The organism is Leclercia sp. Marseille-Q4284 (genome assembly GCF_916618945.1).
Classification (GTDB): Bacteria; Pseudomonadota; Gammaproteobacteria; order Enterobacterales; family Enterobacteriaceae; genus Enterobacter; species Enterobacter tamurae.
The window spans coordinates 2,813,205-2,870,442 of the sequence record NZ_CAKAKG010000001.1; the positions used below are offsets into that span (position 1 = coordinate 2,813,205).

The window sequence follows — 57,238 nt, forward strand, 5'->3', positions numbered from 1 at the left end:
GCGCAGCCTGGCTACCGTGCAGGCGAATGACGCCTCCCAGCTTTTGGGCATGTTCCGGGAAACTGATGCCAATATCTCCCTTTCCATATGCCCCTAACGCCCGATGCAGTTTGGCAAACAGTGCAGCCATCAGCGTCTCCTCGGTAAACTCAGGATCGGGTAGCACCCGGATTTCCTGATAGCTTTCCATCCGCGCCTCCTTATTCTGATTTTTCGCCAAATACGCCACCGCGAATAAGCACGGCCATCACATAGTGCTGTTGATCTGCTGCAGGCTTATCACCCTTTGTTATACGCATCAGCGCCTGCGCAGTGGCGATTAGCGGGTTAATATTCGCCATTCGCACCAGCCCTAAAGAGACTGTTTTGCCCTTTTCAGCGGGCTGTTGGTGTGCCACATGCAGCTTCAGAATTTCTTCATGGAGTGTGTCCGCAAGTCCGGATATCACCTCTGCGGGTCGCGATGAAGAGGTCGTCACATTGACAATATCGGTGATACGCAACACGGCTTTTTTCGGCAGGCGTTTTGCACGGTTTTCCGCAAAGGCGCAATGGGCATGCCAGAAATCCTCCGCTGTCGTGCAGACTTTTTCCTGAGCATTGTCTTCATCAAACCAGGCACAACACACCTCAAGCGGCATCCCCGGCTCGCCGCAGGCCTGCTGCCAGGCTTTGCGTCCGGAACAATACGCCGTATGGAGCGCCAGAACGAAAGCAGGTGGTAACGTTGCAGATGAAAGCAGAACCCGACTCCCCAGCATGCCAGCCCAGTTAACCAAGCGGCATAGCGCATGCTGGTCAGCAATATCGAAATCGTCCGGCTCATCCAGCACCAAATCGCTGGTCAGTAACCGCAGCATCGGTGCAATCTGCTTGCCGCCGCGCACGCCTTCAGTTGCAGGCATCAGGTGATCGATGGTGGTTATCAGCACCGGCGCATCAACCAGCTGCCGTAATTGGGTCTCTTTTTCAAGCCACTGACGCAGCGGTCCGTTATTCGGAATCCCATCGTAATGAACATATTGATGGGACTCGAAGAATGCCTCTTCAGATAGGCTACTTTCGTCCGGTTCGTGCTCTTTTTGATGAAGCTCCTTTACCGCCCGAGAACCCACCAGCACTGCCAGATCGTCTTCTCCTAACCCAAGGCGGCTGCGCAATGCTTCTCCGGTTTGCAGCGTCAGAGTGCGTAACCCCAGCGCAACAGTAAAACGACAACCTTCGTCTTCCTCTGCGAGGGCATACATAATCCGCGCATTGGCAAACGTCTTTCCGCAGCCCGTGGAGGCCATATTTATCCCAAAAAAGCCCTGTTTCCGGGAGTGTTCGCCCAGGCTCTCTGCTACGTCCCAGGCTTTATTTTGCCAGCGGTAGCGTTCATCTTTTGCCCGCTCGCGAAATCCTTTATGCCGGGTAATTGCTGGTAGCTGGCGGCGTAGCGAAGGCAATGAACGGCCAAGCAGTAACGCATGATGACTGACGCCTGCCGTATGTTCATCCAGCTTTTGCTTTAACTGACCGGTTTGACGATCGGTATTGGCCCAGACACTGTAGTCAGCATCCTGCCAGGCGGTTACCGGCTCATGTGAAGAGTAATGGTGATCCGCAAGCATCAGCGCCAGCCGCGCCAGGTGCAGCGTAAACGGCTGATTCATTCTGCCAAAACCGTCTAAAGACACCGCATGAGACGCCCGCTTTGCCAGTTGTCGGGCTTTCTCTTGCCACGTATGGCTGCGTAGCGGCAATCCTGCCGGGAAGGTCCAACAGCGCTGAAAGTCTGCCTCACTCCAGTCGCTGTTTTCATGATTAAGGGCATTCCAGGCAACATTCAGTTGATTCGTCAACCAGGTTTCGCTACCAGAAAGGTCGGGAGGATTTTTGCCCAGATACTGTGGTAAACGATGATGGGAAAGGATAAGCCAGGCGACAACCTGGGCCAAAGGGGGTAGCGCGGTAAACGGGCTGCAACTCCTGAGCTGAGTATCTTTTTTTACACGTTCAAGCCACAGCGATTCGTCTTTTGCAGACAATATGCCAAGCGATGCAAGAAGAGGCTACCATCCAAATTGTCTAGGTTTGGTGATGGTAGCCCCGGTTGATGGAAACATCTCCGGGGCTTTTGCTTTCTGCCTCACCACACCTGCCTGAGCTCAGAAAGCATCAGGCACCCGCCGCAATATTACGCTTGAATCGCCTAAAACATCGCCTTTAAACTGGATATTTAACCAGTGAAATAGCGTTTTCAGAATACGTTTAGATCTTCGGTTGAAGAAGAAAAATGCCCCGCCTGACTCATCACCAGACGGGGCAAAAAAACGGGTGCCTGTACCAGACCGACAACCGGATAAGCGGGGATTGCTCCCCGCGTACCGCTACTTCTTCGTTTCGTAAGCGAGAACAGCTTTCACTTCCATATCGCGCTCCTTAAAGCTCAGTTCGCATAACTGCTCGTGAACCAGAAACGTGACTCCCAGCACCGTTAAACTCAGGACCAGGATCGCCGCAAAGGCGTACTTGTTAAGCATGTCATTGCCTCCTTGCTAAGAAGAGGCTACCATCCAAATTGCTTAGGTTTGGGTAGGTAGCCCCGGTTGATGGAAACATCTCCGGGGCTTTTGCTTTCTGACTCACCACACCTGCCTGAGCTCAGAAAGCATCAGGCACCCGCCGCAATATTACTCCCGTACCGTCGAAAAAATCGCCTTCAAACTGGATATTTAACCAGTGAATTGACGTTTTCAGAATATGTTCAGGTCGCTGAAAAATCAGACCGATTCCTGGCGAACATGAAATGTTTCAAGTCGCCTGATTTGCCGTCCTTCAGCATCAAAATTATCCGCGGCCAGCCAGCCGCGAATAGCTGCATCCCGTTCCGGCCATTCGCTGTCGATAATCGACAGCATATCGCTGTCGCGGTTACGGCCTTTGCGCACCAGTTTCTGACGCAGCCGCCCTTCCCAGGTAAAGCCCAGGCGATCGGCGGCCCGGCGGGAGGCAATATTCATCGAATCGCACTTCCACTCCAGACGGCGATAGCCGCGTTCGAAGCCGTACTTCAGTAGCAGCCAGACAGCCTCAGTGCCGAGCGGGCTGTTTTTCATTTTACGCGACCAGGTGACATGACCGATCTCCACCGAGCCCAACTGCTGTTCAATTGCCATATAACAGACCAGCCCGACGGCGCGCTCGCTGTGGCGATCGATCACTGCAAAGGGCACCAGCCCTTCGTCCTGCACTTTGATCTGCAACCAGTCGACGGTGGCCTCGACGCTGGCAGGCTGATTGCTGGCAAGCCAGGTCCAGTCGCTGTCATCACCTAAGGCATAAGCCTCGAACAGATCTACCGCATGTTCTACCGCATCCAGCGGTTCAAGGCGGCAAAAACGCCCTTCCAGCACTCCACGCTCTAATACGCTGGCCCCTTGCCAGTCGGGAACAGGATCGTTAACAGTCTGCCCCCAGATATTGATTTCCGGCACGCTCTACCCCTTTTGTTTGTTAATAGATTGTTATTTCACAATACAGGATTGACGACATAACAGTACTGCTGAATCGACTGAAACTACAGCAGGTGTTTGATCGGAGGGTCATGCTTAGAGGGGAACATCGGATGAAACAGTGGTATTGCCCGGCGGCGCTGCGCTTGCACGGGCCTACAAGGTGGGGTGAGATTTGTAGGCCGGGTAAGGCGTAGCCGCCACCCGGCACTGCAGATTACATCAGGTTCTTAAGCTGTTTCACCGTGGCATCGATATCGATTTCATCTTCGGAGAAGATGAACGTTTTGCCCTGGAAAGTGGTGATCGCCAGTTTTTTCACCGTGCGCATCTCACTTGCTTTCGCAGTTGATTTTGGGGCGATATTACCCATCAGGCTCTTCACCGACAGCACCTCTTTATCAAGTTTGGTGTCGCCAGACTCTTCTTCGCTGTATACCAGATAAGACTTGATGGAGGTGATCTTATGACGCTCGCCATCAATGAAGATGTATTTGCTTTCCGGGACCACTTTTACCGCAAAGGCAGACAACCCTTTGTTATTGGTGGTGGGTTCGAACGTCACCGCGGCATCTTTCTTAATCAGCTCAGGGTTGGCGACCTTAATCACATGAAAATAACGGTTATCGCCGTTTTCATCTTTGATAAATCCAAAACCCTTGTCTTCAAACCAGGTTGTGATTGTTCCGTTCATCGCCATTACCGCCTAATTAATCGTTTATCAACTCAACTTTTGCCGCGCGCAGTGTAAAGCACAATGTCTGCACAGACCACGCCTTTAATACAAGGAACTACTCATTGCCCCACTGATTGAGGAAATTGGCAATATCATCGATACGCTGGGCATTAATACCGGCTTCCACCGCCATCTCGGTCTGCGCCGCTTCGCTGATCTCTTCGTTATTCATCAGACGGGTGATCAGCAGTTGAAAATAGAGCGCCAGGGGATCACGCTCTGCTTCGCTCACCGGCGTTGCGGCTTCCGTCGTGTACTCATCCACGATGTCATAATATTTAATTGGTACGTCGTTGCTCATAAGAGATCCTCAGGGTGTCAGTTTCTGCCTGGATAATAGCATTCTCACGGCGTTTTTTCCGCGAGCCCCACAATAGACTTGCTCATGTTGATCCCGGTAATTCCAAAACCGCTGCTCTCGTAGAGATGCCGGGCGCAGGCATTATCCCCTGCTACACGCAGTCTGATCTCTTTAAAACCCTTCTCGCACAGATGCGCTTCAAGAGCGCGGAGAGTCTGTTTACCCAGCCCCTGTCCCTGGCAGGAGGTGAAAATATGAAAATCGTAGATAAACACTGAGCGCATCATCGTATCGGGTTTGTACCAGAGATAACCGACATGCCTGTCGGCCTGATCTATCGGCGCAACAAGAGCGAGTAAAACGTGTCCATGCGTATTCACGCCTTCAGGAAGCATTTCGGCAATTTCCTGCTTTGCTCTGGCAAGCGAATCATGTTGAGAGAGCCCGTAGTTTGTGGCGATCTCTTTGGCATAATCATCAATAAAATAATCCAGATAAGCAGGATACTCATCTTCTGTCAGGGGTCGAAACGAGACCATGGCTTACTCCTTAGCGTTAATAATCAGGCCAATATTAATAGCGATAACGACTCTGGAGCGTCAAGGTAGACTGAGCCTTGTTATTAGTCAGGCTCCCAATGATTTCCGGAATGGACTACGCAAATAATAAAAATCAAGCGAGCAAAGCCATACCAGCCTCTTTAATTCATTTTTATTGCCCCATAAAGTACGCAGGCATTAAGAAAGAGTACCCGTATGGAGAGGGTGCCGTGACAACAACCCCGCTTTGGTTTCCATATTGTCAACTCAATATCAACTTCCTATAATGTTTCCAGGTTGGAAATAAGGAGCAAGGATGCACGTAGTATCGAGAGCACCTTTCGATACGGCTACCAGACAATTTCCCAATCAGGCGGTAGCCCTGGACGATCTTTACCGGGTGCTTAAGAAGGAAAATTACCCGTCACCAGACCAGATGAGAAAGCGATTCCCCAGTCTCGACAGAATGAAATACCGGGAAAAATGGTGGGTCATTGATGTGGGTGGCGGGCATTTGAGAGTGATGTTTTTTGCGGATTTTGAACGCGGACGGATCTTTATCAAGCATATCAGCACCCATGCAGAGTATGACAAGCTGACGGATATCTACCGGAGAACCAAAGAATGAATTATGCAGATGCCATCAAAGCGGCAAACGATCTGACCACCGTATTGCCCTTTCTGGGAGCAAGCCCGTCGCGTAAAGACTACGAAGAGGCATTAGCCCTGGTGGAGTACCTGATAGAACATCAACCCGATAGCCCGCTGGTTGATATGCTGACCGCTAAGATCGATAAGTATGAGGATGATTCACCTGAATTTGCAGCGTTTAACGCCCGTGTTGCGACAATCCCCTCCGGCGTTGCGCTGCTGAGAACGCTGATGGATCAGTATCACCTGACCCAGAGCGACCTGGAAAATGAGATTGGTAAAAAGTCGCTGGTGAGCCGGATCCTGAACGGCCAGCGCACATTAACGCTGGATCATATGCGAGCGCTGGCGAAGCGTTTTGGCTTACCGGTGAGTGCGTTTGTGGGGAACTGACTAGCTGAGGGAGAACGTCACCCGTTGTCTATACTCAACTCATCACAGACAACGGAGTGCGCTATGCCTTTACCCGACTTTCATTCCTCTGAGCCCTACACCCTCGGCATCGAACTCGAATTACAGGTGGTGAACCCGCCGGGCTATGATCTGAGCCAGGACTCGTCCGCCCTGATCGACGCCGTGAAAAACGATATCAAAGCCGGAGAGGTGAAGCACGATATCACCGAAAGCATGCTGGAGATCGCCACTGGCGTGTGTCACAACATCGACCAGGCGGCGGCGCAATTTTCCGCCATGCAGCAGAGCATTCTGCGTGCGGCGGCGGAGCACCATATCCAGATCTGCGGCGGCGGCACGCATCCGTTTCAGAAATGGCAGCGTCAGCAGGTGTGCAAGGACGAGCGTTATAACGCTACCCTGGAGCGCTTTGGCTATCTGATCTTGCAGGCCACGGTATTTGGCCAGCACGTCCACGTCGGGTGCCGCACCGGCGATGAGGCCATCTACCTGCTGCACGGCCTGTCGCGCTTCGTGCCGCACTTTATCGCCCTGGCGGCAACCTCCCCCTATATGCAGGGCACCGACACGAAATTTGCCTCCTCGCGACTCAACATCTTCTCCGGGTTCCCGGATAACGGCCTGATGCCGTGGGTCAACAGCTGGCAGGAGTTCGAGGGGCTGTTTCGTCGCCTGAGCCACACCAGCATGATCGACAGCATTAAAGATCTGCACTGGGACATTCGCCCGAGCCCGCATTTCGGCACCGTCGAGGTGCGGGTGATGGATACGCCGCTCACGCTGGCCCATGCCATCAACATCGCCGGGCTGATTCAGGCCACCTCGCACTGGCTGCTGACCACGCGGCCTTATAAACATCAGGAGCAGGATTTCTTACTCTACCGCTTCAACCGTTTTCAGGCCTGTCGCTACGGGCTAGCGGGGATCCTGACGGATGTGCATACTGGCGAGCAGAAAACCATCGCCGAGGATCTCGCCTGGCTGCTGGAGCGCGTCGCGCCGTCCGCCGAGAAGCTGGGTGCCACGAGCGCGATTCAGGAAATTGCCCTGATGCTTAAACAGGGCAAGAGCGAGGCGCAGCGTATGCGGGACTTTATCGCAGACGGTGGCTCGCTCATCTCCTTAGTGCAAAAACATGCCGAACTGTGGGCTACGAGTCCGTAATCCGGTGTCCCCACTCGCGCAGGCGCTGGAACAGCACGAACAGCGCCGGGATAAAGACTATCCCTACCACGGTGGCCACCAGCATGCCGCTGAACACCGTGGTGCCGATGATGCGGCGGCTCTGGGCCCCCGCCCCGGTCGCCAGCATCATCGGTAATACCCCGATAATGAACGACACCGCGGTCATCATTACCGCCCGGAAGCGGCGGGAGGCCCCCTCTCTCGCGGCATCGACAATCGCCATCCCTTCCATCCGCCGCGCGCGGGCGAACTCAACGATCAGAATCGCGTTCTTGGCGGCAAGGGCTATCAGTAGCACCAGGCCAATCTGCACATACACGTCGTTAGCGTAGCCGGCGGCCCACAGCCAGACCAGCGCCCCGCCGATGGCGAACAGTACCGAGAGCATCACGCTCGCCGGTAAAGTCCAGCTCTCGTACTGGGCAACAAGGAACAGCCACGCCATCACCACCGCCGCCAGCACGATCCAGATCGCCTGATTCCCGGTCTGCTGCTCCTGATACGACATCCCGCTCCAGGCGTAGTCATACCCGGCAGGCAGGTTATCCGCCAGAAGCTCAGCCATCGCCGCCATCGCCGTGCTGCTGCTCACCCCTTCTGCCGCCGAGCCGCTTACCGACACCGACGGGAACTGGTTGTACTGCTGCAGGAACGGCGCACCGACGGTTGGAGTGATGGTGACGAGGTTGCTCAGGCGCACCCGCTCGCCATTGTTGCTACGCACGAACAGCTCGCTGATTTGCTCTGCGCGCTCGCGCCACTGCATCTCGTTTTGCATCACCACGTGGTAGACGCGATTGTTGACGCTGAAATCCCCGGCTCGCGTGCCGCCAAAGGCGGTTTGCAGGCTGCTGAAGATGCGCGAGACCGGCACGTCAAGGCGCGCTGCGCGCTCGCGGTCAACGGTGAGCGTCAGTTGCGGCACGTTGCTGCTCCAGGTAGTGAACACCCGGCTCAGCTGCGGATGCTGGTTGGCCTTCACCAGCACCTCTCGGGTGACGCGCTCCAGCTCCGCCGGGCTCTGCCCCGCCTGGGCCTGAATGCGCAGGTCGAAACCGGAGGCGTTGCCCAGCCCCGGTAGCGTCGGCGGGGCGAAGGTCATGATGGTCGCTTCCGGCAGGGCCAGCAGCTGGCGCTGCAGGGTGCCCATCACCTCATCCAGGGCTGGACGCTCGCTCCAGTCCTTCAGCATCACGGAGATAAACCCACCGTTGGAGGCGCTGGTGCCGTTGAGAATGTTAAACCCGGAGACCTGAATCACGTCCTCGACCGCCGGATTTTTAGCAATCAGTTCGCGTGCCGTGGCCATCACCGCTTCGGTACGCTCCAGCGAGGCCGACTCCGGCAACTGAACGCTGGCGAAGAAGTAGCCCTGATCCTCCTGGGGCAGGAAGCCTTTTGGCATCGACATAAAGCTGAACACCACTACGGCCGCCGCACCTGCGGTCGCCAGCAGCGCCAGCCACGGGCGCAGGTTGAACGCGCTGACAATCCGGGTGTAAAGGTTGCGCGTCGCATCCAGCCCGCGGTTAAAGCCACGGTAAATCGCCGCCGGACGCTCAGGGCGCGGACGCAGCAGCAGCGCGCAAAGCGCGGGCGTCAGGGTCAACGCCACCAGGCTTGAGAGGGTCACCGCCGTGGAAAGCGTCACCGCAAACTGACGGTATAGCTCGCCGACAATCCCCGGCAGCAGCGCCACCGGAACAAATACCGCCAGCAGCACCAGAGTGGTGGCAATCACTGGCCCGGCAATCTGACGCAGGGCCTGCGCGGTAGCCGCCGTGCGGCTCTGCCCTTCTGCCATCAGGGTTTCCACACTCTCCACCACCACGATGGCATCATCCACCACCATGGTCAGGGCCAGAATAATGGCGAACAGGCTGAGCGTGTTAGCGGAGTAGCCCAACGTATAGAGCACCGCAAAAGTGCCCACCAGCGACACCGGAATGGCGAGGGCCACAATCAGCGTCGCGCGCCAGCTTTGCAAAAACAGAGAGACCACCACCACCACGGCAAGCATCGTCAGCGCCAGCGAGACGCCAATCTCCTTGATGGTCGCGGCGACAAACTGCGTGGTGTCGAACTTCACTTCCCAGGTCAGATCGTCCGGAAAACGTGTCGACAAGCGTTCCAGCTCGGCGCGCACCGCGTCGGCCACGCGCAGAGCGTTGGCGGACGGCGTGGGATAGATGCCGAGATAGGCGGAGTCATGCCCGTTCAGTTGCGCGCCGGAGCTGTAGCTGCGCGAGCCAAGTTCGATACTGGCGACATCCTTCAGGCGCACCAGCTGGCCCATCTCTCCCGCGCGGATAATGATCCCGGCGAAATCTTCAGCCTGATTTAAGCGCCCCAGCCCGTTAATAGTCAGGGTCTGCTGCTGGCCGTTAAACACTGGTGGCGTTCCCACCTGGCCTGCGGCGCCCTGCACGTTCTGCTCGCGCAGGGCCTGGGCCACGTCGTCGGTGGTGACGTTGAGGGCGTTCATGCGGTCCGGACGTAGCCAGATGCGCATGCTGTAATCGCGCGCGCCAAACATCTGCACCTGTCCGACGCCCGACAGGCGGGACAGCGCCTCGCGCACCTGGGTGCTGGCGTAGTTGCTGACCAACAGCGGTGAGTGGGAATTATTCGGTGAGTAAAGGCTTACCCCCATCATCAGGTTGGTGGCGCGCTTGCGCACCTGGACGCCGTTTTGCTGCGCCTCGGCGGGCAGTTGCGCCACCGCCTGCGCCACGCGGTTTTGTACGTCGATGGCGGCCAGATCCGGATCGGTGCCCGCTGCGAAGGTGATGTTGAGGCTGTATGCGCCCTCGTCCGAACTGGTGGACTCCATATACAGCATGTGATCCACGCCGTTAAGCTGGGTCTCCAGCGGCGTGGCGATGGCCTCCGCCACGTCGGCCGAGCTGGCGCCGGGCCAACTGGCCGAGACATTTACTACCGGCGGCGTGATCTGCGGATACTGCTCCACCGGAATCATCTTCAACGCGATGGCCCCCAGCAGGGTGATAACCAGCGCAATCACCATCGCAAAGCGCGGGCGTTTGATGAAAAACGTCAGCATGATGGCTCCTTAATTCAATATCTGGACGGCTGCGCCAGGCTGTACGCGCTGCGCGCCGTCAGTAATCGCTCGCTCACCGGACGCGATGCCAGAGGCGATCTGAAACTGCTGGCCGATCTGCCCGGCAACGTTCAGCGGACGCATTTCTGCTTTGTCGTCAGCGTTAACCACCCAGGCAAAGAATCCGTCGCCGTTTTGCTGCACCGCCGCGGCGGGCAGGGTCAGCACCGGCTCCTCGCTTGCCGGGCGCAGAAACAGATTCACATTCCCGCCGGGCAGCAGCTGATGCCGTGGGTTGGCGAACTCGGCGCGCAGCATCACACTGGCAGTGCGCGGGTCGATGCGATTATCCACCGAGGTCAGTTCCCCGCTGATGCGCTGGCCGTTGCTCTCTATCAGGGCCCGCCAGGCTTTTTTCATGGTGCTGATATCCGCATGCTGTCCGGCTTTGGTGGCAAACGTCCCCTCCTCCAGCGCAAAGGCGATGCGGATCGGGTCGAGCTGCACCACCTCCACCAGCACGCCGCTTGCAGGATTCACCAGGCTGCCCACGTGGAAGCGGCTGTGCCCCACGCGACCATCAATCGGCGCAGTAATGCGCGTGTACGCCAGGGTGACGTTGCGGGTTTCAAGCCGGGCTCTGGCCTGCTCCAGCGCCGCGCTGGCGACGTCGCGCTGCATCCGGGCGTTATCCACATCGTGACGGCTGATGGCGTTGTTGTTACCCAGGCTTTCAAAGCGGGAGAGCTGCTGCTGCGCCTGACGCAGGGTGGCTTCGGCGCTCTTCACCTCGGCCTGGGCCAGACGCACGGCGGCACGCGGCTCGGCATCGTCCAGTTCAAACAGCAGGTCGCCTTTTTTTACATACTCCCCATCGCGGAAGTGAATGTTAGTGATCGCTCCCTCGGTGCGGGCCCGCAACTCAACGGTGTGAATGGCTTCAACGCGGCCCGGGATCTGGCGCTCGGCGGCGTGGGCGGTCTGCTCCACGGTGGCGACACGCACGGGGATGGCGGCGAAGGCGGGTTGCAGGCTGCAGGCGAGAAGTGCGAACAGGAGTGGGAATTTCATGGGAGTACCTCAGATGTGTTCCCCTCACCCTAACCCTCTCCACAAAGGGGAGAGGGAACTTGAACACCCTCTCCCCTTTGGGGAGAGGGCAGGGTGAGGGGTAAGGTTTTTGTTATGCAGCCTTACGGAACCTGCGAGTCAGTCGCTTCTCGATTTCGACGATGAAGAACATCGCGCTCGCTATGGCCAGGGTGACACCCCAGTAGCGCAGCGGCAGGGCTTCGGTGCCGAACAGCATCTGCATAAACGGCAGGTAGATAATCGCCAGCTGCAGCAGGAGCAGCACGCCCGTTACCAGCCAGATCCCTTTGTTCGCCAGCAGACCGCGGTTGAGGGAGAAGCCTTCGGTGTTGCGGCAGTTAATCATGTAGACCCACTGGGCGCAGACCAGCATCTGCAGCAGCACGGTACGGATGAACTCCGCGCTGTGGCCGCGCGGGGCCAGCCAGGCTTCCAGCGCAAAGGCGGCGACGGTAATCAGGGTCCCGACGAAGGCCACGCGCCAGACGGCATAGGCATCCATGACGTGCTGACCGGTCTGACGCGGCGGACGACGCATGATGTTGCGCTCGGCGGCTTCAAAGGCGAGGCCGAAGGAGAGCGTGGCGGAGGTGGCCATGTTCATCCACAAAATCAGCACCGGCGTCAGCGGAATGATGTTCCCCGCCAGCAGGGCAATCACAATCAGCAGCCCCTGCGCGAGGTTGGTCGGCATGATGAACAGAATGGTCTTCTTCAGGTTGTCGTAGACGCGACGCCCCTCTTTCACCGCGCTGGCGATGGTGGCGAAGTTATCGTCCGTCAGCACCATGTCGGCGGCCTCTTTGGTCACTTCGGTGCCCTTGATGCCCATGGCAATCCCGACGTCCGCCTGGCGCAGGGCCGGGGCGTCGTTCACACCGTCGCCGGTCATGCCGACGATCTCACCCTGCTCCTGCAAGGCCTGCACCAGACGCAGCTTATGCTCCGGGCTGGTGCGGGCGAAGATGTCATACTCTACCGCCGCTTTTGCCAGCTCAGTATCATCCATATGCTCCAGCTGATAGCCGGTCACCGCCTGGGCGCTGTTGGTGATCCCCAGCATCTGGCCGATGCTCATCGCGGTCTGGGGGTGATCCCCGGTGATCATCTTCACGCGGATCCCCGCCTGCTGGCAGGCGTGAATAGCGTCGATCGCCTCCGGGCGTGGCGGGTCCATCATCCCGGCGATGCCGAGGAAGATCAGGCCGTGGCTGAGATCGTCATGAGTCAGCGACTGCTCGCCATTGGCCGGTTTGAACGCCGCAGCCACCATCCGCAGCCCCTGACGGGCGTAACGCTCCATCTCCGCTTCCCAGTACGCGCGGTTAAAGGCTTCGGCCCCGTGACGGGTCTGCTGCTGCGAGCAGAGGGCGAAAAGCACGTCCGGCGCGCCGGTGATCAGGATCTGCTCTTCACTGCCGATCTGGTAGTGGGTGCTCATGTATTTGTACTGCGAGTCGAACGGGATCTTGTTGATAAGCGTGGTCATGACCGGTGCGAGATGGGCTTTTGCCGCCAGCACCTTCAGCGCGCCTTCGGTCGGCCCACCGGTGATGCCCCACAGGCCGCGCTCGTCCTGAATCATCTGGCTGTCGTTACACAGGTCGACGGTGCGCAGATACTGCTCCAGCACGGTGCCCGGCTGGATCTGCACCGGCTCGTCGCTGCCTTCAAGGCAGATATTGCCTTCCGGAGCATAGCTGTCACCCCCGACGCGATAGCAGCTGTCGGCGGTGATAATCGCTTTGACAGTCATCTCGTTCATGGTCAGGGTGCCGGTTTTGTCCGAGCAGACCACGGTCATCGCTCCGAGCGTTTCTACGGTAGGCAGTTTGCGGATAATCGCCCGCTTACGCGCCATCGCCTGCACGCCCAGCGACAGGATAATCGAGATAATGGCTGGCAGACCTTCCGGTACCGCGGCCACTGCCAGGCTGATTAACGACAGCAGCAGCTCGCCAATCGGCATGTCGCGCAGCAGCAGGCTGAAGACAAACAGCGCGACCATCATCGCCATGATCAGGCCGAAGATGGCTTTGCCGAGCTTGTCCATCTGCACCAGCAGCGGGGTGCGGTGCTTTTCAATGCCGGCCATCATCTGATTGATGTGGCCCAGTTCGGTCTCCTGGCCAGTGGCAATCACCACGCCCATGCCGCCGCCTGCGCTAACGGTGGTGCCGGAAAACAGCAGATTGGTGCGGTCGCCGAGGGTTAATTCTCCGGTTAAGGGCTTAATATGTTTATCGACCACCGTGGATTCACCGGTCAGGATCGCCTCTTCCACGCGTAAATTATGCGCTTCAATGACCCGCATATCTGCCGGAATACGATCCCCGGCGCGCAATACAATAATATCCCCGGGAACTATTTCAGTTGTCGGTATTGTTTCGTGAACGCCCTCACGAATAACGCGCGCGTCACTGGCAAGCATATTTCGGATACTGCTCAGGGATTTCTCGGCGTTACTCTCCTGAATATGACCAATTAAGGCATTAATCACCGCCACACCCAGAATCACCAGCGTATCGACCCAGTGGCCCATAATGGCAGTTAATACCGCGGCGGCCAGCAGGACGTAAATTAAGACGTCGTTAAAATGGGCCAGAAAACGCAGCCATGCTGGTCTGGCTTTTTTTTCCGGCAGGGCATTCGGGCCATGCTGCTGCAGGCGTGCCTGCGCCTCGGCGCGGCTCAGGCCGGCAGCGGTGCTGCGCTGTGCCTCAAGGGTCTGTTCGACGGTCTGCTGATAAGCCTGCGTCGGTGCGTGGCCCGGGTTGGACCGGGGCGTGTGGGTATGATGCATTTTGGTCATATTTCAGTTCCTTCAATTTGCGGTGAGCAAAAGCCTGAATTCCATGTCTGCTTTTATAAATCGTCGGGCGTTAATTTAATGGGTTGTCAGGACAATTAATTTAACGCACTATTATTTCTGTCGATGGCATTAAACAGATAACGTTTCATTTCAATAGAGTGATTTTTACAAATTATTTCTAAACCGAAACTAAACGAGAGGTAAGCATGTTTGGGATTTATCGCGGGCGTCGCCTGGCGTTATATATTATCGTTGCCATTGTTATTGCGACGTTAATTGGATATAGCACATATACCTTCGTAAAATTATTTGCCGGAGGGTGACAATAATTTACGTTAATCCAGATTAATTGAATTAGCGAACGCCTGTCGGGAAAATATCCGCGAATTAATGGGCGATTATTTATCGCCCGCGCGCGTTGCGGTTGATATTGCTTTACGAAGCCCTATCCGTGACAATGTTATTTTTAACTGACGATTAACATAATTATGAAACACCCACTGGAATCGCTGTTAACGGCAGGCGGCATCTTGTTGATGGCCTTTCTCTCCGTTCTGCTGCTGCCTGCCCCTTCCCTGGGGCTGGTGGTGGCGCAGAAGCTGATGAGCACCTTCCATCTGATGGATCTCAACCAGCTCTACACCATTATCTTCTGCCTGTGGTTTTTACTGCTCGGCGCCGTGGAGTTCTTTATCCTGCGCTTCGTCTGGCGCCGCTGGTTTTCCCGGGCGTCGTAAGCCGGTGAAATCACGCATCCCGTGGATCAGCGCTTCACACCAGGCCGCGTAGTCGTGGCCGCTTGACGACGGGTGGAAGCTGACGCGATAGCCTTTCTCCTGCAAAACCTTTTCGAAATCCTTCGTGGTGCGGTAGATCCCGCCCCCTGGCCCCGTGGTTTCAAACTTCCCGGCCTGCAGCCAGAAGCGGACCGGATACGGTGGGGACTGCTGATACTGACGCGTCAGCCAGCCGGACGCTTCACCTTTCGGCGCCCACCAGTACGAGCCAGAAAGACTTAGCACGTTGCCAAACAGTCGCGGGTAGCGCAACGCCACCCATGAGGAGGCTATGCCTCCGTAGCTTGAACCCGCCAGCACCGTTTTCTGCCGCTGCATCGCCATCCCCTGCCCGCGCAACCACGGGAGCAGTTCATGGGCCATAAAGTCGGCAAAATCCGGGTTCGGCGGTAGCTCTTTACTGCGTCGGGCGTGATCGAGGCTATCGATAAATACCAGGTTGACGGGCGGCAGATGATGGCGGGCAATCAGGCCATCCAGCACGTTAGCGAAATGGTAGTCGTCCTGATAGATCTGCCCATCGAACAGGATTAAGGTCCAGCGCGCGGGCTGGGCAGTGCGCGGTTTGTAGATCATCACTTCACGCGCATTGCCAAGGATTGTGCTGTTAACCATATGGCGGGTCAGCATGCCGCTCATCAGCGGCTGGGCTGCGGCCTGCGCCGAGCAGTAACGCGCCGGGCTGAGATCGAGCAGAGAAAAGCGGTTCCAGCGATCCGCCTTCTGTTCACCAAAGGTGTTTGGATTGAGCGGATCGGCCTGGGCGCTTACGAGGATCGCCCGTCGCTGATCGCGAGGAGAGCCGTCAATCAGCGGCACATCCGGCGCAAGTTTGTACTGCATCACCGTGTCGGCGGGGACCACGTAGCTGCGAAACCAGACGTCGCTCTTACCGAGGCGGAACAGCGGATCGTGATCGCCCGCCGGAGAGCCCAGAATAAAGACGTTGTCCCGCGCGCCACGCCACAGGAAGGTGACACGCTTATGGCTGGCATCCACTGGCTCCACCATCGGCGTGCCCTGCTGACGCTGCGCCTGCCAGAACGCATCGGTACTTCCACCGGCAGCAACCGTTTTTGCCAGCGCCTGCAGCGTCGGGCTTTCCGGCTCGAGCATTTGCACCCGCGGTAAGGCAGTGGTCTCTTTCATCCGCCACTGAAAACGCCAGGCTTTGCCCTCCTCCCCCTGCAGCACCAGCGAGGTGTTTTGCTTCACGGGCAGAGCAAAGAGCAGCGTGTGTTCCCCATCGGCAGGACCCTTTTCAACCAGGGTGCGAATCTTTCGGTTTTGTTCGTCCAGCAGGCGGGCATCCGTTACGCCATTCAGCGTGGCGGAAACGTAATTCTCGTCCAGCGGCGGCAGTGAAAAACAGACTTCGCCGCTGGCATCAAACTTCCCCTGTACGTCTCCCTGAAGGGAAGAATGTTCACAGGTCGCCGCCATCGCAGGCAGCGCGCCGATCCCTAATAACAACCCACTCCATACCCTCTTCATTACCGCATGTCCCCGACGAAATTTGTTACCAACGCTAATGCAAATGGTAATAATTTTCAATATCATTAGAGGAATTGGCGGTTTTGCAGGCCCGGTAAGCGCAGCGCCACTGGGCTATTAGCAGGTTTGATGCGTTTAATGCGCCCGGCTGTGGTTATCCTTGCGATAAGCGCCAGGCGGCTGGTTAAAGGTGCGGGTGAAGACGCGGGTAAAGGTTTGCTGGGAGTCAAAACCGTAGCGCAGACAAATGTCGTAAACCTTTTCGTCCGATTCAAGCAGATCCCGCGCCGCCAGCCGCAGCTTACGTTCCCGAATGTACCGTCCCAGGCTCTCGCCTTTATACTGCATAAACAGCCGTTGTAGGTGCCATTTGGAATAGCCCGCGTGACGGGCGATATCCTCGATCCGCAACGGCTGATGAAGGTTGTCGTCGATCCACTCGACAATGGTGTCGATAACCTGAGCGGAAATAGTCATGTTGCTCTCCCCCTCTGCTCTTCGATTAAACATTATTCCCACCACGCGCGAAATTGTTGCGTGGCATCATCCACTCTGAGCGGCTCACCGAGTTCCGGCGTCAGCAGGCGATACGCTTTATCCTTGCTGGCCTGCGACAGCTTGATCAGCGGGTCGTTCCAGGTATGTTTTGCCAGTACAAAGCGCCCGGAGTGACCCGGCACCACTGCCCTGGCGTTCAGATCCGCGGCGGCCTGCGCCGTTTCAGAAGGCTGCATGTGAATGTACTTCCAGTCCTGGTCGTACTGTCCGTTCTCCATGATCGCCAGATCCACTGCACCAAACTGTTCGCCGATGGCGCTAAAGTGCGGGCCGTAGCCAGAATCGCCGCTGTAAAACACCTTCTGCTGCGGGGTGACAAACATAAAGCTGCCCCACAGCGTCTGGTTGCGCTTCAGTCCGCGGCCGGAGAAATGGCGCGCCGGGAGAACGTGCACGGTCAGATCATCGCTGATGCGTACCGACTGATCCCAGTCCCGCTCCTCAATGATGGACGGCGCCATGCCCCAGTAGCGCAGATGCGATCCCACCCCGAGCGGCGTGACCACGCGCTTCACTTTCGGCAGCAGCGCCTTGATGGTGGCGTAATCGAGATGATCGTAGTGATCGTGGGAGATAATCAGCAGATCGATATCGGGCATCTCTTTAGCATGCCACGGATACTCTCCGGCAAAGGCTTTGTTGAGGAAGGAGAAAGGTGCGGCATAGTTACTGAATACCGGATCGATCAGAATACGTTTACCCGCCAGCTGCAGATACCATGAGGAGTGGCCGAGCCAGACCAGCGTGTCCTGATCCAGCGGCAACTGGGCGAGATCGGTTTTTACCAGCGGCAGCGGCTGGGCCGGACGCGCGTTTTCACGTTTGGTCACCAGAAAATCCCACCAGGCCGCCAGCATGTTCTTGTTGCCGGTAAAGCCCGGCGTGGGCAGGGTGTTATGGAACTGTCCGTCGCGATACTGCGGCGAGGCGGCAAACTCACTCACCTGCGCACCCTGTGGCGGCTGGCCGAATCCGGCATTCAGTACGAACGGCAAACTCGCCGCTGCTGCAATAATCATCACTACCACCAGGCTAATAATAAAACGCTTTTTCATATCCCGACCCGAATTCGCGCCCCATCCGATGGCCTGCGCGGGCAAAACTTGATTATGAGTGAGTAAGCACTCATTATAGAAGTGATGCGAAAGTCGTCAAGACGTTTTAAGATCTTTGACATTCCGCGTTGCAGCCCCGCAAAGAGCATGATTCAATCAGGGTTTTTGCACATTAACTGGAGGAAATGCAGTGGCTCGTCCGAAAAGTGAAGATAAAAAACTGGCGTTGCTGGACGCGGCAACCACCGCGTTTGCCCAGTCGGGCATTGCGGCCTCTACCGCGTTAATCGCCCGCAGCGCAGGGGTGGCTGAAGGCACCCTGTTTCGCTATTTCGCCACCAAAGACGATCTGCTCAACGCCCTCTACCTGCACCTGAAACAGGATCTGTGCCAGACCATGCTGGCGAATATGGACAGGGCCCTTACCCAGCCAAAAGAGCATACCCGCAATATCTGGAACAGCTACATTGACTGGGGGATCCGCAACCCGGTGGCCCACGGCGCCATCCGCCAGCTCGGGGTGAGCGAGAAGATTAACGCCGAAACCGAACAGGCGGTGCACGAGATGTTCCCGGAACTGCATGAACTCTGCCGTCGTTCGATTCGTCCGGTATTTATGTCTGAAGAATTTCGTCTGTTTGGCGATGCCCTGTTTTTGTCGCTGGCGGAGACGACGATGTCCTTCGCCACCCGCGAACCGGCGCGTGCCACCGAAATCAAGGCGCTGGGTTTTGAAGCCATGTGGCGAGCGCTGGCTGAAGAGGATGTCCATGGACAGTAAAACCCTTACCGCCTGCGCGCAGAAAGTGGCGCTGGAACTGCCGTTTACCGAACAGTGCTGGCCGTTTGGCCCGGAATACGAGGTGTTTAAGGTGAGCGGCAAGATTTTTATGCTAATGGGCAAGGCGCACGGACGTCTGCACGTCAGCCTGAAATCCGATCCGCAAAAATCGCTGCTCAATCAGCAGATCTACCAGGGAATTGAGCCTGGCTACCATCTGAATAAAAAGCACTGGATCTCGGTTTACGCCGCAGAGGATATTACCCCGGCGCTGATAGCCGATCTGGTCAACGATTCGTGGCATCTGGTGGTGGATAAGCTGCCGAAAAAAGAGCAAAAACGTCTACGCCCCGGCGGTTAAACGCCCGTAATGCCCTTACCTTTTTTCCTTTCCGTTTGTATTATTTTCCCTTTTGTACTGAACCCCAGGAGTCGTAATGGATATCATCTCTGTTGCCTTGAAGCGTCACTCAACCAAGGCCTTTGACCCGAGTAAAAAACTGACTGCCGACCAGGCAGAACAGATTAAAACCCTGCTGCAGTACAGCCCGTCCAGCACCAACTCGCAGCCGTGGCACTTTATCGTCGCCAGCACCGAAGAAGGCAAAGCGCGCGTAGCGAAATCCGCAGCCGGTGGCTTTGTCTTTAACGAACGCAAAATGCTGGATGCCTCGCACGTGGTGGTCTTCTGCGCCAAAACCGCGATGGACGATGCGTGGCTGACCCGCGTGGTGGATCAGGAAGAGGCCGATGGCCGTTTCAACACCCCGGAAGCGAAAGCCGCCAACCACAAAGGCCGCACTTTCTTCGCCGATCTGCACCGCGTCGAGCTGAAAGATGACGACCAGTGGATGGCGAAACAGGTTTATCTCAACGTCGGCAACTTCCTGCTGGGCGTGGGCGCCATGGGCCTGGACGCGGTGCCGATTGAAGGCTTCGACGCGGCGGTCCTCGACCAAGAGTTTGGTCTGAAAGAGAAAGGCTTCACCAGCCTGGTGGTGGTGCCGGTTGGGCATCACAGCGTGGAAGATTTCAACGCCACGCTGCCGAAATCACGCCTGCCGCTGAGCACGGTTGTGACTGAGTGCTAATGCAAACGGGCCGCGAATAGCGGCCCGTTACTTTTTACTGATAACCAGTCTGCGATGCGAATGCACATCACGATCGTATCCCCAGGCGAACGCAATCCAGCGCTCTTCCAGTTCAGCGTATGAATTAACTGGCGTTAAGTGCCACTCTTCTCCTACCGTGCCGTCCGCCACGCTGATCTGATAATTCATGGTAAACGCCCAGTCGATCATCCGTAGCCAAAAGCGCTGACCATCCCCGGTTTGCTCGCTGTCTGACACCACGACATTGTATTCGCTCAGGAGCCACTGGAAAAAGAATTGCGGAAAACCGCTCACCACAGATTGATGAAGAGTACGCGGGGTACGCCAGACCATCACCTGCGTGGCAGCACCGTGGGGGAAGGTAATCTCGTTGTGAAATTCCAGCTTAACGGCATATGCCGTGTAAGGCTTTCCCTCGTCAGTGGTTACGATCCGATACTCGTCGCTGTAAAGCGATTTTAAAAGACGGTAGCCCACAGGCAATACAAAGCCCGGCAGATGAAAATCCGCAGTACCGCGCGCAAGGAAAGCTTCGGTATGTTCAACGTTTCGGGAGACGAGTCCCAACTTGTGGCTGAAGTCAGCAGAATCAATCATCAATGGCGACATCGGGTTGTTTCTCATCGCGTAATTATAGTCCACTTCGTTACTCATCGAAATGATGAAAATTCAGTGGGTTGTATAACGTTGACTTGTACTCAATAAAGCGTAATCTGCGGATGCTTAACGCCGCACACCAGCGCATAACGCGTTAAGGTATCCAGGCTCGCCCGGGTAATATTGGCTTCCATTCGGGATACCGTTGGCGCGCTGACCCCCATTCGCTCTGCCACCTGAGCACGCGTAAGCCCGGCCTGTTTGCGCCACTGCGCCAGCATCTCACGCAGACGCTCCTTGCGTTCTTCGGCATCAAAAGCAGCCTGTACGTCTGAATCGCCTAACAGCTCTGCTCTTAATACATCCCAGTCAATAATCTTCTTGCTCATCCAACATCTCCTGTTGTCGTTTCAGTGCCAGACGGATTAGCGAGAGGATCTCCTCTCTGACTGCCTGATGAACGATGAGTCTGAACACGTTTTTTCATCCCTGAAGATATTAGCATGTAAGGCAATTTGCATTAAAGGCTAATTTTTCCTTTCGTGATTTACCTTACACGCTTTATCCGGATCAGGCCGAAATCGCATCCATTCCCTGAAAGCTCCTCGCAAAAATCTTACTTCGACCCACTTCCCCCATGCCAGATCCGCTCCGCATAGCGCCCGATTACCGCCAGCGACCCCGCCAGGATCAGGAAAAACAGCACCTTATTCATCCCGTCCCAGAAGTATTCGAAGTAGCGGGTATAGAGGTTGATCCCGAGAAACGTCAGGCCAAAACCGCGCAGCATGCCGTCGTCGGTTTTCAGGCTGATGTAAACAGAGACCACCGCCGCCACGGCAAACAGCAGCACCCACGGCAACAGCACCGCGCGCGTTCCTGTTTGCGGGTGACGTTCATTTGGCCTGCTCCGTTAACCACGCCAGCGCGCGCTCGCCCTCGTCATCCACCGGGAGATAAACCAGCAGGCGCGAGCCATTACGCGGAGCGGAGTACCAGTACATCTGCTGGAGATGAAAATCCCCCAGCTCGGGATGGGTAAACAGTTTCAGCTGGTTTTCTACGCCGCGCACGTCGTTGCGCTGGTGCCACAGGGCTTCAAACTCCCCGGACACCGCAAAGAAGCGCGCCAGTTTGGCTTCCCACTGCGGGTCACCCCGGTGCTCGGCCATTGCCGCGCGGAAGTAGGAGACAAAAATCGGCAGCACGTCGCCGCGCTTGCCCAGCCGGGCGCGCCACGCCGGGTGAGTGAGGAACAGGTAGATGCAGTTGCGGTCTTCCGGTGGGATGGCGTTAAAGTCGACGCCCATCAGATGGCCAAAGCTCTCGTTCCACGCCACGATATCGAAGTTCGGTTTCTGAATACTGGCGGGTTTCGGCATCAGGGTATCGAGCAGACGTCGGGTACCTTCGCTGATCCCCTCGCAGCACACCGCCTGGGGCGCTTCCCCCGGTGGCAGACCAGCCAGCACAAACAGGTGTCGGGCTTCGGTTGGGGTACACTGCAATGCTTTCGCCACTGCCGCCATCACCGTGCTCGACGGGTTGACGTCCCTGCCCTGCTCCAGCCAGGTGTACCAGGTCACGCCCACGTCGGCCAGCATGGCGACCTCTTCACGACGCAGACCTGGCGTGCGACGGCGGCCGCTTCGCGGCAGGCCGAGGCGCTGCGGATCGAGACTTTCTCGCCGGGCACGTAGAAATGCGCCGAGCTGTTTACGGGTGTCATCCTGGAGTGAGGTGACGGGTTCAGACATCAGCGCCATAGTGCCCCCTGCATGGTAGTGCCAGTACCAGTATAAGCAAGAACTGGTACCCGTTTATCAGATGGTTGATGCTACGACGCTACGCTGTTCGACGCAATGGAGTCACCATGAATACGTCAGTTGTTTCACCGGGCCGGGCAGGCCTGATATTGCTGTTAACCGGCCAGATGCTGCCGCTGATTGATACCTCAATCACCAACGTGGCGCTGGACTCCATCACCCACTCGCTGCACGCCACCGCCACCGAGCTGGAGCTGATTGTCGCCCTTTACGGCGTGGCCTTTGCGGTCTGCCTGGCGCTCGGCAGTAAGCTGGGGGATAACCTCGGCCGCCGCCGTCTGTTTATGTGGGGCGTAGCGAGCTTTGGCCTGGCCTCATTGCTGTGCGGCATGGCGGGGAATATCGAGCAACTGCTGGCCGCGCGCATCGTTCAGGGCGCAGGCGCAGCGCTGATCATGCCGCAAATTCTCGCCACCCTGCACGTGACGCTGAAAGGCACCGCCCATGCCAAAGCCATCAGCCTGTTTGGCGGCATCGGCGGAATTGCCTTTATTGTCGGGCAGATGGGTGGCGGCTGGCTGGTGTCGGCGGATATCGCCGGGCTGGGCTGGCGTAACGCCTTCTTTATCAACGTGCCGATCTGCCTGCTGGTGCTGGCCCTGAGCCGTCGCTACGTGCCGGAAACCCGCCGCGACACGCCGTCGCGCATCGACTGGCCGGGCACCGCGCTACTGGCGGCGATCCTCTGCTGCCTGCTGTTCCCGATGGCGCTGGGGCCGCAGTGGCACTGGTCCTGGCCGCTGAAGGCGGCGCTGATTGCCATTGTCCCGCTGGCGTATTTGATGGCGCTGAATGCGCGTAAAAAAGAGCGCGAAGGCGCCCATCCGCTGATCCCGCCGCGCTTAATGCAGCTCGGCAGCATCCGCTTTGGCGTGCTGATTGCGCTGCTCTTTTTCAGCGTCTGGTCCGGATTTATGTTCTGTATGGCGCTGACCATGCAGACCGGTCTGGGGATGGCACCCTGGCAGTCCGGTAACAGCTTTATCGCCCTCGGGGTGACGTACTTTGTTTCAGCATGGTTTGCCCCGCGCCTGATTGCCCGCTACAGCACCGGCACCATTTTGCTCACCGGGCTGGCGATCCAGATAAGCGGTCTGCTGGCGCTGATCGCTACCTTCCGCATCTGGGGCCTGGAGAATACCGCCCTGACCCTCGCCCCAGCCACCGGGCTGGTGGGTTACGGCCAGGCGCTGATTGTGAACAGCTTCTACCGCATCGGGATGCGCGATATCCAGCCTGACGACGCCGGGGCCGCCAGCGCTATTCTCAGCACCCTGCAACAGGCGGCCCTCGGCCTCGGCCCGGCGATCTTCGGTGCGATTTTACTCCACGCCCTGCACAGCCATCGCGGGGATTACGCTGAGGCGATTAACCTCTTCCTGGTGGTGGAAACCGTCATGATGATCGTCCTGGCGCTGGCCACCCTGCGGCTGCGCCATCGCCTGTGCCTGCCGGTGGTGAAGGCCTGTCAGGCGGTAAAATAGGCCAGGCGAATTTGCATAATAGATCCGCAGCCGCCATTATGGCGGCTGCTTTAATACAGGAGACGTTATGCAGGAGTTCATTTCTCTGGTCGAAGAGACAGGTATTGAAATTAATCACACCACCTCCCTCGCGATCATTTTTGGCATTATTTTTCTTACTGCACTGATTATTCATTTTATTCTGCACAAAGTGGTGCTGCGGGCGTTCGAGAAACGCGCCCAGGCCAGCAGCCATTTATGGCTACAAATCATTACCCAGAATAAGTTATTTCACCGTCTGGCCTTTACCCTGCAGGGGATAATCGTCAACGTTCAGGCGGCATTGTGGCTGCAAAAAGGCAGCGATGCGGCGGAAATACTCACCACCTGCGCGAAGCTGTGGGTGATGGTGTACGCCCTGCTGGCCTTCTTCTCGCTGCTGGACGTGATTTTCAACCTGTCGCAAAAGATGGCCACCGCCTCGCAGCTGCCGTTGAAGGGGATCTTCCAGGGCATCAAGCTGGTGAGCGCCATTCTGGTAGGCATTCTTATTATCTCCCTGCTGATCGGCCAGTCCCCCGCCATTCTGATTAGCGGCCTCGGCGCGATGGCCGCGGTATTAATGTTGGTATTTAAAGATCCGATCCTCGGACTGGTGGCGGGCATTCAGCTCTCGGCCAACGATATGCTCAAGCTCGGCGACTGGCTGGAGATGCCGAAATATGGTGCTAACGGCACGGTGACCGATATCGGCCTGACCACCGTTAAGGTGCGGAACTTTGATAACACCATCACCACCATTCCGACCTGGGCGCTGGTTTCCGACGCCTTTATCAACTGGAGCGGGATGTCAGCCTCCGGCGGGCGGCGGATTAAGCGCAGCCTGAATATTGATACCACCAGCATCCATTTTCTCGACGAACAGGAGCAGCAGCAGCTGATTCAGGCGAAGCTGCTCAAGCCCTATATGGCCACGCGACACGAGGAAATTACGCTATGGAATCAGGAGAATGGCGAAGGAGAATCGGTGCTCAATCTGCGCAAGATGACCAATATTGGCACCTTCCGCGCCTACCTGAATGAATATCTGCGCAACCATCCGCGTATTCGCCAGGATATGACCCTGATGGTGCGGCAATTAGCCCCGGATGCCAACGGGCTGCCGATTGAAATATATGCGTTTACCAACACCGTCATCTGGGCGGAATATGAGGCGATTCAGGCCGATATTTTCGATCATATCTTCGCGGTGATCGATGAATTTGGTCTGCGCATTCACCAGACGCCGACCGGAAACGATATTCGCTCCCTGGCCGGGGTCCTGGCGAAATAACTCAGGTGCTGGCGCGGAAAATAAAGTGCCAGTTCATCATCACCCGCTCGGTGGGCGCATCGGGGTTATCGATTTTATTCAGCAGCAGATCGACCGCCTTGCGCCCGATATCCCGCGACGGCTGCTCGATGGTGCTGAGCTGCGGGGAGACCATCTCCGACAGCTCGGTGCCGTCGAACCCGACCACTGCGATATCCTGCGGCACGCGTAACCCGGCCTTCTCGATGGCGCGTAACGCTCCCGCCGCCAGGGTGTCAGACACCGCAAACACCGCATCCGGGCGCGGTTCAGCCGCCAGCAGTCTGGTCATCGCCGCCATCCCGGCCGCCGCGCTGAGGTCGCTGGCGTACTCAATGACCTGATACGACAGATCCCGCAGGTGCAGGACGCTTTTGTAGCCCCGCTCGCGCAGACGGGCATATTTGTAGCTCAGGTCGTGGTTGATCAGTGCAATCCGCTGACGCCCACCGTCCGCCAGACGGCTGACCACGTGCTGGGAGGCGTCGACATCGTTGATCCCGACGCAGGAGACCGCCCCGGCATCGGCGTATTCGGCGCACTGCACCCAGGGCGCATCGCCAATCAGCGCCGCCAGTTCGGTGAGGCGGGTAAAGGCATCCATGGTAATAATGCCGTCGACCATTTTGCCGGTCAGCAGGCTCAGCCCCGAGCGGGAGCGTTCAATATCGGAGCCGGAGTTGCACAGCAGAATGCGGTAGCCGTTTTTCTCCGCCTGCTCCTCAATACCCTTCACCACTTCGGCGCAGAACGGGTTGGCGATGTTGGAGACCATCACCAGGATCATATAGCTGCGCGAGGTGCGCAGTTGACGAGCGAGAAGATTGGGCTGGTAGTTAGCCTCTTTAATCGCCTGCAAGACGCGATCGCGGTTTTTGGCTTTGACGGTATCGCTGTTATTCAGCACGCGCGATACCGTCGCCACCGAGACGCCCGCCAGTTGGGCGATTTTCTGAATTGACATAGCGACGAGTGATCCTGCAGTTAGCGTTTGCAGCAGGCTACCATAAATTTGCTGCCCGGCGTACCGGGCAGCCTGTTACTGCGCGACGCTGACCCAGCGCTGCTGCTGATCGCTTTTTACTATCGCGTCAATGATATACATCACGTTCGCCCCGTCGTGGAAGGTGGCAAACAGCGGTTTTTCCGGCATGGCCCCCGCCTGCACCGCGCGATAAAACTGCGCCATCATGTTCTTAAAAGCGTCCGGCCAGCCCTCGATGTGGCCGCCCGGAAAGTGGGCGCTGTCGGCCACGTCGCGGTTCATCAGGCCCGGATCGTCCGTCAGAGTCTGATTGGCCAGGGCGCGATGCCCAACCCACAGCTGCTGAGGCACCTCCTGATCCCAGGCCACAGAGCCTTCGCTGCCGTTGACCTCGAGGCTGAGGCGGTTTTTCCGTCCGGCGCTGACCTGCGAGACGGTAAAGCTGCCTTTGCTGCCGTCGTCGAAGCGGAACAGCACCGAGCCGAAATCCTCGGTGGTGACGGGCTTGTCTTCATATACCGCATCGCCCGCCTGGCTGAAGGTCTGGTTCCCGGCCACGTTGGCCTTGCGGGTCGGCCAGACGATAGAGAGGTCGGCCATCACCTCGGTGATGCGCCGTCCGGTGAGGAACTGAATGGTGTCGCACCAGTGGGAACCGATATCCGCCACCGCGCGAGACGCTCCCCCGAGCGTCGCGTCGACCCGCCAGTTGTAATCCGTTTCCAGCAGCATCCAGTCCTGTAGATAGCTGCCGTGGGCAGCGAACAGTCGCCCCAGCGTGCCCGCCTCGACCATGCTGGCCGCCTGACGCACCATTGCAAACTGGCGATAGACAAAGCTCACGCCGTGCACCACGCCCGCTAGCTCCGCCAGGGCCACCAGTTCCCGCGCCTCGTCCGGGGTCATGCACAGCGGTTTTTCCGAGAAGACATGCTTCCCGGCGCGCAGGATCTGGCGGTTGATCTCCGCATGCAGATGATTTGGCGTGCAGTTGTGCACCACGTGCAGATCCGGGTGGGCCAGCAGGGCGTCCACGTTGCCATAGGCGTGAGGAATGTTCAGCGCCCGGGCTTTCTCTTCGGCCTGCGCCTGAGAGCCGTCGCACAGGGCGACGACCTGCACAAAGCCGAGACGGCGCAGGGCTTCGATGTGCGCCGGGCCAATAAAACCGCTGCCGATAATGCCGACGTTAATCATGAAGTTCTCCTGCAGCGAAATCGTCAAACGCCCGATCGGAAACCGGAATAATGTGGCGGGAGATAAACTCGCGACCTTCCCGCGCCCCGGTGTCGCCATCCTTCAGGCAACACTCCCACTCCAGCACTGCCCAGCCGTCATAGTCGTACTGTGTCAGCTTGCTGAAGATGCCCTTGAAGTCGATCTGTCCGTCACCGGGGGAGCGGAAGCGTCCGGCGCGGTTGATCCAGCTCTGGTACCCGCCGTACACCCCGCTGCGCCCGTTGGGGCGGTACTCGGCATCCTTGACGTGAAACGCCTTGATGCGGGTGTGGTAGTGGTCGATAAAGGTCAGGTAATCCATCTGCTGCAGCAGCAGGTGGCTTGGATCGTAGAGGATATTGCAGCGCGGATGGTTATCCAGAAGCTGAAGGAAGCGTTCGAAGGTGACGCCGTCGTGCAGATCTTCGCCAGGGTGGATCTCATAGCAGACATTCACCCCTTGCTCGTCGAAGGCGTCCAGAATCGGCCGCCAGCGGCGGGCCAGTTCATTGAAGGCCTCTTCAAAGCGCGCCTCGTTATGCGGCGGCCAGGGGTACATGAACGGCCAGGCCAGCGATCCCGAGAAGGTGGCGTGGGCGGTTAACCCGAGCCGTGCCGAGGCCACCGCCGCCTTTGTCACGATATCGGTAGCCCACGCCTGACGGGCGGCCGCGTTGCCGCGCACCGCCTGCGGGGCAAAGTTATCAAACGCCTCGTCGTAGGCCGGGTTAACGGCGATCAGCTGCCCTTCGAGATGAGTGGAGAGCTCGCTGATGACCAGCCCGTGCTCCGCCAGCTTGCCGCTGATGTCGTCACAGTAGGTCTGACTTTCAGCCGCCAGTTCCACGTCAAAAATTGCCTTATGATTGCAGGGAATTTGCAGTGCGTTGTAGCCCTTCTCCGCGGCCCAGCCTGCCAGCCCGTCGAGAGTGTTAAACGGCGGTTGCCCACCGATAAACTGCGACAGAAAAATTCCCGGGCCTTTAATCGTCCTCATACCACCTCCAGAAATTACGCCTTGTCATCTTCATATTTGAACGAGACAAGGAAAACGAGTGCAATCACGGCAGCAGCCACCGCCGGGATCCACCAGAATGTTACCCACGCCTCGGGCACGGGTTGCCCGGCCACCAGACGGTTGTAGAGCGCGCCAGAGATCTGCGAGCCCAGCAGCATACCGATACCGTAAGTGAACATCACGATCATGCTCTGCGCCTGGCCTTTTACCTTTTCGCCCGCCACGCGGTCGGTGTAGATAAAGCCCACCACAAAGAAGAAGTCATAGCAGACGCCGTGCAGCAGGATGCCGAGGTACAGCAGAATGCGGCCCTCTTCACTCACGCCCATGGCAAACATCGCGTAACGGACGAACCACGCCAGCATGCCGATCAGCAGCATGTATTTCACGCCCAGACGGCGGAACAGCAGCGGGATCACCAGCATAAAGAAGATTTCAGACATCTGGCCGAAGGACATGGCGGTACTGACGTCGGCAATACCGGCATCCGCCAGATAGGAGGCGGTGTAGGCGTAGTAGGTGCCCAGCGGCACGGAGATCAGCATTGCGCACAGGCAGAAGATAAAGAAGTGACGGGTTTTCAACAGGGCAAAGGCGTCGGCGCAGAACAGATCGCGTATCTGCACCGGCATCCCTTTGGCCGGGGCTGGCGTATGCGGCAGCGTCAGGCTGTAGAGCGCCAGCAGAACGGAGCTGGCCGCCGCCACGTGGAAGATGGTGACGCTTGCGGCCACACCGGTGACGCCGATAAAGATCCCGGCCACAATCCAGCCAATGGTGCCAAACACGCGAACCACCGGGAAGGTCTTGTCGACATTCGCCAGGCTGTGGAAGGCGATGTTGTTGGTCAGCGCCAGGGTTGGCATATAGCAGAGCGTGTAGCCGAACAGCAGGCCGATCAGCAGCGCGCCATTTTCCGCGATCAACGCGCCCGGTACGAACCACAGGATCGCCGCCCCGGCGAGGTGCATCACCGCCATCACCTTTTGCGAGGCGAAGAAGCGGTCCACCAGCATGCCGAGGACGAACGGCGACAGAATCGAGGCGATCGGCCCGGCGGAGAAGGCATCGCCGATCAGCAATGACATGTTGTGCTGGGTCATCACCAGACCGAGGGTCACCGACCAGCTACCCCAGATAAAAAATTGCAGGAACATCATCAGCGACAGGCGCGGCACCAGCATCCGGTGCTGCCCTATCACCTTTCCACTACTTTCAGTTGTTGACACCATGATCATCCCCACCCTTAAAAAGTAATCGATTACAAACCGTATCAAATGAAAAGTAATCGATTACAAAATAAAGATCCTGTGAGTTGATTGAGAAGTGCGAAGGGGGTCACGATAAAGATGAGGATAGGTGCGGAGAGGTGCCGGGTGGCGCTGCGCTTACCCGGCCTACAGTTCGACTATGTGCTCGCATTTATGCCATGTGGCGCTGCGCTTACCCGGCCTACAGTTCGACTATGTGCTCGCATTTATGCCGTGTGGCGCTTCGCTTACCCGGCCTACGGTTCTACTATATGCTCGCATGTGTGCCGGGTGGCGGCTGCGCCTACGGGTTTTGTAGGCCCGTGCAAGCGCAGCGCCGCCGGGCGTTGCAGTTATAGCCTTTTGGCTATAACGTTGAAAAGCGATTCTATAAACAGATGATCGTCATAGCTGACGCTGAATTCAGCAGGTATCTGGCAAATCAGGAGGCCAAATGGCAACGTTAAAACAACTCATGGCCCAGCAGAGTGAAGAAAGTCAGGAGCGGATTGCCGCTAAAGTTGAGGAGCTGCGTATTATTGTCGCGCTGAATCAACTGCGTGAAGAACTCAATATTTCGCAAACTGAGCTTGCCGCCGCGATGGGGGTTAAACAGCCTACCGTTGCAAAGATCGAACAGCCTGATAATGACCCCCGCCTTTCAACGCTTAAACGCTATGTTACTGCTCTGGGGGGCGAAGTGAGTATCGATGTCACCCTGCCGACCGGTAAGCGGGTGGCGTTTCATTTTTAACAAAATGGCCTGCAATCGCAGGCCATTTTCAGGATTAACTCGCCTTCCGCCGTGACAGTTTGAACGCCGCAAACAGGAACACAATCCACACCGGCAACAGAATGGCCGAGGTGCGCATGCCGTCCATGGTGCACATCAGCACCAGGATCATCGCCAGGAAGGCGATACAGATGTAGTTCCCCGCCGGGTAGAGCAGCGCTTTGAACTGGGTCTCACGCCCTTTGCGACGCATCGCCGCACGGAAACGCAGGTGCGCCAGGCAGATCATGATCCAGTTCAGCAGCAGGGTCGCGACCACCAGCGCCATCAGCAGGCCAAAGGCTTCGTGCGGCAGCAGGTAGTTGACCAGCACCACCAGGGAGGTGATGCCCCCGGAGAGCAGCAGGGAGTTCACCGGCACGCCGCGACGGCTGACGCGGGTTAAAAACTTCGGCGCGTTGCCCTGCACCGAGAGGCCAAACAGCATCCGGCTGTTGGAATAGACGCCGCTATTATAGACCGACAGCGAGGCCACCAGAATCACAAAGTTGAGCGCCGAAGCCACCACGTTGCTGTTCAGATCGTGGAAAATCATCACAAACGGGCTGCTGTCGGACTTCACTTCCACCCACGGGTAGAGCGCCAGTAACACCACCAGCGAACCGATATAGAACAGCAGAATACGGTACACCACCTGGTTGACCGCTTTCGGGATACTTTTATGCGGATCCTGCGCTTCGGCGGCGGTAATGCCGATCAGCTCCAGCCCGCCAAAGGAAAACATGATCACCGCCAGCGACAGCACCAGCCCTTTCCAGCCGGTGGCGAGGAAGCCGCCGTGCTGCCAGAGGTTGTCGATGGTTGCCCGCTCACCGCCGTGTCCGGAGAAGAGCAGCCACAGGCCAAAGCCGATCATGCCGATGATCGCCAGCACCTTGATTAAGGCGAACCAGAACTCGGTCTCACCGTACAGGCGCACGTTCACCAGGTTAACGGCGTTAATGATGATGAAGAACACCGCCGCCCAGATCCAGGTCGGCACGTCCGGGAGCCAGTACTGCATATAGATGCCCGCAGCGGTCAGCTCTGCCATGCCCACCAGCACGAACATCACCCAGTAGTTCCAGCCGGAGAGGAAGCCGGCAAACGGGCCCCAGTATTTATAGGCAAAGTGGGCGAAGGAGCCGGACACCGGCTCTTCCACCACCATCTCGCCGAGCTGGCGCATGATCAGAAAAGCGATAATGCCCGCGATGGCATAACCCAGCAGTACGGCCGGGCCGGCCATCTGAATAGCGGGGCCGATGCCGAGGAACAGCCCGGTGCCGATGGCGCCACCGAGGGCGATAAGTTGAATATGTCGGTTCTGTAAACCACGATGCAGCGTCGGTGTCTGTTCCGACGAGGCTTCAGCAACACCATTGCCTGAAGCGGATGACGCGTTTTTCACGTCTGACCCCTGTCTCTTTTTATAGAAGGGGCACCTTTTAACACTTCAGGCAGACGGGAGCAAGTTAAACGCCGGGCAACGGTTGCTGCCCGGCGGGAGGCGATCACGAACCGATAATGCCGCCGTCCGCTCTGGTGATGACCACCGTCGAGGCGCGGGGACGCCCTTGCGGATTGTTGTCCGGCCAGTTAGAAACGGCGCGCGGGTTAGCCGGGTCGGTAATGTCGTCCCCGCCCTCCCCCGGATGCTGAATATTAATAAACAGCGTGCGGTTGTCCGGGGTGAAGGCAATGCCGGTGATTTCGCAGCCGCGCGGGCCCGTCAGGAAGCGGCGATACTCGTTGGTGCCCGGAATGGTCGCCACCATCTGGTTATTGCCCATCCCCTCATACGCTTTCTTGTTAATGGTGCTGGAGGAGACGTCGGTCTGGATCCAGAGCACGCCCTGATGGTCAAACGACAGGCCGTCCGGGCTGCCAAATTCGGCCCCCCTCATGCTGCCCTTCGCCTTTTCATCCGCGGTGTCCGTTCGTCCGGCCAGCACCAGGATGTCCCATTTGAAGCGTAACGCCGCAGGATCGCCGCCCTCTTCGTGCCAGTGCATAATGTGGCCGAACGCGTTGTTTGCCCGCGGGTTGGCCGCATCCACCGGCGCTTTGCCCTCTTTGCCGCGATCGCTGTTGTTGGTCAGGGTGCAGTAAACGCTGCCGCTGTTATGGGGATCGACCGCAATCCACTCCGGACGATCCATCTTCGTCGCCCCCACGGCGTCGGCCGCCAGACGGGTTTTAACCAGCAGATCGCCCTGGCTTTCGAACCCTTTGCTCTTATCCAGGCCGTTCTGGCCAAACACCAGTGGCAGCCACTCGCCGGAGCCGTCGTCGTTGAATCGGGCGACGTAGAGCGTGCCGGCGGTCAGCAGCTGCAGGTTGGCGTCGCGATCCGCCGGATTGTATTTATTGTCGGAGACAAATTTGTAGATGTACTCAAACTTCTGGTCGTCGCCCATATAGGTGACCACGCGCTTATCGGCGGCCAGGGTGACGGCGGCGCCTTCATGCTTGAAGCGCCCCAGCGCGGTGTGCTTGCGCGGCGTGGAGTCCGGGTTGTAGGGATCGATCTCGACCACCCAGCCAAAGCGATTCGGCTCGTTGGGCGTTTTGTCAACGTTGAACCTGTCGTCCACTTCGCTCCAGCGGTAGGATTCATCGCTGTCGCTGATGCCGTAGCGCTTCTCCAGGGCGTTACGCTCGCCTTTCTTAACGAAAATATCTGACCAGTTCTCTTCGCAGGTGAGATAGGTTCCCCAGGGGGTGTAACCGTTGGCGCAGTTCTGCATGGTGCCCAGCACCCGCTCGCCCTGAGGATCGGCGGCGGTTTTCATCAACGTCTGCTGACGCGCCGGGCCGGTGAGCTGCATCGGGGTGTTCACCGTGATGCGACGGGCAAAGCCGGAGGGACGCACCACTTCCCAGTCGCTGCCGCTCTTTTTCACTTCGATAATCGACACGCCCATGGCGTTCTGGCCTTTGCGCGCTTTATCCAGGTTCCAGCTGGCGGTACCGTCGGTAAAGAGCATGCCGTTGTCGATGTACTCGTGATTCATCGCCAGCAGGCCGTGACCGGGATTCTCCTCCCCTTGCGGCAGGCTAAACCACGCCATGCCGTCATGGTGCATGCCCGCCTGCGCCGCCTGCTCGTCCGCCGTGTTGCTGGCGTCAAATTTAAATTCAGGCATATTCCCCTTGATGCCGGTGGCATCGCCCCAGCGGTAGAAAGGCCGCGCGATATAGCCCTCGGGCACCCTGACCGTATCGTCGGTAGAGACCGGAATGCTGGTAAAGCCGAGCGAGACCGCTTTGCTCAGGGCTGAAGGCTGTGAAACCGCGGCCAGGGCGTTTTCAGGCTTGAGTAAAAAGGGGAAGGAGGCGGCGGCACCGGCAACGGCGCCCATCTGCAAGAAACGGCGGCGGGAGAGGAACATCTCCGCCACGCTGGAAAATACCGGGTTAGCACTGGGATTGCTGACATCGTCGCGATGTTCTTTTTTAAATACGGACTTAAGAGGTTTACCCACGATGGCTTCCTGTCTTTAGGCTAAGAAATGACAAAGTGGGAACACTATAAGAACAATTGATTACATTTTTATAACAGTCGAGAGGTGGGGCATCCCTGCCCCGATAACGAGGGTCGAACTCAGAACTCGTAGCCGACGGAGACCTTAAAGGTGCGCGCCTCACCCTGGAACAGGTAAGTGCCGCCGTCATCCACGCTTGACCAGTAGTTCTCGTCGGTGACGTTTTCAATCCCGGCGCGAACGGTCATCTGGTTCCGATCGTTGTTCACCGCGAAGCGATAACGCATGCCCAGATCCAGGGTGGTGTAGCTGTCCAGCTTTTTGCTGTTGGCCAGATCCGCATACTGCGAACCAGAGTGGTTCACGCGGGCGATGGCGGTCAGACCATCGACCGGCTTGATGTCATACTCCGCGCCGAGCACGCCGTAGAACGACGGGACGCCAATGGCGTCGTTGCCCTGGTTAACCCCGTTGTTGGTTTTGGTCAGCTCCGCCTGCAGCCAGGTGGCGCTGGCGTTCAGACGCAGGCCCAGCATCGGCTCGCCAAAGACGTTCAGCTCCACACCGCGGTTACGCTGCTCGGCATCCAGACCGTAATATTTGGTCTGGCTGTCGAGAATGGCGGACGGCATTTTGATCTCAAACAGCGCCAGCGAGCCGCCCACGCGACCAAAGTCGGCCTTCACGCCCACTTCGTTCTGCTTAGAGTGGACGATACCGGTGCTCTGGCCGTAGTTGATCGCGGTGTTAGGCGCGGTTTTACCCGGCTGCAGCGCCTCGGTGTGGTTGGCATACAGTGAGATCTCGTTCCACGGCTTGTAGACTACGCCATAGGTCGGCATCCAGCGGTCGCCGTCGAAGCTGTCGCCCGCGTTTTCGATGCCGGTCACTTTGTTATAGCCGCGGATCACCACCTTCTGATGACGGGCCCCGACGGTGAACAGCAGTTTGTCATCCAGCACGCCGAGGGTATCGCTCAGCAGCCAGCCCTGGGTGCGGGTGCGGCCGCTGGTCAGCGGATCGCTGTAGTTACCGCCCGCCCCGTTGGAGTTGGTGCTCGGCGGCGCATCCACGCCGGTGTTGTGGTAGATGTTGGTCACCGGGTTATCCTTCGCCGCTGACATCTTCCACGCAATTTTCTCGTTTTTGGTCATCGCCGAGTAGCCGACGTTAACCTTGTGGGTTACAAAGCCGGTGGCAAAGTTACCGCGGATGCCCGCCATGCCGCTTACGCTGTCGCTGATGCGGTTGGTATCCAGGCGGGACGCGGTGGCTTTGCCGCTCTTGTCGACCAGCTTCGCCCCGCTGTACAGCCCCTCTTCATGGGCGTGCTGGGCACCGAGACCGGTATAGGCGGTCCAGCTGTCGGTGATGTCGTACTCGCTGCGCCACATGCCGAATTCGTTTTCGATATTGCTGTAGGCCCATTTCTGCGAGTAGTTGCGATCGTTTTTCGGCGGCTCAGGGACGAAATCCACCCCGGAGATGTTGACCCCGGTCTCGGAGCCGTGGAAGGTTTTCTTCTGATACCCCATATCCACGGAGGTACGGAAATTCTCCCCGGCATAGTCGAGGCCGGTGGAGAGCAGCGTGGTGCGACGACGGTCGTTGGCGACCGGCGCTTCGCCTTCACGGTGCACCACGTTGACGCGGGCGCCAAACTGGTCGCTGTCGCCGAAGCGACGACCGGCATCAAGGGTGGAACCGATCTGCGAATCTGAGGTGTAATCGACGCCCACTTTCGCCTGCGGGGTTGCACCCGCGTGTTTTGGCTCAAGGTTGATCATCCCGCCGACGCCGGAGCTGGCCGCGCCGTTCATCAGGGAGTTAGCGCCTTTGAAGATCTCAATTCGCTCCACCATCTGCGCGTCCACCACCTGACGCGGCAGCACGCCGGAGAGGCCGCCGAAGGTCATGTCATCCCCGTCGAACTTCAGGCCGCGAATGCGGTAGCTTTCCGCGCTGTTGCCGTAGCCCTGCACGGACTGGACGCCCGCATCGTTCGCCACCACGTCGCCAATGGTCCGCGCCTGCTGATCTTCCACCAGTTTGGAGGTGTAGCTGATGATGTTAAACGGCACGTCCATCGCATTTTGCTGACCGAGCATCCCCATGCGTCCGCCGTTCGCCACCTGCCCGTCAAGGAAGGCCGGCACCAGCTGGTCGCCGCCGGATTTAAAGTCGCTGGCAGCGGACTGCACCACGATGGTCTCTTCTTTTTTGCTCTCTGCCGCCACGGCGGAATGAGCGATTGCACCAATGGCGAGGGCCAGCAGCGTTTTGTTCATTTTTCTGGTGTGGTTCATGATTAACTCGTTCAAAGTACGCGCAAAATGGCCCGTTTCCGGGCCTTAATTGTTATGGGGAAATTATTTCAGGGCGATACGCACAACGCTGTCCGGCCCGTTGGTGGAGTGGTCTTTGTTGAACGCCTGTTTAACGGTGACGTACAGGGTCTGACCGTCCGCCGACAGCAGCAGGCTGTTCGGGTTCGGCGGCAGATCCCAGCTCTGCTTCACGGCATAGGTCTTAGCATCGAGGCTCAGCAGCTTGCCGCTTTCGCGCTGGGTGATGTACAGCTCGTTACGCGCCGGGTTGAATTTCACCCCCATCGAATCGCCGACATCCAGCTGCTTGATCAGCTCGCCGGTACGGATATCCAACACCAGGGTGGTTTTGGCCTTCGAGTTGTCGGTCACGAACAGGCGACCCGTCGCGTTGTCTTCCGCGAGGTTCAGCAGCAGCGCAGGTTTGTCCCCGAGCGGCTTCCAGCGTTTTTCGATGCGGTTGCTCTTAGGGTCGAGCACCAGGATTTCACCCCCACCGTTCGCCACGTAAATGCGCTGGGTTTGCTCAGACCACATCAGGCCGGTGACCCACTGGCCCGCATTTTTGATGGTCTTTTTCAGCTTCAGCGTGTTGGCATCTACCACCCAGATCACCGCCGGATCGGCGACGCCGCCGATATACAGCACGTCGTTATGCAGCAGCACCTGACGCGCGCCGTACGGGTAACCCTCTTTGTTGCGCTCGGTAAACAGCAGGCGTTTTTTGACCTTGCCGTCAGCGGTGCTGATGGCGCTGATCCCACCGTCCAGCGAGTTAGTGGCATAGAGGGTCTGACCGTCTTCAGAGAGTGCGAGGGCGAAGTTTTTCAGATCGGTATGGCTGCGACCAATGGTCTTCAGGGTCGTTGGATCGAGCTTGTAGACCACGCCGCCCTGCACGTCCTTAAAGCCTTCTGAGCTGGCAACGTACAGCGCATCGCCTTTCGGGCTCAGCACCATTTCGTACAGGCCATCCGCCAGATCGCGTTTTACCACGTTGGTTTGCGCGGGGGCGGCAGGTTTCGGGGCATCGGCAGCGGGCGCGGTTGTCGCCGTGTGCTGTGCGGCGCAGCCGCTAAGGGAGACGGCGACAAGCAGCGCCAGGGCGGACAATTTCTTGGTCATCAGGGACATCCTTTACCGTGCAAATCAAATTTGAGGAGGACGCCTGCGTCGCATAATGGTTGCGATTATGGTTAGGGTTTCAGGCCGTCAGGCCAGTGCAGCGTCCACCGATAACACTCAGTGTTCCGTGTGAGATCTGCACTCACTGTTGATGCGGGATAGTCCCTACGCGCCCGCAAACACTAAAGAGAATGAGAACTATACTCATTATCCATCTGTAATCAAGTGTAAACAGGGGCAACAAAGTAAAAAATCGATGAGAAAACAACCCAGAGGGGGCGAGACTATCCTTTGGTACTGCGCAACGGTGCCGGGAGTGGCGCCCCCACTACCGGCGTCGGGCTGTCCGACAGGGCCGCCATCCCCAGCGCCGACGCGATCCCGCTCGCGATGGTCTCATCGGAAAACGGCACGTTGCCATTCTCCTGATGAATAATGGCCTTACTCAGCGCGGTTAAGACATCTGGCGAGGCCACATCCAGCCGGGTGGTCGGGGTGACGCCCAAGGCCTGACTGACGTTCTGAATGTACGCGGTGGTATTGTTATTGTCCTGCGGCGGCGCCCAGCGGTTAATAATTTTACTGATGGTATCCAGCCCGCGCCGCTGGTAAGCAAGCAGGTTGACGCCCAGGGCGCGGATGCCGTGTTCCGGGGACGCAAAGGTGGCAAAACGCCCGTCGGTGCCGTTCTGCCCCTGCCAGGTGAAGGCCCAACTGGCCTCCAGATTGCCGGGGTTGTTATTGCGGATCCCGCGGATACCCCCGACCGGCGACCATGCGGGCCCGGTGCGGCTGTTGCGGTACTGAGGTAAGCGGTTCATCAGCGCGAGCTGATTTTCACGCCAGCCCTGCAGGCTGGCGTACTGCCCCAGCTGCTCAAACGAGGCGGGCGTGGCGGTTACCGAAGCCTGACGGCGGTCGGCAGGTTGCGGTAAGCTTGCCGCAGGCTGGGCGACGATCGGCTGCGCAGAATGGGTTAACTGCTGAAAAGAGGCGGGTACGCTGGTCTGCGTCATTCCGGCTGACGACGGCTGCGCCGATAGCGTGGCCACCTGCTGCGGGCTGCTAATCTGCTGCTGTTCATAGTAATGCGCAATACCGGACATCATTCCCTCTTCATATTCAGCCGACATCCGCGCAGGGGCTGCCAGCGCGTTCGGCGCTATTATACAGAAAAATCTTAGTGAGAATGGGGTCAAGTCTCAGGCCAATACCCGGTGCAAAACCGCGGCCTGTAAGTAGCGGGTTAGTCCGTTGAACACGGCAGTTTTTTTACGGATAAAAAGGGATAAGGGGACAACTGACAGACTTAAATGGTACGCCCTAAAGGATTCGAACCTTTGACCTACGGCTTAGAAGGCCGTTGCTCTATCCAACTGAGCTAAGGGCGCATGGAAATGCGTGCAGTGCGAGGTGGTGAAACGCCTGGAATTATACGGTCAATGTCTGGTGAGTCAATGCCTTTTGGCGCGATCGCTTCTCTTATATCCTGTTGCCCGTGGTTCCTGAATGAAGACGTCTGTTTTTTCGCCATAGCGCCTCCCGCATAACTACGAAATGCCTTAGCCATAATTAAGCCGCGCCTGCTATTTTCGCCCCCCGTTTGCCCGCACACTACCCGCGATGCTCCGGTGCCCGTATGCCGGAACACAACAGGATAGTGAAGTGGGTGCCGCATGCTTTTCTGCTCTGCCAAAAAATGGCCTGATCCGATTGTTGCGCTCAGCTTCTCAAACAGCAGAGGGATGATATGCGCATCAATGTACGCCGTTACCGACGGCGTCGCACGGGAAGTGATTCTATAGGTTTTGCACAACCCCCCTTCAGTGCGCCCTTTTTTGACCGCCTTGTTTACCTGAGCCAGTCCATCAATCAGCGTCGTAAAACAGATGCCCCCTGGCTGGTGCTGGTCACCGACGATCGTTTTCTCTGCGCCGGATTACAGGCTGGCCCCTTCCCACTGAATCACTGCCGTCAGTTTGACACCCTTACGCCTGCAATAAGCGCGATCCAGCAGTGGCCTTCGGCAAGGCTGGTGATTGATATGGAGTGCCGGACGCAGCCCCTGATGGATACGCTCGACAGCCTGCGCAGGCTGAGGCTGTATCCCCCCTACACGCCGGTCCATCTGCTGGTGCGTGCAGATGACGTCGACCGACGGCTTTTTTGCCGGGCTGCCGGTCCGTTTAACCTCATTGAACGCCAGTCCTCTGCCGCCCTGCTTCAGCAGAAGCTCTCCCGCAACCATCGCCCCGTCACCTCTGGCAGGGAGTGGTTTACGCGGGAGGAGTGGGCCATTCTGCGCCTGTTAACCTGTGGGGAGTCGTTACGCAACATTGCGTGCCTGTGCGATCGCCCTTACAGCCGCATCGTCTACCGGGTGGGGCGCATCGTCGATAAGCTCGGCCTGCATCGCCGCCAGGCGCTGCTGCACCTGTTGCATCGCCTGGCCGGTTAACACGTTATCGCCTGGATCGTGACGAGATAACTGACGCATTGTTGTGAGTTTTATGCATTAATTTAACAACTTACAAACAATAGCAACTATTCCTAATTGCCCCTTCCAGCAACGTTAAATCCCGAGCGACGGGCGCATTGCAACATTTTTGCTCAGTCGTTAAGGTTTGGTTGAGTCGGTTAATATTATGATAATGATGTAAAACAAATTACTTCAGCACTCCTCGCCCTGGGGCACTGAATGGCATGCAGACGATCCTGGTATCCCGGCATGAGGAACGTTTTACGGGTGCCAGCGACCATCACAAAAAATTAACAATCAGAGGGTTGTATTATTTTTATTATGAGAAAATCACGATAATCCATGCAAATGAGAATTAGTGGATATTTAGCCTCTTTTTAAAATATTCACTTAAATTATCCAGAAGATCATGTTGAGAAACCGGATGAAGTCAATCTTCAGACTTTTCGCACAACCGTTAAAAGGTATACTAAGTCATATTCCAGCCGTGAATGAAAAATACAATTTCATTTATCTGGATAATTTCTTTTCAGTCACTGCGCTGCGGGACTCTTTTTAGTATGACGTAAACAAGGATGCTTTCGCTCTTTCCAGGGAATAAGAACTATCCTTCCGGCTCACCCGCGCTTAAACAATCTGAGGCATAACAATGAAACCGGCATCCGTCATCATTATGGACGAACACCCTATTGTCAGAATGTCGATAGAAGTCCTGCTACAGAAAAATAAAAATATTACCATCACGCTTAAATCGGGAGACTGCCATGAAGCCCTCGATCATATCCGTCATCACCCGGTCGATATGGTGATCCTTGATATTGACCTTCCGGGAATGGATGGATTTACCTTATTGAAAAGAATCAAAAAATTAAATAATAAAATCAAAGTCCTGTTCTTGTCGTCGAAATCAGAATCCTTTTATGCCGGGCGAGCCATGCGTGCCGGGGCCAATGGCTTTGTCAGCAAGCGAAAAGATCTGGGTGATATCTATAATGCCGTGCAGATGCTGCTCGCAGGATATTCATTCTTTCCTGCCGATACGCTAAATCTTATAAACCATTCAACTACGCGGAAAGGGAATCAGACCGACATGCCGTTATCCAACCGGGAAGTCACGGTATTGCGTTATCTGGCAAATGGATTATCGAACAAAGAAATTGCTGCACAATTATTGCTTAGCAATAAAACAATTAGCGCCCACAAGTCAAATATCTATATGAAATTAGGCGTGCAGAGTATTGTTGAGCTTATTGATTATGCCAAAGATCATGAACTGCTTTAAATAAAGCCCCTCCCTGTCGCACCATAATGTTTCAGGGAGGCTTCTCGCTTAATAGTAATTAATCATAAAAGTCGCATCTGCGTCGGCACGTCCCGGCTGAGGATTGTTAGCCGTGGCAATATAGTTGGCATAAAACGCCAGCTCCGCATTTCCTGCCGCATCCACCGTCACTTCGCGACTGGCCTGCTGAAGCGGCAGCCGCGTTTTGGTGCCATCAAGAATTTCCACCGCCACCGAGCGTGCCTGGCTGGCATCATTCAGGGCCAGCAGTTGATTATCACTGGCATCCGCGATGCCAGAAAAGGTGACTGATGCGGCCCCAGGTGGACAGCCCGTGAGCTTCAGGGTAAAAGGTATCGCCTGCGTCCGGCTGCCCGTGGTACTGAGCTGTCGGGTCGGCCAGCGCCCCAGCTGCACCGTTTTGTTGCTGTCACTGCCTTCTGCCACGCACGTAAAATCCACAATGTTGCCGTAGAGCTGAATATTGATGTTCCCCAGAGGCGAATCCGCCTGAGCGTGCGGCAGCCACAGCGCGGCGGCGGCCAGTACCCCCGTGATCCCTTTACGCATGTTGCCTCCTTACTGATAATCCACGCGCAAATAGCCGCGCGAGGTAAAGCGCCCTTCCGCCGGTTTATGGCCGGTGATACTCACCGGCCACGCCATAATCCCCACCTGCGCGGAGGTGTTATCATCCAGACGGAACGGGATCAGGCTGCCGGGATGGTTGGGTGTGAGTGGAGTACCGGACGCATTCGCCACCACAAATCCCACATCCGGGTTATCGGACACCAGCGTGCTGCCGGAGGCTTTTTCCGCCTCGATGCGCAGGGTCAGCCAGGCGTTGGCCTCGACGTTGGTGCATTTGATGGCAAGGGTTTTGCTCTGCGCCGATACCCCTTCGGGCCGGTTTCCAGCCCCTGCTTTGCTAAACAGCGAGGCGCCGATATCACCGAAATCAAATTCCACGATCTGCCCGACGTTGATCGCGCAGCTCTGCGGCACCTGAATAGTGCCGCTATAGGAGAGGGTATAAACCGGCGTACTGAACGGGTCGGAGGAGGTTGTCGTGACGTAGACGCGGAACATCGTTGCACGCGGGATCACCACCATATTGATAAACCGCCGCGTCACTTTCAGGCGGAAGATCAGGCTGGAATCTTGCACCGGAAAGGCCTGGTTCTTCGGCACGTTTGGATGGCTTCCCATCTGAATATAGTTTTGCGGGGGATAAAAGACGCCGGCATAGCTGTCGGTAATTTTCATCGCCCCCTCCAGATACTCATTCAGTCGCAAATATTTATAGTTATCCATCGTTGTGGTTATCGGGAAATCCGTGACATAGCTGCGCAGGGTGGTGGTTCCAGTCGTCCCTTTTGGGCAGACCGCCTTGACGCCCACCCACTGGGATTTTTCACTGAGGGTGACGATTTGCCCCAGCTGGTTATTGGAATGGGTAAAGGTATCCGACAGATCGTAAAAGATATCCGTCGGTACGCCCGTTTCATTGACGCAAACGCTCGCCAGCGCCTGCGCGGTAGGCAGCAATGTTAGCAGCGGTACCAGCAGGCAGCGGGTATTAATCACAGCGGATCTCCTTAAGCGTGATCGCCTGTTGCAGGCTCTTTTCCGGCAGCGTGTAAGGCGCGCGACACTGTGCATTCGCGCCCTCGCCCCACTGAATTAACAGCTCACCGCTAAGCGGCAGGCCGCTCAGGTAAATCTGCCCGTCCTCCCCCGCCATACTGGTGACGCCCGTTTTGCTCTCGCGCACGACGGCACCAAACGGCACCGGCTGGCTGGCGTGGATCACGGTCAGCAAAGCGCGCACGCCGATGCGGGTATCAAAGCTGGCACGCACCAGCGCACCTTTGGTAGGCACCACGCTGCTGACGTTGTTTTCAATGTCGGTGCTGGTGCTCATGGTGTTGGTATTCAGCGCAACGCGGTTGTAGCGATACACCGTGGCGTAGGGCATCACCGCGTAACCGCGCCAGTCGGTTTTCACCCCGGTCTGGTTCTCGATGCTGACGCCCGATGCGCCCGGGGCTTTGATCAGCACGTTGGTATCTCCCAGCGGCTGGCTTAAGGTGACACCATCCGCATGCCCCACCACGCCGCCCGACACCTGCCAGTTGAGATCGTGCTGCTGGCGGGAGTAGTTATACCCGGCCCCCAGTGAGCCGTAAGTGGCCTGCCAGTTGGCACCGGCGCTACCGCTACCGCCGGTGTGACTGTTGTGGGCCTGGGTCAGGCTGTAGCTCAGGTTGTGCTGATCCAGGAGCGTGCCGCTGATGCCGGTTTGCACGCTGGTATCGCCCCCACGGCTACGGCTCGCCGAGGCTGTCGCCCAGGTACGATCCCACGCGCTGTCGCGGCGAAAACCCTGGCCGGTAAACAGGCTGAACGGAACCGACACATTCAGGGAAACAATGTTGTCGGTGCCGCCACTCTCCGCGGCCTGGTTCCACGACCAGGAGACGGAGTAGCTCACCCCCCGGATGCCGCCAGCATAGCCGAGCTGATACCAGACGCTGGCGTCGCGGTTTCCCCACCAGGTCTGTTCGCTGCCGGAGAGATACACCGAGCCGTAATCCCCCAGCGACTGAGAAATATTGACCTGCAGGCGCCCTTTTTTATTCCACGCCAGGTTGTGATAACTCTGCACATCCGGCACGCCGTCATGGTCGCTGTCATCACCATACTGATAGCCCTCCATCGTGCGCCATGCCACGTCATCGAGGGTGTAAAACCCGGTGGTTGAGTAGCGATAACCCAGCAGCTGGAGGTGTGTCCCCAGGGTGTTCAACGATTTGGCGTACAGGAAGCGCAGGGATTGTCCTTCGTGGCGGCTATCGTCCGCCAGCTGGCTGCGGGCGTGGGTGACATCGAGCGAGAGGGCTCCCCAGTCGCCGAGATTTTTACCCGCCCCAAGGGCCAGCGCCGTGTAACGTGCGGCGAGCTGCGTGCCGCCGTAAAGCGTGTAGCCCTTCGTAAGACCCGCAATCAGCGTCCCCTGGGCGAAGGAGGGTGACTCCTGGTCGCGGTTACCGCTGCGGTAATCTCCGGCAACCAGATCATATTTCAGGCGACCTTCACGCTGCAGCAGCGGCACGGTTGAGTACGGCACGGTGTAGCGTTGCTGGCTGCTGTCGTTCTCTTCCACCGTGACGTCAAGATCGCCGCTTGATGAGGTCGGGTTCAGGTCGGCGATGGCAAAGGCCCCGGCCTGGACATAGCTTTGATAGATCACATACCCGTTTTGACGGATCACCACTTTGGCCGGCGTTCGCGCGATGCCCCGCACCGTGGGGGCATAGCCCTGCATGCTGTCGGGGTACATGCTGTCCGAGGAGTACAGTCGTCCCCCGCGAAAACCCACGCTGTCGAAGACGTCGTTCCCGGTGTTGCTGTCGCCCACCACCAGCTCGCTTTTCAGGGGAATAATCGTGCGCTGCACCCAGGTGCCAATGTTTTGCCATTCGGTATGCCGACTGCCGTTGCTGCGGGTATCGCGCCACGAGCCGGTGTTACGCAGTCGCCAGGCCCCATAATTCAGCCCGCTTTGCAGGTTCAGATAATAGCTGTCATCGTCAGTTCCCCGGTTGCCGCTGAAGCTGTAGTTCAACAGCATCGCCGGGATGCCCTGATCCCACTGGTCCGGGGGAATGTAGCCGCGGGCGCTGTTGTGCATCGCCACCTGCGGCAGGCTGATGTTCAGGCGTAGCGATGCAAAATTAAAGTCAATTTCACTGCCCGGAATGGCCGTTTTGAGCGGGATACAGTGCCCTGCCGCCACCGTTGCCAGCGCCGGGAACGCGGGCACATTCACCCCCATCCGCTCCAGCATGGCGCGGGTAATACAGGGTGTCAGCCCGCCGGCAGGCGGCGGCGAGTCCTCTTCTGCTGTCTCAAAAGGAATATCCAGGGTGCCGATAAACTCATCGTTACGCCAGACGTCAACGCGGTACGTGCCCGGTGCCTGCTGGTGGCCCTGCTCGAAACGCGACAAATCCGCGACATTGGCCGGGCCGTCGGTTAAAAAGGCCGGGTTGAAGTAACTTTCGCTCTGGCTCAGCGGTGACCAGAGCGTGGTTATCAGCGCCACTGCCATCGGGCAATAACATCCTCGCGCGTGCGTCATGATCCTGCCTCTGCTCACAGGCTGACACTGCGGGCTGGCGTAATCGCGCCATAGTCGTTAACGCTCTGCCAGGAGAGGCTGCCGCTGGCCCCGGCCGGGATCGCCTGCATGGCGTGATTTTTTGGGGCGATCATCAGGTTATCCAGTTTCTGCCCGCCGAGCTGAATATTGACCAGCGTGATGTAATAAGGTGAGGCATTACTCACCTTCAGGTAGTTGCCTGTGCGCGCAAAGCGCAGATGCGACAGGGCTTCCTCCGGGGGCATCTCTAGCCTGGCTGGGCGCACGAAGAGCTTGATCCGCGACAAAATCGCCAGCTGCAGGACGTTTTTGCCTTCCAGACTGGCTTTATTCACCGACGGGATCGCCTTCACGTTCATATAAAAGAGCGATTCGCGATCGGCGGGCAGCGGCGGCCCGGCGTAAATAATCCGCAAGGTGTTCTCACTGTTCGGCTCGCTGACAAACAGCGGTGGCGTCACGGCGAAGGTTTTTTCTTTTTTTCCCTGCTCGTTTTCAATCCAGGCATTAATTAAATAGCGCTCTTGCTTATTGCTGTTGGTCATTGCGAGGGAGGTCTGCTGCGCCTCTGCCGGATAAATAACCCGGGTAGCGCCCAGAGCAATACCCCCCGATGCACAAGCAACCCCGGATAAAAGGCTATAAATAAAATAAACAACCGCGCCCGATTTAACGATCAGGTTCATCACCAGGTTACCTTTAATAAAATATTTACAGATCTGTATGTCGTCAGAAATAAACGTTAGCCAGACACAAGGTAAAAGGTCTCATCCCTGAGACCTGACGCGCTATTATTCGTATTTCATCACGAAGGTTGCGTCGGCGTTTGCCTGGCCGGGTTGGGTGGTCGCCGCGGTCGCTTTATAACGTGCGGCAAAGTTCAGGGTGTTAGAGCCTTCAATCAGCGCCTGGGCCGCAGAGAAGCTGGCGCCATCCGGGGTCAGCGTGCTGGATTTATTGTCGAGGATTTCAATGCCCACGCCTTTTGCCGCGTTGTCGTTGCTGCCGGAAGAGACTGCCAGCAGGGTGTCGTCAGTGGCATCAATCTGACCGGTAAAGGCCACGGACGCGGTTTTCGCCACCGCCGGATCGCAGTCGTTCAGTTGAATGGTAAACGGGATATTCACCGTGGTGTCGCCCACTTTGGTAAATTTCGCCGTCCGGTACTGCCCCAGATAAACAATCTGATCGGCAGATTTGGTATTTACTGCACAGGCCGCGTTGACTAATTCACCTTTAAAATGCACGGTGCCGCCATTAACCGAAACCGCTGGCGGATCTTCAGCCCAGACTGCGCCAGACATTAATACCAGAGTAGCAACCACAGCCGCTGAAATAGTACTTAAATTCATAGGATTTCCTTTAAATGTAAAAAGCCCTTCCCGATGGCAACCGGAAAGTAGCGTGACTATCACTTGCATAATTGATGCATTATTTTGGACGTGGCTAAAGTAGCCCAGGAATAAAGCGGTGAATATGCCCAAATACTGCCAGTTAACCCGGTTACCTCCTAAAATCGCCTAAGAAAGTACCCATCCCGAATGCGGGGTTATCGGGGGTGCGCGGCAGGCGAATGGTGAAATCTCGCAAAGTGTGACTGACATCAGCCCTCGCTTCTGACAAAATATGCGCAATCCCCCTTTCATACCTTACAGATGGAATCTTCTCTCTGATGGCAGCAAAGATTATTGACGGTAAAACGATTGCGCAGCAGGTGCGCTCTGAGGTTGCGGAAAAAGTGAAGGCGCGTACAGCGGCCGGAAAACGCGCCCCCGGGCTGGCCGTTGTGCTGGTCGGCAGCAACCCGGCATCGCAAATTTATGTCGGCAGCAAGCGTAAAGCCTGCGAAGAGGTGGGCTTTCTCTCCCGCTCATACGATCTGCCGGAAACCACTTCCGAAGCAGAGTTGCTGGAGCTGATTGATACCCTGAACGCTGATAGCGCGATCGACGGCATTCTGGTCCAGCTGCCGCTGCCTGCGGGCATCGACAACGTGAAGGTGCTGGAACGTATTGCGCCAGACAAAGACGTGGACGGTTTCCATCCGTACAACGTTGGCCGTCTGTGCCAGCGTGCGCCGCGCCTGCGTCCGTGCACCCCGCGCGGCATCGTAACCCTGCTGGAGCGTTATAACATCGACACCTACGGCCTGAACGCCGTGGTGATTGGCGCGTCCAATATCGTGGGCCGCCCGATGAGCATGGAGCTGCTGTTGGCTGGCTGCACCACCACCGTCACCCACCGCTTTACCAAAAACCTGCGTCAGCACGTCGAAAATGCCGACCTGCTGATCGTGGCCGTGGGCAAACCGGGCTTTATTCCGGGCGAGTGGATCAAAGAAGGGGCGATTGTCGTGGACGTGGGGATTAACCGTCTGGAGAGCGGCAAAGTGGTAGGCGATGTGGTGTACGAAGATGCCGCTGCCCGCGCCTCTTATATCACCCCGGTTCCAGGCGGCGTAGGTCCGATGACCGTCGCCACACTGATTCAGAATACTTTGCAGGCGTGCGAAGAGTATCACGACGTAGAGGAAGCGTAAGATGGCCACTTTTTCATTAGGTAAACACCCGCACGTTGAGCTGTGCGATCTGCTGAAGCTCGAAGGCTGGAGCGAGAGCGGCGCCCAGGCCAAGATCGTCATTGCTGACGGTCTGGTTAAAGTGGATGGCGTGGTAGAGACCCGCAAGCGCTGCAAGATTGTAGCCGGTCAGACCGTAAGTTTTGAAGGTCAGAGCGTCACCATCGTGGCATAAACGTAGGCCGGGTAAGGCGTCAGCCGCCACCCGGCATGAATACCGCACCACGCTGATGCCCTCACCCTAACCCTCTCCCACCGGGAGAGGGAATTAAAATCCCTCACACCTATCACGGTTAATTATCGATCAACTTCAAATAATCACTATTTCATCTGTTGAAATGTGAAAATTAAGTTGCGCGATTTTCAGACTTTCCCCACGATAAGTAGAACGTTCTACTAAAACGTTCTACTTACAATAACAGCGCTAAAAAAGCGCTATTCGGGGGAAATCAGCATGAGTCTGATATCAGGGTTTGTTAAATCGTTGTCGAAATTATCGATGATTGGTCGCGCCTTAATGCTGCCGATCTCACTGCTTCCCGCTGCAGGCCTGCTGTTGGCCTTCGGGGATAAGTTCCACCTGCCGCTGATGATGAACGCGGGCGGCGTCATTTTTGATAACCTGCCGATGCTGTTTGCCATCGGTTCGGCCGTGGGGCTGGCATCCGAATCCGGGATCGCGGCGCTGTCGGCGGCGGTGGCGGTGTTTGTCACCAACATCACCATCGGCACCGTACTCGGCATTACGCCGGAGATGGCCTCCCAGGGCGGGAAATACGCCATGGTGGTGGGCATCCCGACGCTGCAGATGGGGGTCTTTGGCGGCCTGCTGTGCGGTATCCTCGCCGCCTGGTGTTATAACCGCTTCCACACCATGCAGTTGCCGGAATTCCTCGGCTTCTTCTCCGGGAAGCGTTTTGTCGCCATTGCCACGGCGTTCCTGTCGTTCCTGATGGGCCTGCTGCTGCCGTACATCTGGCAACATATCCAGGCCGGTATCGACGCCCTGTCGGTGGTGGTTAACGGCGATAACCAGGCGGCATCGACCTTTATCTTTGGTCTGGTGGAGCGTGCGCTGATCCCGCTGGGTCTGCACCACATCTGGTATCCGTCGTTCTGGTACTCGTTCGGGGATTACACCACCCAGGCGGGCCAGGTGATCCACGGCGACCAGACTATCTGGTTCAAAATGCTGGAAGAAGGCACCAAATCCTTCAGCAGCGACACCTACCAGAACGCCGGTAAGTTCATGCAGGGCGAGTTCCCGCTGATGCTGTTCGCGCTGCCTGCGGCCTGTCTGGCGATGTACCACGAAGCGCACACCAAAAACAAAAAGATCGCGGCTGGGATCCTGTTCTCTGCGGCACTGACCTGCTTCCTGACCGGGATCACCGAGCCGGTAGAGTTCACCTTTATCTTCGTGGCGCCGATCCTCTATGTCTTTAACGCCATCATGGCGGGCCTGGCATACATGACCATGTACCTGATGCATGCCCATATCGCCAAATCCTTCTCTGCCGGCTTTATCGACTACCTGTCGTTCGGGATCCTGCCGTCGTTTAACGGCTACCAGACCAACTTCCTCAACGCCATTATCATCGGGATCCCGATGGCGCTGATCTACTACTTCACCTTCCGCTTCGTGATCCGTCGTTTCGACGTGAAAACGCCGGGCCGTACTGAAGTCACCGCCAATGCGAATGACAAAACGGATAGCGAAATCGCCACCGAAATCATCGGCCTGCTCGGCGGGGCGCAGAACATCGACTCCGTCGGCTCCTGCATCACCCGTCTGCGTCTGGAAGTGGCGAAGAGCGAGATGGTGGATAAAGACGGTCTGAACGGCCTCGGCGCACGCGGCGTGGTCTTCGTCGGCGACTCCGGCATTCAGGTTATCTTTGGCGCCAGGGCGCAGTTTATCGCCCAGACGATGTCCACCATGATCGGTAAATAATAAGCTGCCTGACCGACACGTCTCCTGTATCTTACGGGAGACGTTGTCTTATCAGGCATTTCAGGGAGTAGATGTGAAGAAGGTCAGCATCATTGATGTCGCCAGAGAGGCAGGGGTTTCCGTCTCCACCGTCTCGCTGGTTTTGCGTCAGAAAGGAAAGATCTCCGAGGCGACGATCGACAAAGTCAACGCCGCCATCACCGCCCTGGGCTACGTGCATAACGTCGCCGCTGCCAACCTCCGCGCCAACACCTCTAATCTTATCGGTCTGATCCTGCGCGACTTCAGCGACAGCTTTTCCATCAAGGTGATGGCGAGCATCGTCCAGGAGCTGGAGAAGCAGGGTTATATGGTTTTTCTCGGCCAGCCGCTGAACGATGGCGAACATCTTGAGCGCTGCCTGCTCTCTTTTAAGCAACAGGGCGTCGCCGGGGTGATCTATCTGGCGTCTGACACCCGTCATGCCGCTCTCCCGGCGTTGATCCGTCAGTGTCCGCTGCCGCTGGTGGCGGTGTCGCAGTCGCTGCTGGATGAAAACTGCAATCTGGTGATGCGCGATAACCGCCAGGCGGCGCATCTGGCCACCCGCTATCTGATTGAGCGCGGCCATCGCCATATCGCCTACCTCGGCGGCAGGGAAGGCGATCTGATCCGCGAACAGCGTCTGCTCGGTTTTCGCAGCGCGATGACGCAGAACGGGCTGGTGTTCCGGGATGAATCCGCTCCCGCCTGCAGCGACGATACGCGGGCGGTGAGTTTCGCTACCCGGCAACTGCTGGAGAAAAACAACACCATCACCGCCCTGCTCTGCCACTCGCCGGATGCGATGATCGGCTCCATCTCGGGTATTCACCACGTGGGCCGCACGGTCGGCAAAGATGTGTTTTTGACCCAGCAGGTGGCGCTGGTGGGGTTTGAGGATATGCTGCACGTCAACCTTACCTCGCCGTCCTTTACCTATGTCTCCTCCGCCAGCGAAGAGACGGGCCGTCAGGCGGCGGGGCTGATGATCCGCAAGCTGAAAGAGCCTGAACTGCAAACCCAGCGCATTACCCTGTCGGGGCAGCTGATCGCCCGGGAATCGGCATAATTCAGATTTACGCCCGGCTCTGCGTTTAGCCGCGCTCTGCTATATTTCCATGATTTGCCATGGATAATTGTTATGCCAACCATCATTACCCACGCCGCGGTACCGATTTGCCTGGGCTTAGGGCTGGGCACCCGGGTTATTCCCCCTCGCCTGCTGTTTGCCGGGATTGTCCTCGCCATGCTGCCGGATGCCGACGTGCTGTCGTTTAAGTTCGGCGTCGCCTACGGCAATATTTTTGGTCATCGCGGCTTTACCCACTCCCTGCTGTTCGCTTTTGTGGTGCCGTTACTCTGCGCGTTAGTCGCCCGACGATGGTTCAGGGCCGGCCTGATACGCTGCTGGCTGTTTTTAACGGTATCGCTGCTGTCACACAGCCTGCTGGACTCGGTGACGACGGGCGGGAAAGGGGTCGGCTGGCTGTGGCCGTGGTCGGATGAACGCTTCTTTGCGCCCTGGCAGGTGATCAAGGTCGCGCCCTTTGCGCTGTCGCGCTACACCACGCCTTACGGGCATCAGGTGATTCTTTCGGAGCTGCTGTGGGTGTGGTTGCCGGGAGTGGTGCTGATGGGGTTGTTGTGGTGGCGGCGGAGGTAAAAAAAGCCGGGTGGCGCTGCGCTTACCCGGCCTACGTTCTATTCCCTCTCCCCTATGGGGAGAGGGTTAGGGTGAGGGGTTATTTACGGCGCCAGGTGGTGCCCTGCGGGCCATCTTCCAGAATGATCCCCATCTCGGTGAGACGGTTACGCGCGGCATCGGCTGCGGCCCAGTCTTTCGCCTGACGGGCTTCCAGACGGGCTTTGATCAGCGCTTCAATCTCCGCCACTTCGCCATCATCCGCCTGAGCACCGCTCTGGAGGAACACTTCCGGCTCCTGCTCCAGCAGACCCAGCACGCCAGCCAGCTTACGCATATGGGAGGCCAGCGCGTTAGCGGCATGGGCATCTTCGCCTTTCAGACGGTTCACTTCACGGGCCATATCAAACAGCGCCGAGTAGGCTTCCGGGGTGTTGAAGTCGTCGTTCATCGCTTCGACAAAACGGGCTTCGAACGCCTCGCCACCGGCCGCCGCTACGGAAGTGTCGGTTCCGCGCAGGGCGGTGTACAGACGCTCCAGGGCGGAACGTGCCTGCTTGAGGTTCTCTTCGCTGTAGTTCAGCTGGCTGCGATAGTGGCCGGACATCAGGAAGTAGCGGATGGTTTCGGCATCGTAATACTTCAGCACGTCGCGCACGGTGAAGAAGTTGCCCAGCGATTTGGACATCTTCTCGCGGTCAATCATCACCATCCCGGAGTGCATCCAGTAGTTCACATACTCGCCGTCATGGGCGCAGGTGGACTGGGCAATTTCGTTTTCATGGTGCGGGAACATCAGGTCTGAACCGCCGCCGTGAATGTCGAAGTGGTTACCCAGCTGTTTGCAGTTCATGGCTGAACATTCGATATGCCAGCCAGGACGGCCCGCGCCCCACGGCGATGGCCAGCTTGGCTCGCCCTCTTTGGACATCTTCCAGAGCACGAAATCCATCGGGTTACGCTTCACGTCCACCACGTCCACGCGCGCCCCGGCCTGGAGTTGATCCAGGTCCTGACGGGAGAGCTGGCCGTAGTGCGGATCGGTCGGGACGTCGAACATCACGTCGCCGTTGTCCGCCACGTAGGCGTGACCTTTGGCAATCAGCTGTTCGGTGATCTCAATGATCTCAGGGATATGGTGCGTGGCACGCGGCTCGAGGTCCGGGCGCAGGATATTCAGCGCATCAAAATCCTTGTGCATTTCGGCAATCATGCGATCGACTAACGCGACGAAGTTTTCACCGTTCTCGTTAGCACGCTTGATAATTTTGTCGTCGATATCGGTGATATTGCGTACATACTTAAGGTTGTACCCGAGGAAACGCAGGTAGCGTGACACCACGTCGAAGGCGACGAAGGTACGGCCATGGCCGATATGACAGAGATCGTAAACGGTAATACCACACACGTACATGCCGACTTCCCCGGCATGAATAGGTTTGAATTCCTCTTTTTGGCGCGTCAGTGTGTTGAAGATTTTTAACATCGAAGATTCCATGTGAGACGTGTGTGGGCGAAAACGGCATATTCTACACGCAAAATCATTTAAGTTGCATCAAGGCGGCAAGCGAAGAAATCCCCGGGAGCATAGATAACTATGTGACCGGGGTTTCTGAACGCAGCCAACGATGAGGCAGCTTAAAGGATGAGGCGTGTACCCGTAATTCAAACGCGAAGCAGCACACAATGCAAGGTGATCGCGCCGTGAGGTTATGCTATAACAAGCGCTTATTGTGGCCCCCCGCGGGGTCGAAGCACCACTATAAACGGAACAGGATGCAAAAATGGTTACTTTCCACACTAATCATGGCGATATCGTAATCAAGACCTTTGATGACAAAGCGCCTGAAACAGTTAAAAACTTCCTGGACTACTGCCGCGAAGGTTTCTACAACAACACCATTTTCCACCGTGTTATTAACGGTTTCATGATTCAGGGCGGCGGTTTTGAGCCTGGCATGAACCAGAAAGAGACCAAAGCGGCGATCAAAAACGAAGCCAACAACGGTCTGAAAAACACCCGTGGTACGCTGGCAATGGCCCGTACTCAGGCTCCGCACTCTGCAACCGCGCAGTTCTTCATCAACGTGGCAGACAACGACTTCCTGAACTTCTCCGGCGAAAGCCTGCAGGGTTGGGGCTACTGTGTGTTCGCAGAAGTGGTTGAAGGCATGGACGTTGTTGAGAAGATCAAAGGCGTTTCTACCGGCCGCAGCGGTATGCACCAGGACGTTCCAAAAGAAGACGTAGTGATCACAAGCGTGACCGTCAGCGAATAATTCGTGGCGACACTCTTTATTGCAGATCTGCATCTGCAAACAGAAGAACCGGCGATCACCGCCGGTTTTCTGCGTTTTTTACAGGGTGAAGCCCGGCATGCCGATGCGCTTTACATCCTCGGGGATCTGTTCGAAGCCTGGATTGGCGACGACGATCCCAACCCGCTGCACCGCGAGATAGCGAGTGCGCTTAAAACCCTGGTTGATTCCGGCGTCCCCTGCTTCTTTATCCACGGCAACCGCGACTTTCTGATCGGCAAGCGTTTTGCCCGTGAAAGCGGCATGACCCTGCTGGCGGAAGAGACCGTCCTTGACCTGTATGGCCGCCGCATGCTGATTATGCATGGCGACACCCTCTGCACCGACGATACTGGTTATCTGGCGTTCCGCGCCAAAGTGCATACCCCCTGGATCCAGACCCTGTTTCTCGCCCTGCCGCTGTTTATCCGCAGCCGCATTGCGGCGAAGATGCGCGCCGGCAGTAAAGCCGCCAACAGCAGTAAATCGATGACCATCATGGACGTCAATCCGCAGGCGGTCGTCAGCGTGATGGAGAAACATCAGGTGCAGTGGCTGATCCACGGCCATACCCATCGCCCGGACGTGCACGATCTGACCGTCAACGGCGAGCCCGCTCACCGCGTGGTGTTAGGGGCCTGGCACACCGAAGGCTCGATGATCAAGGTCACGCCCGAAGGCGTGGAACTGATCGCTTTCCCATTCTGAATTCCCCCGCCTGAAAATCATTCAATTTTTTTGAATAGTATCGGCAAATTGTTTTGATTTTAATCACACTCTGGTCGGCCTATGATTACTCACATCAGGGCAACAACGCCCTACCCCAAACAAAATCATTTAAGGAATACGACCATGAAATCCATCAAAACTTTCGTTGCAGTTGCCGCGCTTTCTCTGATCTCTTTCGGTTCTTTCGCTCAGAGCGTCAGCGCTACCGCCTCTACCCTGGACCGTGCCGAAGCGCAAATTGCCGCCCAGGCCGCTAAAGAAGGCGCCGCGTACAAAATCACCAGCGCCCAGTTCGACAACCGCGTGCACATGACCGCTGAACTGACTAAATAATTTAACTGATTGCCGTGCCGCCAGATAAGAGCCCAGCGACAGCGACAATACGATGAAGAAGGAAAAGAGAATGAAAAATATCAGCATCGTCAGCGCCCTGCTGCTGGCCGCTTCACTGTCATCTGGCGCAATGGCTGCAGAGCATCACGTCTCCATGCCGGAGGCCGGGTCGAATATCGACACCAGGTTCCAGCAGAATCATATTGATGTGAACCATGCCTTCGACAAAGAGAACCTGACCGCAGGCAATCTCCTGTAACGATGGCGTAAGCCTCCTGTGAAAAGACCGCCGAAAGGCGGTTTTTTTGTTCCTGCAACAGACGGACGTTGGCAGAAGTTTTAGCCGCGCAACCGTTTTCCTTGCCTGGCTATCGTGCTATTCTCTGTCACCTCAAAAGCCGAGAATTGAGCACCACAGGAGTTTTAAGACGCATGTCTTCTAGCAATAATCCGGCGCGTGTCGCCATCGTGATGGGGTCCAAAAGCGACTGGGCTACCATGCAGTTCGCCGCCGAAATCTTTGACATCCTGAACGTTCCTCACCACGTTGAAGTGGTCTCCGCACACCGCACCCCCGATAAACTGTTCAGCTTCGCCGAAGGCGCAGAAGAGAACGGCTATCAGGTGATTATTGCCGGTGCCGGCGGGGCTGCGCATCTGCCCGGCATGATTGCCGCCAAAACCCTGGTGCCGGTGCTCGGCGTCCCGGTACAAAGTGCTGCCCTGAGCGGCGTCGATAGCCTCTACTCCATCGTGCAGATGCCGCGCGGCATTCCGGTGGGGACGCTGGCGATTGGTAAAGCCGGTGCCGCTAACGCTGCTCTGCTTGCCGCACAGATCCTCGCCACTCATGATAAAGAACTGCATCAGCGCCTGGTCGCATGGCGTACTGCCCAGACCGACGAGGTACTGGAGAACCCGGACCCGCGAGGTGCGGCATGAAACAGGTTTGCGTCCTCGGTAACGGTCAGTTAGGCCGCATGCTGCGTCAGGCCGGTGAACCGCTGGGGATCGCCGTCTGGCCGGTCGGGCTGGACGATGAACCCGAAGCCGTGCCCTTCCAGCAGAGCGTCATTACCGCAGAGATTGAGCGCTGGCCGGAAACCGCCCTCACCCGGGAACTGGCTCGCCATAACGCCTTCGTTAACCGCGATGTCTTCCCGATCATCGCCGACCGTCTGACGCAAAAGCAGCTGTTCGACGATCTGCACCTGGCCACCGCGCCGTGGCAGCTGCTGACCGAGAAAGGCCAGTGGTCCGGCGTGTTTGCCACTCTGGGTGAGCTGGCAATCGTCAAGCGCCGCGTCGGCGGCTACGACGGACGCGGCCAGTGGCGTCTGCGCGACGGTGAAACCGACCAGTTGCCGGATGAGTGCTACGGGGAGTGCATCGTTGAGCAGGGGATTAACTTCAGCGGCGAAGTGTCGCTGGTGGGTGTCCGCGGCCACGACGGCAGCACCGTCTTTTATCCCCTGACCCACAACCTGCATCAGGACGGCATTCTGCGCACCAGCGTGGTCTTCCCGCAGGCCAATGCGGCTCAGCAGGCGCAGGCCGAAGGTATGCTCTCGGCGATTATGCAGGAGCTGGGCTACGTCGGCGTGATGGCGATGGAGTGCTTCGTTACTCCGGATGGCCTGCTGATCAACGAGCTGGCCCCGCGCGTGCATAACAGCGGCCACTGGACGCAAAACGGCGCCTCCATCAGCCAGTTTGAGCTGCACCTGCGCGCCATTACCGGGTTGCCGCTGCCGCAGCCGGTGGTCAACAGCCCGTCGGTGATGATCAACCTGATCGGCACCGATCTGAACTACGACTGGCTGAATCTGCCCTTGGTGCATCTGCACTGGTATGACAAAGAGGTTCGTCCGGGGCGTAAAGTCGGCCACCTCAACCTGAACGACAGCGATATTTCTCGCCTGAGCGCAACGCTCGACGCTATTGTGCCTCTGCTGCCGCCGGAGTACGCCAGCGGTATCGCCTGGGCGCAGTCCACGCTGAGCTAAGCCCCACCGCCGGGGAGTTGCTATTCCCCTTCCCCGGCGTAAAATCCTGCCCATCGCTGTTTTGAGGGATCCTTATGAACGATGGGACGGACTACCGCGCCATTCTTACTTCCGACACGCCAATAATTGACGTGCGTGCCCCCGTGGAATTTGCCCAGGGCGCCATGCCTGCGGCTATCAACCTGCCGTTAATGAACGATGACGAACGCGCCGCCGTGGGCACCTGCTATAAACGCCAGGGGCC

Annotated in this window: 55 protein-coding genes, 1 tRNA gene and 1 pseudogene (2 of these 57 only partly in view); 24 read left to right on the forward strand and 33 right to left on the reverse strand. The window is 57.4% G+C overall.

All coding sequences use genetic code 11. The features are described from left to right. The 7 genes from cas6f to LG383_RS13360 form a co-directional block, all read right to left on the reverse strand. Positions 1-190, reverse strand: partial view of a type I-F CRISPR-associated endoribonuclease Cas6/Csy4 gene (cas6f, locus tag LG383_RS13330; RefSeq protein ID WP_225759338.1) — the start only. 365 nt of this gene lie to the left of the window's left edge; only the first 190 of its 555 coding nucleotides appear in the window; it begins with the start codon at positions 188-190; its stop codon lies off the left edge, out of view. Positions 191-200: 10 nt separating this feature from the next. Beyond that, complete coding sequence (cas3f, locus tag LG383_RS13335; protein ID WP_225759339.1) at positions 201-2,030, reverse strand: type I-F CRISPR-associated helicase Cas3f; 1,830 nt, start codon at positions 2,028-2,030, stop codon at positions 201-203. A 342-nt stretch (positions 2,031-2,372) separates the two neighbouring features. Beyond that, on the reverse strand, positions 2,373-2,525 hold the full coding sequence (locus tag LG383_RS13340; protein WP_106992265.1) for a Hok/Gef family protein: 153 nt from the start codon (positions 2,523-2,525) through the stop codon (positions 2,373-2,375). A gap of 240 nt (positions 2,526-2,765) precedes the next feature. Then, positions 2,766-3,479, reverse strand: coding sequence for a GNAT family N-acetyltransferase (locus LG383_RS13345; RefSeq protein ID WP_225759340.1), 714 nt, complete (start codon positions 3,477-3,479; stop codon positions 2,766-2,768). Between the two features lie 235 nt (positions 3,480-3,714). Next, entirely contained in the window at positions 3,715-4,197 is a 483-nt protein-coding gene (locus LG383_RS13350; protein WP_106992263.1) for a cold-shock protein, read from the reverse strand. A 91-nt stretch (positions 4,198-4,288) separates the two neighbouring features. Then, entirely contained in the window at positions 4,289-4,534 is a 246-nt protein-coding gene (locus LG383_RS13355) for a YmjA family protein (RefSeq protein WP_106992262.1), read from the reverse strand. 44 nt (positions 4,535-4,578) lie between these two features. Beyond that, positions 4,579-5,073 carry a GNAT family N-acetyltransferase gene (locus LG383_RS13360; RefSeq protein ID WP_225759341.1) on the reverse strand — a complete coding sequence of 165 codons (495 nt, stop codon included), beginning with the start codon at positions 5,071-5,073 and terminating at the stop codon, positions 4,579-4,581. A 316-nt stretch (positions 5,074-5,389) separates the two neighbouring features. Between LG383_RS13360 and LG383_RS13365 the strand changes: the two genes are divergently transcribed. The 3 genes from LG383_RS13365 (at position 5,390) to LG383_RS13375 (ending at position 7,302) form a co-directional block, all read left to right on the forward strand. Continuing rightward, a complete protein-coding gene (locus LG383_RS13365) occupies positions 5,390-5,701 on the forward strand; it encodes a type II toxin-antitoxin system HigB family toxin (protein ID WP_225759342.1) in 312 nt (103 codons plus the stop codon). Next, entirely contained in the window at positions 5,698-6,117 is a 420-nt protein-coding gene (locus LG383_RS13370; RefSeq protein WP_225759343.1) for a type II toxin-antitoxin system HigA family antitoxin, read from the forward strand. Before LG383_RS13365 ends, LG383_RS13370 begins: the two co-directional genes overlap by 4 nt. A gap of 63 nt (positions 6,118-6,180) precedes the next feature. Next, positions 6,181-7,302 (forward strand): YbdK family carboxylate-amine ligase, encoded by a 1,122-nt coding sequence (locus tag LG383_RS13375; RefSeq protein WP_225759344.1) that lies wholly within the window; start codon positions 6,181-6,183, stop codon positions 7,300-7,302. On the opposite strand, the gene LG383_RS13380 is transcribed toward LG383_RS13375, so the two are convergent. The 3 genes from LG383_RS13380 to LG383_RS13390 all read right to left on the reverse strand — a co-directional run bounded on the left by LG383_RS13380 (position 7,289) and on the right by LG383_RS13390 (position 14,282). Continuing rightward, entirely contained in the window at positions 7,289-10,387 is a 3,099-nt protein-coding gene (locus LG383_RS13380) for an efflux RND transporter permease subunit (RefSeq protein ID WP_225759345.1), read from the reverse strand. The genes LG383_RS13375 and LG383_RS13380 overlap by 14 nt on opposite strands. 9 nt (positions 10,388-10,396) lie before the next feature. Further along, complete coding sequence (locus LG383_RS13385; RefSeq protein WP_225759346.1) at positions 10,397-11,458, reverse strand: efflux RND transporter periplasmic adaptor subunit; 1,062 nt, start codon at positions 11,456-11,458, stop codon at positions 10,397-10,399. Between the two features lie 112 nt (positions 11,459-11,570). Next, a complete protein-coding gene (locus LG383_RS13390) occupies positions 11,571-14,282 on the reverse strand; it encodes a cation-transporting P-type ATPase (RefSeq protein WP_370635167.1) in 2,712 nt (903 codons plus the stop codon). Positions 14,283-14,779: 497 nt separating this feature from the next. On the opposite strand from LG383_RS13390, the gene LG383_RS13395 reads away from it, so the two are divergent. After that, the gene (locus tag LG383_RS13395) at positions 14,780-15,028 is read left to right on the forward strand and encodes a DUF1158 domain-containing protein (protein WP_106992256.1); all 249 of its coding nucleotides are present in this window, start codon (positions 14,780-14,782) and stop codon (positions 15,026-15,028) included. Here the strand turns inward: LG383_RS13395 and LG383_RS13400 are convergent. The 3 genes from LG383_RS13400 to LG383_RS13410 all read right to left on the reverse strand — a co-directional run bounded on the left by LG383_RS13400 (position 14,957) and on the right by LG383_RS13410 (position 18,195). Then, complete coding sequence (locus tag LG383_RS13400; RefSeq protein WP_225759348.1) at positions 14,957-16,582, reverse strand: alpha/beta hydrolase-fold protein; 1,626 nt, start codon at positions 16,580-16,582, stop codon at positions 14,957-14,959. The genes LG383_RS13395 and LG383_RS13400 overlap by 72 nt on opposite strands. 135 nt (positions 16,583-16,717) lie before the next feature. Continuing rightward, entirely contained in the window at positions 16,718-17,059 is a 342-nt protein-coding gene (locus LG383_RS13405) for a RamA family antibiotic efflux transcriptional regulator (protein ID WP_106992253.1), read from the reverse strand. A gap of 32 nt (positions 17,060-17,091) precedes the next feature. Beyond that, positions 17,092-18,195, reverse strand: coding sequence for an MBL fold metallo-hydrolase (locus LG383_RS13410; protein WP_225759349.1), 1,104 nt, complete (start codon positions 18,193-18,195; stop codon positions 17,092-17,094). Between the two features lie 190 nt (positions 18,196-18,385). Here LG383_RS13410 and LG383_RS13415 point away from each other — a divergent pair, with 190 nt between their 5' ends. From LG383_RS13415 to nfsB, 3 genes are all read left to right on the forward strand, one after another. After that, complete coding sequence (locus LG383_RS13415) at positions 18,386-18,976, forward strand: TetR/AcrR family transcriptional regulator (protein ID WP_106992251.1); 591 nt, start codon at positions 18,386-18,388, stop codon at positions 18,974-18,976. Continuing rightward, a complete protein-coding gene (locus tag LG383_RS13420; RefSeq protein WP_225759350.1) occupies positions 18,966-19,337 on the forward strand; it encodes an MmcQ/YjbR family DNA-binding protein in 372 nt (123 codons plus the stop codon). The genes LG383_RS13415 and LG383_RS13420 overlap by 11 nt, the downstream gene beginning before the upstream one ends. A 76-nt stretch (positions 19,338-19,413) precedes the next feature. After that, complete coding sequence (gene nfsB / locus LG383_RS13425; protein ID WP_225759351.1) at positions 19,414-20,067, forward strand: oxygen-insensitive NAD(P)H nitroreductase; 654 nt, start codon at positions 19,414-19,416, stop codon at positions 20,065-20,067. Between the two features lie 27 nt (positions 20,068-20,094). On the opposite strand, the gene LG383_RS13430 is transcribed toward nfsB, so the two are convergent. The 4 genes and pseudogenes from LG383_RS13430 to LG383_RS13445 form a co-directional block, all read right to left on the reverse strand. Continuing rightward, the gene (locus LG383_RS13430; protein WP_106992248.1) at positions 20,095-20,697 is read right to left on the reverse strand and encodes a hypothetical protein; all 603 of its coding nucleotides are present in this window, start codon (positions 20,695-20,697) and stop codon (positions 20,095-20,097) included. Positions 20,698-20,786: 89 nt separating this feature from the next. After that, a complete protein-coding gene (locus tag LG383_RS13435) occupies positions 20,787-21,074 on the reverse strand; it encodes a helix-turn-helix domain-containing protein (protein ID WP_106992247.1) in 288 nt (95 codons plus the stop codon). A 227-nt stretch (positions 21,075-21,301) separates the two neighbouring features. Beyond that, positions 21,302-21,562, reverse strand: a pseudogene (locus LG383_RS13440) (DUF2157 domain-containing protein); the annotation flags it as partial. A gap of 19 nt (positions 21,563-21,581) precedes the next feature. Then, positions 21,582-22,451, reverse strand: a complete 870-nt coding sequence (locus LG383_RS13445) for a helix-turn-helix transcriptional regulator (protein ID WP_225759352.1) — start codon at positions 22,449-22,451, stop codon at positions 21,582-21,584. A gap of 107 nt (positions 22,452-22,558) precedes the next feature. Here LG383_RS13445 and LG383_RS13450 point away from each other — a divergent pair, with 107 nt between their 5' ends. Next, positions 22,559-23,995 carry an MFS transporter gene (locus tag LG383_RS13450; protein WP_225759353.1) on the forward strand — a complete coding sequence of 479 codons (1,437 nt, stop codon included), beginning with the start codon at positions 22,559-22,561 and terminating at the stop codon, positions 23,993-23,995. A gap of 67 nt (positions 23,996-24,062) precedes the next feature. Beyond that, complete coding sequence (locus tag LG383_RS13455) at positions 24,063-25,307, forward strand: mechanosensitive ion channel family protein (protein WP_225759354.1); 1,245 nt, start codon at positions 24,063-24,065, stop codon at positions 25,305-25,307. A 1-nt stretch (position 25,308) separates the two neighbouring features. Here LG383_RS13455 and LG383_RS13460 read toward each other — a convergent pair whose 3' ends face one another. The 4 genes from LG383_RS13460 to LG383_RS13475 form a co-directional block, all read right to left on the reverse strand. After that, positions 25,309-26,289: a LacI family DNA-binding transcriptional regulator gene (locus LG383_RS13460; RefSeq protein ID WP_225759355.1), complete on the reverse strand. Its 981-nt coding sequence runs from the start codon at positions 26,287-26,289 to the stop codon at positions 25,309-25,311. Between the two features lie 75 nt (positions 26,290-26,364). Beyond that, positions 26,365-27,507, reverse strand: coding sequence for a Gfo/Idh/MocA family protein (locus LG383_RS13465; protein WP_225759356.1), 1,143 nt, complete (start codon positions 27,505-27,507; stop codon positions 26,365-26,367). Next, positions 27,500-28,525, reverse strand: coding sequence for a sugar phosphate isomerase/epimerase (locus LG383_RS13470; protein ID WP_225759357.1), 1,026 nt, complete (start codon positions 28,523-28,525; stop codon positions 27,500-27,502). The genes LG383_RS13465 and LG383_RS13470 overlap by 8 nt, the downstream gene beginning before the upstream one ends. Positions 28,526-28,539: 14 nt before the next feature. Then, positions 28,540-29,778 carry an MFS transporter gene (locus tag LG383_RS13475; RefSeq protein WP_225759358.1) on the reverse strand — a complete coding sequence of 413 codons (1,239 nt, stop codon included), beginning with the start codon at positions 29,776-29,778 and terminating at the stop codon, positions 28,540-28,542. Between the two features lie 472 nt (positions 29,779-30,250). On the opposite strand from LG383_RS13475, the gene LG383_RS13480 reads away from it, so the two are divergent. Continuing rightward, positions 30,251-30,550, forward strand: a complete 300-nt coding sequence (locus LG383_RS13480; RefSeq protein WP_225759359.1) for a helix-turn-helix domain-containing protein — start codon at positions 30,251-30,253, stop codon at positions 30,548-30,550. Between the two features lie 34 nt (positions 30,551-30,584). Here LG383_RS13480 and pheP read toward each other — a convergent pair whose 3' ends face one another. The 6 genes from pheP to LG383_RS13510 all read right to left on the reverse strand — a co-directional run bounded on the left by pheP (position 30,585) and on the right by LG383_RS13510 (position 38,899). Next, the gene (pheP, locus tag LG383_RS13485) at positions 30,585-31,979 is read right to left on the reverse strand and encodes a phenylalanine transporter (RefSeq protein WP_166181786.1); all 1,395 of its coding nucleotides are present in this window, start codon (positions 31,977-31,979) and stop codon (positions 30,585-30,587) included. Between the two features lie 103 nt (positions 31,980-32,082). Further along, positions 32,083-34,056 carry a PhoX family phosphatase gene (locus tag LG383_RS13490; RefSeq protein WP_225759360.1) on the reverse strand — a complete coding sequence of 658 codons (1,974 nt, stop codon included), beginning with the start codon at positions 34,054-34,056 and terminating at the stop codon, positions 32,083-32,085. Positions 34,057-34,175: 119 nt separating this feature from the next. Further along, on the reverse strand, positions 34,176-36,362 hold the full coding sequence (locus LG383_RS13495; RefSeq protein ID WP_225759361.1) for a TonB-dependent siderophore receptor: 2,187 nt from the start codon (positions 36,360-36,362) through the stop codon (positions 34,176-34,178). A gap of 63 nt (positions 36,363-36,425) precedes the next feature. Next, positions 36,426-37,508, reverse strand: a complete 1,083-nt coding sequence (locus tag LG383_RS13500; protein ID WP_166181783.1) for a YncE family protein — start codon at positions 37,506-37,508, stop codon at positions 36,426-36,428. Between the two features lie 284 nt (positions 37,509-37,792). Further along, entirely contained in the window at positions 37,793-38,617 is an 825-nt protein-coding gene (locus LG383_RS13505; protein WP_225759362.1) for a hypothetical protein, read from the reverse strand. A 205-nt stretch (positions 38,618-38,822) separates the two neighbouring features. Next, positions 38,823-38,899: transfer RNA gene (locus LG383_RS13510), tRNA-Arg, on the reverse strand. A 359-nt stretch (positions 38,900-39,258) separates the two neighbouring features. Between LG383_RS13510 and LG383_RS13515 the strand changes: the two genes are divergently transcribed. Together LG383_RS13515 and fimZ are read left to right on the forward strand one after the other, a co-directional pair. After that, positions 39,259-39,966, forward strand: coding sequence for a DNA-binding response regulator (locus LG383_RS13515; protein WP_225759363.1), 708 nt, complete (start codon positions 39,259-39,261; stop codon positions 39,964-39,966). A 670-nt stretch (positions 39,967-40,636) separates the two neighbouring features. Next, entirely contained in the window at positions 40,637-41,269 is a 633-nt protein-coding gene (fimZ, locus tag LG383_RS13520) for a fimbria biosynthesis transcriptional regulator FimZ (RefSeq protein WP_225759364.1), read from the forward strand. A 48-nt stretch (positions 41,270-41,317) separates the two neighbouring features. Here fimZ and sfmF read toward each other — a convergent pair whose 3' ends face one another. The 5 genes from sfmF to fimA form a co-directional block, all read right to left on the reverse strand. Continuing rightward, entirely contained in the window at positions 41,318-41,839 is a 522-nt protein-coding gene (sfmF, locus tag LG383_RS13525; RefSeq protein ID WP_225759365.1) for a fimbria assembly protein, read from the reverse strand. A 9-nt stretch (positions 41,840-41,848) separates the two neighbouring features. Further along, positions 41,849-42,856, reverse strand: a complete 1,008-nt coding sequence (fimH, locus tag LG383_RS13530) for a type 1 fimbria D-mannose specific adhesin FimH (RefSeq protein WP_225759366.1) — start codon at positions 42,854-42,856, stop codon at positions 41,849-41,851. Then, positions 42,849-45,413 carry a fimbrial biogenesis usher protein gene (locus LG383_RS13535; RefSeq protein WP_225759367.1) on the reverse strand — a complete coding sequence of 855 codons (2,565 nt, stop codon included), beginning with the start codon at positions 45,411-45,413 and terminating at the stop codon, positions 42,849-42,851. The genes fimH and LG383_RS13535 overlap by 8 nt, the downstream gene beginning before the upstream one ends. 14 nt (positions 45,414-45,427) lie before the next feature. After that, positions 45,428-46,120 carry a type 1 fimbria chaperone FimC gene (gene fimC, locus LG383_RS13540; RefSeq protein ID WP_225759368.1) on the reverse strand — a complete coding sequence of 231 codons (693 nt, stop codon included), beginning with the start codon at positions 46,118-46,120 and terminating at the stop codon, positions 45,428-45,430. A gap of 105 nt (positions 46,121-46,225) precedes the next feature. Continuing rightward, the gene (gene fimA / locus LG383_RS13545; protein ID WP_225759369.1) at positions 46,226-46,786 is read right to left on the reverse strand and encodes a type 1 fimbrial major subunit FimA; all 561 of its coding nucleotides are present in this window, start codon (positions 46,784-46,786) and stop codon (positions 46,226-46,228) included. Between the two features lie 320 nt (positions 46,787-47,106). Here fimA and folD point away from each other — a divergent pair, with 320 nt between their 5' ends. From folD to LG383_RS13570, 5 genes are all read left to right on the forward strand, one after another. Continuing rightward, the gene (folD, locus tag LG383_RS13550; protein WP_166181774.1) at positions 47,107-47,973 is read left to right on the forward strand and encodes a bifunctional methylenetetrahydrofolate dehydrogenase/methenyltetrahydrofolate cyclohydrolase FolD; all 867 of its coding nucleotides are present in this window, start codon (positions 47,107-47,109) and stop codon (positions 47,971-47,973) included. Between the two features lies 1 nt (position 47,974). Beyond that, positions 47,975-48,187, forward strand: a complete 213-nt coding sequence (gene ybcJ, locus LG383_RS13555; RefSeq protein ID WP_225759370.1) for a ribosome-associated protein YbcJ — start codon at positions 47,975-47,977, stop codon at positions 48,185-48,187. A 279-nt stretch (positions 48,188-48,466) separates the two neighbouring features. Then, positions 48,467-49,966: a PTS transporter subunit EIIC gene (locus tag LG383_RS13560; RefSeq protein ID WP_106992228.1), complete on the forward strand. Its 1,500-nt coding sequence runs from the start codon at positions 48,467-48,469 to the stop codon at positions 49,964-49,966. Positions 49,967-50,039: 73 nt separating this feature from the next. Next, positions 50,040-51,056 (forward strand): Mal regulon transcriptional regulator MalI, encoded by a 1,017-nt coding sequence (malI, locus tag LG383_RS13565; RefSeq protein ID WP_166181772.1) that lies wholly within the window; start codon positions 50,040-50,042, stop codon positions 51,054-51,056. Positions 51,057-51,128: 72 nt separating this feature from the next. Continuing rightward, positions 51,129-51,650 (forward strand): metal-dependent hydrolase, encoded by a 522-nt coding sequence (locus LG383_RS13570; protein WP_225759371.1) that lies wholly within the window; start codon positions 51,129-51,131, stop codon positions 51,648-51,650. A 79-nt stretch (positions 51,651-51,729) separates the two neighbouring features. On the opposite strand, the gene cysS is transcribed toward LG383_RS13570, so the two are convergent. Beyond that, on the reverse strand, positions 51,730-53,115 hold the full coding sequence (cysS, locus tag LG383_RS13575; protein ID WP_106992225.1) for a cysteine--tRNA ligase: 1,386 nt from the start codon (positions 53,113-53,115) through the stop codon (positions 51,730-51,732). 298 nt (positions 53,116-53,413) lie between these two features. Between cysS and ppiB the strand changes: the two genes are divergently transcribed. From ppiB to mnmH, 7 genes are all read left to right on the forward strand, one after another. Continuing rightward, entirely contained in the window at positions 53,414-53,908 is a 495-nt protein-coding gene (ppiB, locus tag LG383_RS13580; RefSeq protein WP_106992224.1) for a peptidylprolyl isomerase B, read from the forward strand. Between the two features lie 3 nt (positions 53,909-53,911). Then, positions 53,912-54,634 carry a UDP-2,3-diacylglucosamine diphosphatase gene (gene lpxH / locus LG383_RS13585; RefSeq protein ID WP_225759372.1) on the forward strand — a complete coding sequence of 241 codons (723 nt, stop codon included), beginning with the start codon at positions 53,912-53,914 and terminating at the stop codon, positions 54,632-54,634. 144 nt (positions 54,635-54,778) lie between these two features. Further along, on the forward strand, positions 54,779-54,988 hold the full coding sequence (locus tag LG383_RS13590) for a YdgH/BhsA/McbA-like domain containing protein (protein WP_106992222.1): 210 nt from the start codon (positions 54,779-54,781) through the stop codon (positions 54,986-54,988). 70 nt (positions 54,989-55,058) lie between these two features. After that, positions 55,059-55,247 (forward strand): hypothetical protein, encoded by a 189-nt coding sequence (locus tag LG383_RS13595; RefSeq protein ID WP_106992221.1) that lies wholly within the window; start codon positions 55,059-55,061, stop codon positions 55,245-55,247. 173 nt (positions 55,248-55,420) lie between these two features. Next, a complete protein-coding gene (gene purE / locus LG383_RS13600; RefSeq protein WP_032616904.1) occupies positions 55,421-55,930 on the forward strand; it encodes a 5-(carboxyamino)imidazole ribonucleotide mutase in 510 nt (169 codons plus the stop codon). Then, positions 55,927-56,994, forward strand: a complete 1,068-nt coding sequence (gene purK / locus LG383_RS13605) for a 5-(carboxyamino)imidazole ribonucleotide synthase (RefSeq protein ID WP_225759373.1) — start codon at positions 55,927-55,929, stop codon at positions 56,992-56,994. The genes purE and purK overlap by 4 nt, the downstream gene beginning before the upstream one ends. Before the next feature lie 74 nt (positions 56,995-57,068). Then, positions 57,069-57,238 carry the 5' portion of a tRNA 2-selenouridine(34) synthase MnmH gene (gene mnmH / locus LG383_RS13610; RefSeq protein ID WP_225759374.1) on the forward strand. The gene runs 901 nt beyond the window's last position, so only the first 170 of its 1,071 coding nucleotides appear in the window; it begins with the start codon at positions 57,069-57,071; its stop codon lies off the right edge, out of view.

Bases quoted from the DNA above. Each gene is read 5' to 3' on its own strand.
- LG383_RS13340 (WP_106992265.1), bottom strand. From the start codon at position 2,525: ATGCTTAACAAGTACGCCTTTGCGGCGATCCTGGTCCTGAGTTTAACG.
- LG383_RS13350 (WP_106992263.1), bottom strand. From the start codon at position 4,197: ATGGCGATGAACGGAACAATCACAACCTGGTTTGAAGACAAGGGTTTT.
- LG383_RS13355 (WP_106992262.1), bottom strand. From the start codon at position 4,534: ATGAGCAACGACGTACCAATTAAATATTATGACATCGTGGATGAGTAC.
- LG383_RS13360 (WP_225759341.1), bottom strand. From the start codon at position 5,073: ATGGTCTCGTTTCGACCCCTGACAGAAGATGAGTATCCTGCTTATCTG.
- LG383_RS13365 (WP_225759342.1), top strand. From the start codon at position 5,390: ATGCACGTAGTATCGAGAGCACCTTTCGATACGGCTACCAGACAATTT.
- LG383_RS13370 (WP_225759343.1), top strand. From the start codon at position 5,698: ATGAATTATGCAGATGCCATCAAAGCGGCAAACGATCTGACCACCGTA.
- LG383_RS13375 (WP_225759344.1), top strand. From the start codon at position 6,181: ATGCCTTTACCCGACTTTCATTCCTCTGAGCCCTACACCCTCGGCATC.
- LG383_RS13380 (WP_225759345.1), bottom strand. From the start codon at position 10,387: ATGCTGACGTTTTTCATCAAACGCCCGCGCTTTGCGATGGTGATTGCG.
- LG383_RS13385 (WP_225759346.1), bottom strand. From the start codon at position 11,458: ATGAAATTCCCACTCCTGTTCGCACTTCTCGCCTGCAGCCTGCAACCC.
- LG383_RS13390 (WP_370635167.1), bottom strand. From the start codon at position 14,282: ATGCATCATACCCACACGCCCCGGTCCAACCCGGGCCACGCACCGACG.
- LG383_RS13395 (WP_106992256.1), top strand. From the start codon at position 14,780: ATGAAACACCCACTGGAATCGCTGTTAACGGCAGGCGGCATCTTGTTG.
- LG383_RS13400 (WP_225759348.1), bottom strand. From the start codon at position 16,582: ATGAAGAGGGTATGGAGTGGGTTGTTATTAGGGATCGGCGCGCTGCCT.
- LG383_RS13405 (WP_106992253.1), bottom strand. From the start codon at position 17,059: ATGACTATTTCCGCTCAGGTTATCGACACCATTGTCGAGTGGATCGAC.
- LG383_RS13410 (WP_225759349.1), bottom strand. From the start codon at position 18,195: ATGAAAAAGCGTTTTATTATTAGCCTGGTGGTAGTGATGATTATTGCA.
- LG383_RS13420 (WP_225759350.1), top strand. From the start codon at position 18,966: ATGGACAGTAAAACCCTTACCGCCTGCGCGCAGAAAGTGGCGCTGGAA.
- nfsB (WP_225759351.1), top strand. From the start codon at position 19,414: ATGGATATCATCTCTGTTGCCTTGAAGCGTCACTCAACCAAGGCCTTT.
- LG383_RS13430 (WP_106992248.1), bottom strand. From the start codon at position 20,697: ATGTCGCCATTGATGATTGATTCTGCTGACTTCAGCCACAAGTTGGGA.
- LG383_RS13435 (WP_106992247.1), bottom strand. From the start codon at position 21,074: ATGAGCAAGAAGATTATTGACTGGGATGTATTAAGAGCAGAGCTGTTA.
- LG383_RS13445 (WP_225759352.1), bottom strand. From the start codon at position 22,451: ATGGCGCTGATGTCTGAACCCGTCACCTCACTCCAGGATGACACCCGT.
- LG383_RS13450 (WP_225759353.1), top strand. From the start codon at position 22,559: ATGAATACGTCAGTTGTTTCACCGGGCCGGGCAGGCCTGATATTGCTG.
- LG383_RS13455 (WP_225759354.1), top strand. From the start codon at position 24,063: ATGCAGGAGTTCATTTCTCTGGTCGAAGAGACAGGTATTGAAATTAAT.
- LG383_RS13460 (WP_225759355.1), bottom strand. From the start codon at position 26,289: ATGTCAATTCAGAAAATCGCCCAACTGGCGGGCGTCTCGGTGGCGACG.
- LG383_RS13465 (WP_225759356.1), bottom strand. From the start codon at position 27,507: ATGATTAACGTCGGCATTATCGGCAGCGGTTTTATTGGCCCGGCGCAC.
- LG383_RS13470 (WP_225759357.1), bottom strand. From the start codon at position 28,525: ATGAGGACGATTAAAGGCCCGGGAATTTTTCTGTCGCAGTTTATCGGT.
- LG383_RS13475 (WP_225759358.1), bottom strand. From the start codon at position 29,778: ATGGTGTCAACAACTGAAAGTAGTGGAAAGGTGATAGGGCAGCACCGG.
- LG383_RS13480 (WP_225759359.1), top strand. From the start codon at position 30,251: ATGGCAACGTTAAAACAACTCATGGCCCAGCAGAGTGAAGAAAGTCAG.
- LG383_RS13495 (WP_225759361.1), bottom strand. From the start codon at position 36,362: ATGAACCACACCAGAAAAATGAACAAAACGCTGCTGGCCCTCGCCATT.
- LG383_RS13500 (WP_166181783.1), bottom strand. From the start codon at position 37,508: ATGACCAAGAAATTGTCCGCCCTGGCGCTGCTTGTCGCCGTCTCCCTT.
- LG383_RS13505 (WP_225759362.1), bottom strand. From the start codon at position 38,617: ATGATGTCCGGTATTGCGCATTACTATGAACAGCAGCAGATTAGCAGC.
- LG383_RS13515 (WP_225759363.1), top strand. From the start codon at position 39,259: ATGCGCATCAATGTACGCCGTTACCGACGGCGTCGCACGGGAAGTGAT.
- fimZ (WP_225759364.1), top strand. From the start codon at position 40,637: ATGAAACCGGCATCCGTCATCATTATGGACGAACACCCTATTGTCAGA.
- sfmF (WP_225759365.1), bottom strand. From the start codon at position 41,839: ATGCGTAAAGGGATCACGGGGGTACTGGCCGCCGCCGCGCTGTGGCTG.
- LG383_RS13535 (WP_225759367.1), bottom strand. From the start codon at position 45,413: ATGACGCACGCGCGAGGATGTTATTGCCCGATGGCAGTGGCGCTGATA.
- fimC (WP_225759368.1), bottom strand. From the start codon at position 46,120: ATGAACCTGATCGTTAAATCGGGCGCGGTTGTTTATTTTATTTATAGC.
- fimA (WP_225759369.1), bottom strand. From the start codon at position 46,786: ATGAATTTAAGTACTATTTCAGCGGCTGTGGTTGCTACTCTGGTATTA.
- folD (WP_166181774.1), top strand. From the start codon at position 47,107: ATGGCAGCAAAGATTATTGACGGTAAAACGATTGCGCAGCAGGTGCGC.
- ybcJ (WP_225759370.1), top strand. From the start codon at position 47,975: ATGGCCACTTTTTCATTAGGTAAACACCCGCACGTTGAGCTGTGCGAT.
- LG383_RS13560 (WP_106992228.1), top strand. From the start codon at position 48,467: ATGAGTCTGATATCAGGGTTTGTTAAATCGTTGTCGAAATTATCGATG.
- LG383_RS13570 (WP_225759371.1), top strand. From the start codon at position 51,129: ATGCCAACCATCATTACCCACGCCGCGGTACCGATTTGCCTGGGCTTA.
- cysS (WP_106992225.1), bottom strand. From the start codon at position 53,115: ATGTTAAAAATCTTCAACACACTGACGCGCCAAAAAGAGGAATTCAAA.
- ppiB (WP_106992224.1), top strand. From the start codon at position 53,414: ATGGTTACTTTCCACACTAATCATGGCGATATCGTAATCAAGACCTTT.
- LG383_RS13590 (WP_106992222.1), top strand. From the start codon at position 54,779: ATGAAATCCATCAAAACTTTCGTTGCAGTTGCCGCGCTTTCTCTGATC.
- LG383_RS13595 (WP_106992221.1), top strand. From the start codon at position 55,059: ATGAAAAATATCAGCATCGTCAGCGCCCTGCTGCTGGCCGCTTCACTG.
- purE (WP_032616904.1), top strand. From the start codon at position 55,421: ATGTCTTCTAGCAATAATCCGGCGCGTGTCGCCATCGTGATGGGGTCC.
- purK (WP_225759373.1), top strand. From the start codon at position 55,927: ATGAAACAGGTTTGCGTCCTCGGTAACGGTCAGTTAGGCCGCATGCTG.